Origin of the sequence: Aliivibrio sp. EL58 (assembly GCF_900312675.1) — a bacterium.
Classification (GTDB): Bacteria; Pseudomonadota; Gammaproteobacteria; order Enterobacterales; family Vibrionaceae; genus Aliivibrio.
On record NZ_OMPC01000008.1, the window covers coordinates 1 to 57,671 of the forward strand.

Below are 57,671 nucleotides of genomic sequence, written 5' to 3' on the forward strand. Positions count from 1 at the left end.
GAGTTAGCCGGTGCTTCTTCTGTCGCTAACGTCAAGATRTGCAGCTATTAACTACACACCCTTCCTCACGACTGAAAGTACTTTACAACCCGAAGGCCTTCTTCATACACGCGGCATGGCTGCATCAGGCTTTCGCCCATTGTGCAATATTCCCCACTGCTGCCTCCCGTAGGAGTCTGGACCGTGTCTCAGTTCCAGTGTGGCTGATCATCCTCTCAGACCAGCTAGAGATCGTCGCCTTGGTGAGCTCTTACCCCACCAACTAGCTAATCTCACCTGGGCTAATCTTGACGCGAGAGGTCCGAAGATCCCCCTCTTTGGTCCGAAGACATTATGCGGTATTAGCTATCGTTTCCAATAGTTATCCCCCACATCAAGGCATATTCCCAGGCATTACTCACCCGTCCGCCGCTCGTCAGCAAATTAGCAAGCTAATTTCTGTTACCGCTCGACTTGCATGTGTTAGGCCTGCCGCCAGCGTTCAATCTGAGCCATGATCAAACTCTTCAATTAAAGTTTTTTGATACCTTTCAGCAGAAAGGATATCGACTCAATGATTAATACTGATTGTTACATAAAAGTAATTTTGTGTAGTCACTCAGTTCATTGATTATTTTGTTTGAATTCACTTCGAAAAGTAAAAGCAAACTAGTGATTATCAACTCACAAGTGCCCACACAGATTAATAGGTTTCAAATTGTTAAAGAGCTTTTCTTCTACTTTCAAAGCGTTTTCGCTTTTCTGTGAAGAGGATGGTCATTTTATCGATTTAAGCCTCAGTGTCAAGCACTTATTTGAAACTTAATTTCTAAACCATCTTACTAACTCTGATTGCTAACCCCTTATGGGATGGGCTCTCCGTGTCAGTGAGGTCGCATTATAGAGAGTTCGATCACATTGGCAAGGCTTTTATCTTATTATTATTAAATATCCATTTAAATGCACAAATAGGCATCAGTTCGCACATTTATCCCCCCACTTTACTACTGGAAATGTCTCATTATATGAATAAACCCTTTCAATCATCTTAAATAAAGCTAAGTCTATCTATTCTAAAATCCAATTAAATGATGATTTAGATCCATTCATTAAAAATACAAATGCTATATAAATGAAAAATCATTAACTGGTTACTTATTTATTAATCTTATATATTGTCTAGCCAATAGATAAATTACACCATAGTTACAACTATTCTTAGGATAAACTGGCATGAAGCTAAAAACACAATCTTATGTTCTCGCTACCATAATTTTATGCTCATTAATTATAATGACAGCTACTGGGCTGTGGACATTACGTATAGCAAGCACTCTTGATAATAAAGCGCGAGTGACTGAAATCTTTCAAACCACATATAACTTGATTAGCAATATGGAAGAAATGGTTAAACAAGGAAAGATTGAAGAAACAAAAGCAAAAGAACTTACTATTACTATCTTACGTAATAACATTTATAAAGATAATGAATACGTTTACGTAGCAGATGAGAATTTAATGTTTTTAGCCGCCCCTCTTGATCCTCAACTTCACGGAACTAGTTTCCATGAATTTCGAGACAGTGAAGGAAAAAGTGTTGGTCAAATATTAGATAATGCCATTTCTAAAAATCCAACAGGAATTGCAGAATACACTTGGTCTTTAAAAATGCCTGATGGCAGCATTGATAAAAAACTTTCTATCGCAGAAAAAACTCAGGACTGGAATTGGATTGTCGGAACAGGTATTGGCGAAACAGAAGTGAACGACCGCTTTTGGGCAACTGCTCAATGGCAATTTGGTTTAGCCTTCATCATTGCTAGTTTAATTTTCAGTATCCTAATGATATCGATGAAACGCATGATCTCATTACTTGGTGGAGAGCCTCATGATGTCCATGCAGCAATTCAAACGGTTGCAGCTGGTGAGATCGTAACTCAGTTTGAAACAAAAGCACCTGAAGGCAGTATTTACCAAGCGGTTCAAACCATGAATATCTCATTAGCTGATCTAGTTCAGCATCTAACTCAATCGATGTTAGCGTTAAAATCAGAACTATCAGATGTGCACTCACGAGCAGGTACAGTTAGCCAACTAACAGAGAACCAACACCAATCTACAGAAATGATAGCAACGGCAATTACTGAAATGGCGTCATCAGCCAACAATGTTGCTGAGTCAGCACAAGAAACAGCAATCAATACAGACGAAGCCGACAAACAAAGTGTTCGAACTCAAGATCTCATCAATGCTACTGTTTATAATATCGAGGGACTCGCTGAACAACTAAATACAGCTAGTACCGCTGTTGCTGAGCTAGATAGTGATGTTAATAGTATTGTTAAGGTTCTTGATGTCATTGGTGATATTGCAGAGCAAACAAACCTACTTGCTTTAAACGCCGCAATTGAAGCTGCTCGAGCAGGAGAGCAAGGACGTGGTTTTGCTGTGGTAGCAGATGAAGTACGTAACCTAGCAGGAAGAACCCAAGGCAGCACTAAAGAAATACAACAAATGATATCTAACTTACAGGAAGGATCTCGTAACGCTATTTCAACAATGGTGATTTGTGCTGAGACAAGTAAAAATACCGTTTCAGAATCTAAAAATGCGTCCGATGCTCTACAACAAATCGTTACCGCTCTTGAATCGATATCAAGTATGAGTCATCAAATTGCCAGTGCTTCTGAAGAACAGAAACACGTAAGTGAAGATATTACTCAACGAGTAAATATGATTGAAGAGAGTGGCCAACAGTTGGCAAATGTTGTTGCTGAGAGTAAAGAAAGCACTCATACCCTAACTGAATTAGCTGATGACTTAGAAACTTGGTTAAACAAGTTTCGAGTGAAAAACTAGTTAACCAACATTGAATGACAAATAGCACACCTCCTTGGTGTGCTTTTTTATAACTAAACATTTATAGCTAAACAAATGTAGTTTCTAAATAGCGATGACAAACCGGTTATTCAAATAGCTTCTATGTATGAAGATGGGCATCATTTTATTATTACCAAAACGAAAAAAGCCTCGTCATTTCTGACGAGGCTTTCGTGTATGGCTCCCTTTGCTGGACTTGAACCAGCGACATACGGATTAACAGTCCGGCGTTCTACCAACTGAACTAAAAGGGAACAGGTGTTGCGTCTCACTAGGAGAATTAATGGTGCCGACTACCGGAGTCGAACTGGTGACCTACTGATTACAAGTCAGTTGCTCTACCTACTGAGCTAAGTCGGCACACTAATTTTTTATTGCTCGTGTTAATAATGTACTAAGCACCAACAATCTAATATGGTGCCCGGAGGCGGAATCGAACCACCGACACGAGGATTTTCAATCCTCTGCTCTACCGACTGAGCTATCCGGGCAACGAGGTGTATTAGAATGCTTTTCGGCATTAAGGTCAACTAATAATTACAAAAAAAAGTTTGTTTGATGAAAATATGCACTGAATGCTTATTTTTATGACATTTCGTCAAACAAAACATTGATAGACAACACCAAACATCACTTTTTTTCGCAATTACTTAATTCTTATTAATCGCCATTAATGATAGAAAGTACTTATTTACAGCCCAAAAATATCAGTTAGCCAAGCTGCAGGGCTATTTTTCTTCTCACATTCAGTTTTATATTGACCGCTTTTATCCCAAATGGGTAATTTCACATTGCCAGTACAATCTGCTTCTAGTGTTTTATTACTTTCTAAATCAAAACCAGCAGTAGTGATCTTATTAGGCCATGGTAATTGATAGGCTTCTGGAGTTCTCATACTTAAATAATCAGCATAAACTCTTAACGCCCCACTAGAGCCTGTTAATTTCATCGGTTTATTATCATCCCGACCAAGCCAAGTGATCGCAACCTCTCTGCCATCAATACCGGCATACCAACTGTCTCGAGAATCATTACTGGTTCCTGTTTTACCGGCTAAGGCAGCCCAACTGTATTTACTATTCAAAAATCTAGCCGTTCCTTCACTTACCGTTTTTTTCATTCCATAAATCGTCAGCCACGTCGCTTGCTCAGGAACCACACGTGACGAGCGAGGGAAATTTTCATACAGTAATTCCCCGTCTGTATTTACAACGGCTTTTAACGCAGTTAAAGGTGACTTACGTCCGCCATTACCTAATGTTTGATACATTTGAGCCACTTGATATGGCGATAAACTAATAGAGCCCAGTAACATTGATGGAACCTGATTAATCTCCTGAGCATCAACACCCAACTGAACTAAAGTATCACTGACTTTACTCAGACCAACCATTAAACCTAAATTCACCGTTGGCACATTTAATGAACGAGAAAGCGCATAGTACAAAGGAACCTGTCCTCTAAATTTACGATCGTAATTTCTAGGTGTCCACGTTGTTCCTTTACTGCCTTTTAATGAAATTGGTTTATCATCTAATGTTGTGGCTAATGAATATTTTTCCGGATTTTCCAATGCAGATAAATAAATAGCAGGTTTAACTAAAGACCCAATTGGGCGCTTCGCATTAATTGCCCTATTAAATCCATCAAATCCTGTTCTACTGCCACCGATCATTGCTCGAATTTCACCACTTTGGCGATCCACTATCACCATAGCAGACTCTAATCCTTTACCTGCTCGTTTCTCTAACTGAGGCACTGTTCGCTCAATGGCTTTTTCTGCTTTTTGCTGCGATAACGGATCAAGTGTCGTGAATACTCGTAATCCTTCACCTCTTTGATAAGCCTCTCCCGCCTTCTCTTTTAACTCCCACTTTAGCTGCTGAAAATAAGCAGGTTGTCTGGTGGAAATACTTGCGCGCTTTTTAACATCCAATGGACGACTCGCTGCCATATCGTATTGGCGAGGAGAAAGTATTTCCTCTTGCATCATTAAGCGTAATACCAAATCACGACGATCTTTTACACGATCAGGAAAACGCATAGGATTGTAATACGATGGCCCCTTCACCATACCGACTAACATAGCCAATTGATCGATCCGTAACTCTTCAATTGGACGTCCGAAATAGACCTGAGCAGCCAATCCAAAACCATGAATAGCCTCTCCACCCGTTTGTCCTAGATAGACTTCATTTAGATAAGCTTCTAATATTCTGTCTTTGCTATAACGATAATCTAAAATCAGAGCAATATACGCTTCTCGAATTTTACGCCATAACGTTCTCTCACGAGATAGGAATAGGTTTTTCGCCAATTGCTGAGTTAACGTACTCCCGCCTTGGACTGTTCTTCCTGCTTTTGCATTCACTACAACCGCACGAGCAATCGCTAAAGGTGAAACGCCATCATGTTGATAAAAGTCTCTATCTTCTGTCGCTAATAGTGCATCAACCATAACTTCTGGAAATTGCTCTCTGCGTAAAAATAGACGTTGTTGATCGTCATCAGCATCCAGCATACCTAAAAATTGAGGTTCAATTTGTAAAAAGCCCATTTGCTTTTTCACTGTTCTGTTCTCAATCTTTTGTAAACCATCAGAGTTAAAGTACAACATCACATGACGATCTGGCTCAGGCCCTTGCTGAAACTCAAATGGGCGGCGGATTAATTCAATTTTTGTCGACGATGACGAATACTCTCCAGATCGCTGAGGTTGACGCACTTTCTGATATTTTAATAAATCTAACTCTCTCGTTACGGTTTGTAATCTAATATTCTGCCCTGGTGATAGCGTTAATACTCGGCTATAGACGACCGTTGGCAAGCTAAATAGCTGACCATCAAAGCGCTTCTTAACCACTGTATCTAAATAAATGCCCGCAATAAGTAAGATAGCAAGCATGACAAGGCTTAATTTAAAACCTAGTATCATTAACCCTTTCCAAAAAGGACGTGACGTTTGTACTTTTTTCTTACTCACTGATTTTCTTTTCGTTGGCGCTTTCTTCTTTGCGGTCGCCTTTTTAGGAGCTGCCTTTGCTGGTGCTTTTTTCTTTTCAGCCATGAGAGATCTTTTTTAGTTAGAGAATTAATTAAAGTGACGTTTTGTTTTTTTAGTCGCTTGATGAGTTGCAGGATCATCAGGCCAAATATGCTTTGGATAACGCCCTTTCATTTCTTTTTGTACTTCTTTATACGAACCTTGCCAAAAGCCCGCTAAATCACTGGTGGTTTGTAGTGGTCTTTGTGCTGGAGATAGCAATTCCATCACCAACTTCTTTTTTCCTTGAGCCAATAATGGAGTTTGAGCTTCGCCATACACCTCTTGCATTCTAATAGAAATCTTTGGTTCAGACTGTAACCCATAACGGATCTTTGCTTTTGTCCCTGTCGGTAATAAATAATGAGTAGGCAAATATTCATTAATACGTTTCATTTTATCCCAACCAACATACGCCTCTAATGCATCAATAATATTGAGGTTCTTAAGTTGTTTATCATTTTTGATGCCGTTCATAAATGGCAATAACCACAGTTCTGCACACTCAAGTAATTGCACCTCCTGCATAGGAGGAAGATCAACATCTGGAAGCCACTCTTCACAACAAATAAGACGAGAATGCAAAGCTTGCACTTCTTTATTCCAATCTAAAACCATCATCCCTTTACGCTTGAGCATACTAATCAATGCTAACGATATTTTGTCAGGATCAGGTGAACTCATCCGCTCTTTGTGAAGAATAATCTTTCCTAAATAGGTTCGTTTCTCGGCAAGCATTCTGCCCAATTTTTCATCCCAATCTACGTGCTCTTTTTCTGTTATCAAATGAGATGAAACATTCATTAAAGATGCTTTAGATAACGGTGCTGCAAGAAAAATGTAGCTGCGATTTTGACTGCCTTTTAATAAATCCACCACGACCAAACAATCACTTTGTGCTATCAATTCAACTTCATCAACTTGCACACCATGACCATTAGCTAATTGATACTGACCTAATGCGCCTTTTGCCATTGCTAATCTATCTGGAAAACCTGCAGCTAATACTTCACCAATAAGCTCAACCGAAGCCAACGCTTTATCTAATTTTACCGAAAGCAAATAGGCTAAACGCTGAACTCTTTGTTGATAATAATTCTGTTTTGGGTATCGACCCTCAAGAAATAACGAAAGATGGTGACTAAGATCTTTCGATGAAACTGATTTCGCAGCTTCTTCTATTATTGGTAGTGCATATAACGCAGTTTGTAAGTGTGCCGCTGATTGGGTACTCGCTTGCAATAGCACCGTAGCAAGACGAGGTTCTATGGCCAATTGTTGTGATTTCTCACCGACGACAGAAAGCTGAGCATGCTTCTCAATAAGCCCTAGCTGTGATAATAGGGTACGAGCTTGTTGAATATTTGCATTAGGCGGTGGAGTTAACCATTGAAGAGATTTAGGATCCGTCACTCCCCATTTTACCAATTCCAAAACTAAGGATGAAAGATCTGATGATTCTATCTCTGGTGTTTGAGCAGCGGCTTGTTGCTGATACTGAGACTCACTGTATAAACGAATACAGACTCCCGGCTCTAAACGCCCAGCACGGCCTTTTCTCTGTTCCGCAGAAGATTGCGCGATCCGTTTTTTTTCTAATTTCGTAATGCCTGTTTTGGCATCAAACGTGGCTTTTTGCTCATAACCACTATCAATGACAACTCGAATGCCTTCAATCGTTAAACTGGTTTCAGCCACATTGGTCGCTAATACAATTTTTCGTGTTCCCTTCAATGCAGGCTGCAACGCGTGTTGCTGCTTTTTCGCATCAAGTTGTCCATATAAAGGGGTAACTATTACTTCTGATGATAAATCCTTTAATCGCTCTTCAAGTTGCTTTATTTCACCCACTCCCGATAAAAACACAAGCATCGAGCCAGTTTCATTTAATAGCGCTCTACGAATTGCTTGTTCAGTCGCCTCAACGATTCGTTGGTTTGTTTTAAGAGGGCTATAAGACGTCGTCACCGGGAACATTCGCCCATCAGATTCAACATATGCTGCATTAGGAAGTAAATTTTGTAATGCCGTCTGATCTAATGTAGCCGACATCACCAACAACTTAAGATCATCTCTTAACGCTTCTTGTACTTCTAAAGCAAAAGCTAATGAGGTATCGGCATGAATACTTCGCTCATGATATTCATCAAAAATGAGTAACCCAATCCCTGTCAGTTCAGGATCAGATTGGATCATTCGAGTCATAACCCCTTCAGTGACAATTTCTAATCGTGTTTGAGCGCTAACTTTAGTCTCACCTTTGATCCGAAAGCCAACTTGCCCTCCCACCTTTTCTCCCAATTGAGATGCAAGATAGCTCGCAATATTTCGAGCCGCCAATCGTCTTGGTTCTAGCATGATAATTTTGCCGTCAATCACCTTCTCTTTTAATAGCATTAAAGGCAGGTGAGTTGACTTACCTGCCCCAGTCGATGCTTTTAAAATAAGCTGAGAATAGCGTTGTAATTTATCAATCAGTGATGGGATCACTCTTTCAATCGGTAACTGTGACAATGGGTTCGCCTTGTGGCATTATCTCGAATTAAACCATTGTACAAAAAAACAGTAGTTAAATGAAATTTGAACCTGAATTAGAATCTGGAATATTAATAAAACGCTATAAACGCTTTTTAACTGACATCAAATTACCAGATAACAGCGAACGAACTATCCATTGCGCAAATACCGGAGCAATGACTGGTTGCGCTGACACTGGCAACACGGTGTTTTTTTCAACATCCAGTAACCTAAAGCGTAAATACCCTAATAGTTGGGAGCTTAGCGTCACAGAAAATGCTCATACAATATGCGTTAATACCATTCGAGCAAATCAATTGGTCGTGGAAGCGATTAACAATAAGCAGATTGATGAGTTGAATGAGTACAACACACTCAAAACAGAAGTGAAATATGGTTCAGAAAACAGTCGTATTGATATTCTACTTAGTGAAGAATCTCTACCTGACTGCTATATTGAAGTAAAGAGCGTTACTTTATTAGGTAAGGAAGGTCAGGGTTATTTTCCTGACGCAGTGACCACTCGAGGACAAAAACACCTACGAGAACTGAATGAAATGGCACTAAATGGAAAAAAATCCGTTTTATTTTTCGCTGTTTTACATTCAGGTATTGAAAAAGTATCAATCGCACACCATATAGACCAACAATATAATTCTTTATTAATAGATGCGATTGAAAGTGGGGTTACGGTTCTCTGTTACCAAGCAGAGATGTCACCAAAAGAGATGAAGATCGTACGTAAGCTACCTTTTAGTATTTAGTTGCTTTAATAAGCAATCATTACATTCTTTTTAAGAAAAGTGCTACGTTCTTGCTACTAGATCTCAATTGGTGTATTCAATATTTGATTGCCCCTTTTCTTTCTGTTATAGATAGCGCCCTCATTGGCTAGTGAGAGTCAAAGACGTTTAGGAGAAGCTGTAATGCCTGAGAGCAATACAAAAAGAACGCTAGGTATTCTAGCTATCGCTGGTGTTGAACCTTACCAGGAAAAAACTGGTGAAGAGTACATGGGCCAAGCTCAAGTTGAACACTTTACTAAGATTCTAGAAGCTTGGCGTAATCAACTTAGGGACGAAGTTGAACGCACAGTAAATCACATGAAAGACGAAGCTGCGAACTTCCCAGATCCAGTAGATCGCGCAGCTCAAGAAGAAGAATTTAGTTTAGAACTGCGTAATCGTGATCGTGAACGCCGTCTAATTAAAAAAATTGAGAAAACACTAAACAAAATTGAAGACGAAGATTTCGGATTCTGTGATTCTTGTGGTGTTGAAATCGGTATTCGTCGCCTAGAAGCGCGCCCAACCGCTGACCTTTGTATTGACTGTAAAACACTTGCAGAAATCAAAGAAAAGCAAATGGCTGGCTAATACCAATCAAAATAATAAAAAGGGAGCACTGGCTCCCTTTTTTACGTTTATACAGTGATATACGATGACTACTCAATACATAGGTCGCTTTGCACCATCCCCATCAGGCCCATTGCATTTTGGCTCTCTTGTTGCCGCTTTAGGTAGTTACCTGCAAGCGAAATCACAGCAAGGTAAATGGTTGGTTCGTATTGAAGATTTAGATCCACCACGAGAAATCGCTGGAGCCTCTTCCTTAATCATCCAAACCTTAGAAGCTTATGGCTTTGAATGGGATGATGACATTGTTTACCAAAGCCAACGTCATGATATTTATCAGTCTCAAATTAACCAATGGGTTGATAAGGGTGATGCGTATTTTTGTCAATGTACTCGTAAACAAATCAAAGAAGATGGTGGGTTTTACTTAGGCCATTGTAAACATAAACACCTTTCAGAAAAAAATGCTTCTGTACGTTTAGTTATGCAGCACCCTGTTGAATCATTTTATGATATAAAGCATGGGACGATTCACATACCAACGCAGCTTGCTCAAGAAGACTTTATTATAAAACGTCGAGATGGCTTATTTGCCTATAACCTTGCCGTTGTATTGGATGATATTGACCAAGGCATTACTGAGGTGGTCCGTGGCGCTGATTTAATAGAACCTACGGGGCGTCAAATATCACTTTATCGTCAACTAAATGCAAGAGAAGTCAGTTATCTTCATTTACCACTTGCTGTTGATGAGTTAGGAAACAAATTATCCAAACAAAACTATGCGCCAGCTATTGATAACTCAAACCCAATACCAACGCTGCTTGAAGCCTTGAAGTTTTTAGGTTTTGTTTTACCAAGGGACATAGAAACCGTAACATTGAATGAAATTCTTCAATGGGCAATCAAAAATTGGCAACTAAAACAGCTTCCAACTGGGCTCGAGATCACTACCCCATTCTCAAAACCCACAATTTAAGCTATGATGCACGCCTATTTTTGACTGCTCACTTGAATATCGAGGTCATTATCTTTAATCAAGTTGCCCGTTTTTGTCGTAATTTACTCAAAAACAACAGTGATATTTGCTCTACAGAGGATTTGAAACTGAACGTAATCACACGCCAAGAACATAATATTTCACGTAAAGACCTAAGCGATAATGCGCTAAAAGTTCTTTACCGTTTAAGTAATGCTGGATACGACGCCTATCTCGTAGGTGGAGGTGTGCGCGACATTCTTCTAGGTCAAGAACCTAAAGATTTCGATATCGCAACCAACGCAACACCAGAGCAGATCAAAAAACTATTTAGAAACTGTCGATTGATTGGCCGAAGATTCCGTCTTGCTCACATTCTATTTGGCAGAGATGTCATTGAAGTCGCTACTTTTCGTGGTCACCACAAAGAAGAAGATGATGATAAATCTGAGAAGAAAAATATCTCAGCTCAGTCAAAAGAAGGCATGCTGTTACGTGATAATGTCTACGGGACTGTTGAAGAAGATGCTCAACGCCGTGACTTTACGATTAATGCGATGTATTACAATATTGCCGATTATTCAATCCACGATTACGCCAACGGTATTGAAGACTTAAACAATAAGATTGTTCGTTTAATTGGTGATCCTGAAACTCGTTATCGCGAAGATCCTGTTCGTATGCTTCGAGCAGTTCGTTTCGCAGCCAAATTAGACATGACTATTTGTGATAAAACAGCAGAACCTATGGTTGAGTTGTCTTCTTTATTACAAGATATTCCTGCCGCTCGCTTATTTGAAGAATCATTAAAATTATTGCAAGCAGGCAAAGGGCTCGATACTTATTACATGCTGCGTAAATTTAATTTATTTCAGCAACTGTTTCCTGCACTAACTCCTTACTTAACAGAAGAAGGGAATAGTTCAACAGAACAGATGATCGAATTAGTATTACGCTCAACAGATAAACGTATTAATAGTGGTAAACGAGTTAATCCAGCCTTCATGTTTGCTGCAATGCTTTGGTACCCATTAACAGTTAAAGCTCAAGAAATTCAAGATGAAAATCCAAAGTATGATCATTACGAATCCATCATGGAAGCGTCTAATATCATTCTTGATATCCAAGTGAAAAGTACCGCAATTCCACGCCGACTAACCGCGACAATTCGTGATGTTTGGCAGCTTCAATTGCGCTTACCTCGTCGCAATGGCAAAAGAGCATTTGTTCTTATTGACCAACAAAAATTCCGTGCAGCCTATGATTTCCTTGAAATGCGCGGAGCGGTAGAAGGTGGCGAAACAAAAGCACTTGCAGACTGGTGGACAGAATTTCAAGATGCACCTGCACCACATCGTAATAATATGATCCAAGCTCTACACGGTGGTCGCTCTACAGGGACACGCAAACGTCGTAGCCCATATCGTAAGAAAAAACGCACAAATAACGACTCATGATCAAAGTAATTATTGCGATTGGGAGTAATCTAGGCAACCCAGTGGAACAGGCTAATGTTGCTATTGAAGCACTCCATCATCTGCCTGACTGTAAAGTGACTGCAATTTCATCACTTTACAGTAGCTCTCCAATGGGTCCTCAAGATCAACCCGATTATATTAATGCGGTTGTTGAAATTGAAACTAACCTTGAACCATTAGACCTACTTGACCTCACTCAAAAAATTGAGCTTGAGCAAGGTCGTGTGCGTAAAGATGAACGTTGGGGACCAAGAACCCTAGACCTCGATATTATTTTATTTGGCGATCAAGTGATCGACAATGAGCGATTAACAGTGCCTCATTACGGCATGAAAGAACGTGAATTTGTTCTATATCCGCTCTCAGAAATTTATAACGATTTTACCTTTCCTGATGGCACAACACTTTCTCAACTACTCACAAAAGTAGATAGAAATGGCTTAACTATCTGGCAAGCGTAATCGCTTTTAGTAAGGATGTTTTATGAAAAAAATCTCTATTAATGACTTAATGAAATGGAAGCAAGAAGGTCGTAAGTTTGCAACAGTAACCGCTTATGATGCTAGCTTCTCTCAACTATTTGAACAGCAAGAAATGCCTGTTTTACTTGTTGGTGATTCATTAGGTATGGTTTTACAAGGTAAAAATGACACCTTACCTGTAACAACCGAAGAGATCGCTTACCATACTCGCTGTGTTCGTGCAGGGAGCCCAAATAGCTTAGTGATGGCTGATATGCCATTTATGAGCTATGCAACCCCTCAACAAGCCTGTGAGAACGCTGCTAAATTAATGCAAGCTGGCGCTAACATGGTAAAAATTGAAGGCGGTGAATGGATAGCAGAAACAATTAGTATCCTTGCTGAACGCGCAGTACCTGTTTGTGCACATCTTGGTTTAACCCCTCAATCAGTTAATATTTTTGGTGGTTTTAAAATCCAAGGTCGTGATCAAGAAAAAGCAGACCAAATGGTAAAAGATGCCCTAACGCTTGAAAAAGCTGGCGCTCAAATTATTTTACTAGAATGTGTTCCTGCCTCTCTTGCCGAGCGTATCACTAAAGCATGTACCGTTCCGGTAATTGGTATTGGTGCAGGTAACAGCACTGACGGTCAAATCTTAGTTATGCACGACATGTTCGGTATCTCTGCGAACTACATGCCTAAATTCTCTAAGAACTTCTTAGCTGAAACTGGCGACATGCGTACCGCTGTCACTAAATATATTCAAGATGTTGAGCAAGGGGTATTCCCAGCAGCTGAACATACATTTAATTAAGGGCCCGTAATGGACATTTTTGCTGATATTCTACCATTACGTGAACAAATTAAGACTTGGAAACGCGAAGGCAAACGTATTGCTTTTGTGCCTACCATGGGTAACTTACATGAAGGTCACCTTACGCTTGTTCGCACTGCACGTGAACACGCTGATATTGTTGTTGCTAGTATTTTTGTTAATCCTATGCAATTCAATAATAATGATGACCTAAACAACTACCCTCGCACTATTGATGAAGATATTGAAAAGCTAACTGCTGAAAAAGTAGATTTAGTTTTCACTCCAACACCTGAAATTATGTATCCAGAAGGATTAGATAAGCAGACTGTTGTCGATGTTCCTGTTATTTCAACTATCTTAGAAGGCGCGTCACGCCCTGGACACTTTAAAGGTGTTTCTACGGTAGTAAACAAACTGTTCAACATCGTTCAGCCTGATGTGGCTTGTTTTGGTGAGAAAGATTTTCAACAGCTTGCTCTTATCCGCCAGATGGTGATTGATATGGCATTAGACATTGAGATTGTAGGCGTTGCTACAGTACGTGAAGCTGATAGCTTAGCAATGAGCTCACGTAATAATCTTCTAACATTAAATGAACGTCAGCGAGCTCCCGTTCTAGCGCGTACAATGCGCTGGATCAGCAGCCAAATGCGTGGCGGACGTACTGATTATGAATCGTTAATTGAAGATGCTAGTGACCAGTTGCGTGCGGCTGATTTGCAACCTGATGAAATCTTCATTCGTGATGCAAGAACGCTTCAAGAACCAACAGAAGAAACAACTCAAGCTGTAATCTTAATGGCGGCCTTTCTTGGTCAGGTACGATTAATTGATAACTTGGTTGTTGAACTTCATATTGCAGCAAGCGAAGAAGAGACAGAAGAATAATTCTGATCCTACTACCATATTAAAAAAGGGCTGATGATTATGAATCATCAGCCCTTTTTTTAAGAGTTCTACTTTAGCTTCTTAAGCCGGTTCCCTTTGAGATTAAACGCAAAGCAATAGCATATAAAGCAAGAATGAAAATAGATAACACAGCAAAAGCGGTTCCAATTCCTACATCTGACACTCCTAAAAAGCCATAACGGAATGCGTTTACCATATAAACGATTGGGTTTAGCTTAGAAACCCCTTGCCAGAATTCAGGCAATAAATTAATCGAGTAAAACACGCCACCTAAATACGTTAATGGCGTTAAAATAAAGGTAGGGATAATACTAATGTCATCAAATGTTCTCGCGAACACCGCGTTAATTAATCCACCTAAAGAGAACACAATCGATGTCATTAATACTGTTAGCATAATGACACCAAGATGGGCTATTTGAATATCAACAAAAAATAGAGATACACAAGTAACCAAAGCACCCACTAATAAACCACGAACAACACCACCACCAACAAAACCAGCAATAATGATGTAGTTAGGCACAGGAGCAACTAATAGCTCTTCTATATTTTTTTGAAACTTGGCACTAAAGAATGAAGACGCGACATTAGAATAAGAGTTAGTGATAACAGACATCATGATCAAGCCTGGAACAATATATTCCATATAGCTAAAGCCACTCATTTCCCCAATGCGAGAACCAATCAAGTTACCAAAAATAATAAAATAAAGAGTCATTGTGATCGCAGGTGGTACTAGGGTTTGTACCCAAATACGAGTAAATCGATTTATCTCTTTAGATATAAGGCTTTTAAATGCCGTCCAATATAAGTTCATCATTATTTAGCTTCTCCACTACGGACGATACTGACAAATAGCTCTTCTAATCTATTCGCTTTATTTCTCATAGAAAGTACGTTAACGCCTTGATGATTTAGTTGCTCAAAAAGATAATTTAATCCTTGAGATTTATCGATTTCAACCTCTATAGATCCTTCTTTACTGCTTGTTATTTTCGCGCCTTCCAGTAGAGGAATAGGACTACCTTCCGCTAAATCTAAAATAAAGGTCTCAACTTGAAGTTTATTAAGCAGCAGTTTCATTGAGGTATTTTCAATGACTTCACCTTTATTAATAATACCGATATTCCGACATAGCATTTCTGCTTCTTCAAGATAATGCGTAGTAAGAATAATAGTGACACCTTGTTCGTTGATCTGCTTTAAAAATTCCCACATAGAACGACGCAGTTCAATATCAACACCGGCGGTTGGTTCATCAAGAATTAATAGCTTTGGCTCATGCATTAATGCGCGAGCAATCATTAAACGACGTTTCATGCCACCAGATAAATTACGTGCTCGCTCATCTTTCTTATCCCAAAGATCAAGCTGCGATAAGTATTTTTTAGCTCGTTCTTTAGCAAGAGTTCGAGATACACCGTAATAACCAGCTTGTTGGATAACTATCTGCTGCACGGTTTCAAATGGATTAAAATTAAACTCTTGAGGTACTAATCCAATCTGTTGCTTTGCTTGAACCAGGTGAGTATCGATATCATAACCAAACACCTTAACTCGGCCAGAGGTTTTATTCACAAGTGAACTGATAACGCCAATCGTCGTTGATTTACCCGCTCCATTTGGTCCTAACAAGGCATAAAAATCACCTTGTTCAACCGTTAAATCTACGCCCTTTAGAGCTTCAAAGCCCCCAGCATAGGTTTTTCTTAATTGTTCTATTTCTAATGCGTACATATATTTACCCAGCACCTAGATTAAGCATCTATTAATAACAACTAGCTTATCGTTGAATGACGATTAAAGCAAATTTGAAAAACAGTAAGCCAATAAAAAACCGCAGAGTTTGTCACTCTGCGGCTTAACTTATACCTATTGAATTAATGAGTTACTCTTCACTAGGCGAAACGTATTTAATCGCAGATTTAAGTGCCTCATAACGAAATTTAAACGTATTCTCATCAGGAACTAAGTCCGTCACATGAAACTTCTCTAGTTGCTCTCTTGTTTGCTTATTTGGGCACAGTAAATACACTTTACAATTGGCATCCAATGCATCATTAATCGCATTCTCTAACGCTAATCCTACCGTGACATCAATCATAGGGACATCGGTTAAATCTAGAATCATCACTTCATAATCAGAAATACTTGTATGCTGACGAGAGATCGCTTTTGAGACACTGAAGATCATTGGGCCAGATAAGTAGAAGAACAACACTTTTCCATTCGCTTTATCCAACAAACCTCTTTCACTCTCAGTAAGAGGCACGTCATCTTCATCAGCATCACTAATCGCTTTGACTTGGCGAGCTTGCTCACGACTTAAACGTTCAATAATAATGATATTTGAAATAAAGACACCAAGACCAACCGCGACAATTAGATCAACAAACACAGTCAATAACATTACGCCATACATAATGGCCATGCCCTGAACGCTCACTTTATGCGCGCGTTGAATAAAACTCCAATCAAGAATATTAAAACCAACATAAACAGCAATACCGGCAAGTACCGCCATAGGGATAGGTTCTGTCAGTCCTCCAGCGACTAATACCACTAGAGCTAGTACTGCAGCTCTAAACACACCAGACAAAGGCGATCGCGCCCCCACTTGAATATTCGTTACCGTTCCCATAGTGGCACCCGCACCAGGTAGCGCACCAAATAGACCCGAGATCATATTTGCCAACCCTTGGCCTCTAAGCTCTTTGTCTGAGTCATGCTCTTTACGTGTTAAGGAATCTCCGATAACCGCTGTTAATAGTGTATCAATACAACCTAATGTACCTAGTACCAATGCGTCGATTACCATTGTCATAAACATATCGCTATTAATCGTAGGAATAACGATAGAAGGTAAACCTGCGGGGATCTCTCCAATCCGGCGAATAGAGTCCATATCAAAAATGATGACAGAAATGAGGGTTACCGCCACTAAAGCAACTAATTGCGCTGGCACATATTTACGATAATGTTGGGGAAAAAGAAACAGAACAGCCAGAGTCAGTAAGCCCAGAAATAGTTCTTTAATATCTAGGTTACTCAACGTATCAGGTAAGGCGCTGAGCGTGCCTATTACGCCCCCAGATGGTGCTGCATGGCCCAGTAAAGGTGAGAGCTGCAAGATAATAAGAATAACGCCAATCCCAGACATAAAGCCTGAAATAACACTGTAAGGCATTAAGGTAATGTATTTACCTAGTTTTAATGTACCCAATAGAATTTGAAAAGCTCCAGCCATCATCACAACGGTAAAGGTCATTGCAATTCCAGTCTCAGGGTATTTAGCAACCATACTCGTTAAGACCGCGGTCATAATGACCGTCATTGGCCCGGTAGGCTCAGAGATAAGTGTTGAAGAGCCACCAAATAGGGAAGCGAACAGCCCTACCATGATAGCTCCCCAAAGACCCGCTTCTGCCCCTGCTCCCGAAGCAACACCAAAGGCTAATGCTAAGGGTAGTGATATGATGGCTGTTGTTACCCCACCAAAAAGATCACCTTTTAAATTTATGTTTTCAAATCGTTGCCCAAACACCGTTAGCTCCTTGCTATACACATTGACTTCAGTAATTTAACAAATGTTATTCTTCTCTCATAACAGTTAATTAGAACTAATCACTTCTGCTTATGTCTTATCTATCTAGTTCATGTTTCAAATCCTACTTTTAAAAGCATCTACTCGTCAGATGAGTACTTTTAACGCTAATTTTTAGCAGATTGAAATTGTAACATTGTGTATAGTAAATAGACCTGTTGACGTTTTTAACAGAAAGAAGTTTAGGGAATACCCTACCTTCTTATGCATTTAAGGGATGAAAAATTTAAAATGCCAGAAATTAAAGAGCTTTTTGAAAACAATTCTAAATGGGCAAAATCAATTAAAGCGGGACGCCCTGAATACTTTTCTCAGCTTGAGGAAGGGCAAAATCCTGGGTTTTTATGGATTGGTTGCTCTGACAGTCGAGTTCCTGCTGAACGTTTAACAGGGCTTCATTCAGGCGAATTATTTGTTCACCGTAATGTCGCCAATCAAGTTATTCATACCGACTTAAATTGCTTATCCGTATTACAATATGCCGTCGACGTATTAAAAATCAAACATATCATCGTTTGCGGCCATTACGGTTGTGGTGGTGTAAATGCTGCCATTGATAATCCCCCATTAGGGTTAATCAATAACTGGCTGCTGCACATTCGTGATTTATACCTAAAGCATCGTACTGTATTTGGTAGTTTACCTCGTGAGAAATGGGGCGATAAATTATGTGAAATCAATGTCGCAGAACAAGTATATAACGTAGGTAATTCAACCGTAATGCAAACCGCGTGGGAGCGAGGACAAGACGTTCAAGTTCACGGTGTTGTTTATGGTATGGGTGATGGTGTTTTGAATAATCTTGGTGTTAAAGGCCACAGCCGAGAATCATTAGAGATCTCATATCAAGCCGCAATGTCTGTTATAACACAGACTACTGGTGAAAAATAAAAGGGCAATAACACCCCTTTATTATAAAAATATAGCCAGAGAAAAATTCACCTCTACTTTCTCTGGCTTAATATTACGTTGCTATTCTCAAACGGACGAGTCGACGAAGATGACGAATTTGGCGTTCAGTCTTGATTGCCGGAACCTCAAGATCACTGATTGTTCGACCATCAATATGCAAACCAATATCTTTAAGTAGATATTCATTTCCCCATGGGATCTCATACTGAACTTTACGTACTTTCCGCTTCCATTCGCGCTCTTCTCGAGCAAAATCGGCTTTAATTAATAAAGTAGCTAAACGTAGATATAGTGAATGACGCATAATATTTCTCCAATAGATTAAGCTGAGAAATAGAGCGACTAATAGTATAAAGATAGGAAGTTCCCTTCTTAGGTAGCCGCAATATTCGCAGCCAAAGAAGGTTACGAATTAATTAATCGTTTCGATCGTTAATGGGTGTAAACGACATAGTGGTGGCGCAACACATTTTGTATGAATGAATAACTGTCATGTTGACCTCCTAAAACTTAAAATTAATTCTTTAAATGGGTAAGTTGTAAAATTTATTTACGGTTAAATTGTAACCACTACAGGTTAATAATCAAGCACAAATATGCAACATAAAAAAAACAAAACAAAAACCCAGTAACACTCGAACTAGATCGCCATACACTACGTAGATATATTAGATTTATAATATAACACCGAACTTTAAGCTATATTATATAAGTGATAGATATAACAATAATAAAAAAGCCGAAGACACAAATGCATCTTCGACTTTTTATATTTAAAATAACCTAGTTACTTTAAATTACTGTAATTCAATATTGATATTACTCTTGTGGTACCACTTTACCAATATAAGGTAAATTACGGTATTTTTGAGCGTAATCAATACCCACACCCACAACGAATTCATCAGGTATAGAAAAACCAATCCAATCCACTTTAACATCAACTTCACGTCGAGAAGGCTTATCAAGCAGTGTACAAATCGTAATTGAGTTTGGCTCACGAATAGATAAGATTTCGCAGACTTTACTTAGTGTATTACCCGTATCGATAATGTCTTCCACTAATAAGATGTCTTTGCCTTTTATATCATCATCAAGATCTTTCAAAATACGAACATCACGCGTACTTTCCATACTGTTGCCATAACTTGATGCTGTCATGAAATCAACGGTCATTGGTGCTTCAATAGCGCGAGCTAAATCGGCCATAAATACAAACGAACCGCGTAGTAAACCAACCATAACTAGACCATCAGACTCTTTATAGTGTTCTGCAATCTGCTGCCCTAATTCTTTAACGCGTTGGCTAACCTCTTGCTCAGAGATCATTACTTCTACTGTATGTTTCATACCATCTCACTTAATTCATTGAACCTACCGACGGTAGGGTTTAGACCTATACAGTTTACAACAAAAACTACAAATAAAATGCGTTCAATTACAAAAGTTTTTTATACTACTTTGTGATTAACTCACAATACTTTATAAAACAGATACTGTTAAAATAAGTTTATACGGTAAATAATTGCAATTTCTAAAAATAACCTTTAACTCCGTCATATTTTTAATTGATTTGGTGAATAGTTGTTGAATATATAAGCAGCCTTATGTAAGGTTATTGAGAATAATAATAATAAAACCCTATAAAAAATAATAATTTGTTGGCAAGGATATAATAAAATGGATACGATCCAAAAAAGGCCTAGAACAAGGCTATCTCCAGAAAAGCGTAAAGAACAACTGCTTGATATTGCAATCGAGGTATTTTCACAACGTGGTATTGGCCGTGGCGGTCATGCTGATGTTGCAGAAATCGCGCAAGTATCGGTCGCAACGGTTTTTAATTACTTCCCAACAAGAGAAGATCTTGTTGATGATGTATTGAATAAAGTTGAAGAGCAGTTCCACCAATTTGTACAAAACTCAATTTCTCTAGAACTTGATGTCCGTACAAACCTTAACACCCTTTTAATGAACATTATTGATTCAGTTCATTCTGACAATAAATGGATTAAAGTTTGGTTTGAATGGAGTACATCAACACGCGAAGAAGTGTGGCCTTTATTCTTAAGTACTCATGTGAATAATCAAAAGATCATTCGTACTATGTTTGCTGAAGGTATTGAGCGAAATGAAGTATGTAACGATCATACTCCTGAGAACTTAGCAAAAATGCTTCATGGCATTTGCTACTCCGTTTTCATTCAAGCGAATCGAAGTAATTCTCCTGAAGAGTTAGAAGAAACGGCAAATTGTTTCTTAAACATGCTGTGTATTTATAAATAATATTCAGAATAAAATTCAGGAAGTGATAATAAAAAAAACCGCTGATTAATCAGCGGTTTTTTTATATTTAAACTCTAATGGTTTGAGAGAAAATTATTTTTTTCTCTTAACTGCTTTTGCATTTGGAAGGTCTGTAATAGAACCTTCATAGATTTCAGCAGCCATACCAATTGATTCATGCAATGTTGGGTGAGCATGGATAGTTAGTGCGATATCTTCTGCATCACAACCCATTTCGATTGCAAGACCAATTTCACCAAGAAGTTCACCAGCATTAGTACCAACAATAGCACCACCGATAACACGGTTAGTGTCTTTATCAAAAAGAAGCTTAGTTAGACCATCAGCACAATCTGAAGCGATTGCACGACCTGATGCAGCCCAAGGGAAGCTTGCAGCTTCGTAGTTAATGCCTTCAGCTTTTGCTTCTTTCTCAGTTTTACCAACCCACGCGACTTCTGGTTCAGTATAAGCAATTGAAGGAATAACTTTAGGGTCGAAGTAGTGCTTCTTACCAGAAATAACTTCAGCAGCTACGTGACCTTCATGCACACCTTTGTGAGCAAGCATAGGTTGACCTACGATATCACCAATAGCGTGGATATGAGGTACGTTAGTACGCATTTGCTTATCAACATTAATGAAACCACGTTCATCAACAGCAACACCCGCTTTCTCAGCGTCTAGTAAACTACCGTTTGGAACACGACCGATTGCAACAAGAACAGCATCATAGCGCTCAGCTTCTGCTGGTGCTTTTTTGCCTTCCATTGAAACGTAGATACCATCTTCTTTCGCTTCAACTGCTGTCACTTTCGTTTCAAGCATTAGGTTAAACTTGTTTTTGATACGCTTAGTATAAACTTTAACGATATCTTTATCTGCCGCAGGGATAACTTGGTCAAACATCTCAACAACGTCAACTTGAGAACCCAGAGCATGATAAACCGTACCCATTTCTAGACCGATGATACCACCGCCCATAATAAGTAGTTTCTTAGGAACTTCTTTAAGCTCAAGCGCATCCGTTGAATCCCAAATACGTGGGTCTTCATGTGGAATGAACGGTAGCTTAATTGGACGAGAACCAGCAGCAACAATCGCATTATCAAAGTTGATTGTTGTGTTGCCATCTTCACCAGTTACTTCAATAGTATTTGCGCCAGTAAATTTACCAAGGCCATTTACTACTGTTACTTTACGCATCTTAGCCATACCGCCAAGACCGCCAGTCAGTTGAGTAACTACTTTTTCTTTCCATAAACGGATCTTATCGATGTCCGTTTGAGGCTCACCAAATACGATGCCGTGATCTGCCATCGCTTTTGCTTCTTCAATAACTTTAGCTACGTGAAGTAATGCTTTTGATGGGATACAACCAACGTTTAAACATACGCCACCAAGTGTGTTGTAACGTTCAACGATAACTGTTTCTAAACCTAAATCTGCACAACGGAATGCTGCAGAGTAACCAGCAGGACCGGCACCAAGTACCACAACTTGGGCTTTAATTTCTTTGCTCATTTTGACCTCGTTATAGTCATTTCCCTAACAGGCTGACCGATGTTCTAGTATTGTTTTCAGACTGACTTTATTTTACATATATGTTAACAGTGTGAAAGCAAGATGGGGTTAGCCTGTGAGCTAGACAACAATTCACGTTAATACACTTCATATGAAAAGTATGTAAGACCCGTAAATTGTATTTAATTCTAAAAACTGAAGTTAACCTTCAATTTATGAAGCAATAAGGCGGCTTATTTGCCACCTTATTGTTTATTTCAATTACCGCTAATTACAGTACTAAACGACGAATGTCTGATAATGCACTGTTTAAGAAAGTAATGAAACGAGCGCCTTCTGCACCATCAATCACACGGTGATCGTAAGATAGAGACAGAGGAAGCTGTAGGCGTGGAGCGAACTCTTTGCCATTCCAAACTGGTTTAATTTCAGATTTAGATACACCTAAGATACCTACTTCTGGAGCATTTACGATTGGTGTAAATGCTGTGCCACCGATACCGCCAAGGCTTGAGATTGTGAAACAACCGCCTTGCATATCAGAAGCCATTAATTTACCAGCACGTGCTTTCTTAGAAATAGCCATTAGCTCTTCAGATAGCTCGTAAATGCCTTTTTTGTTCACGTCTTTAAATACAGGAACAACAAGACCGTTTGGCGTATCAACAGCGATACCTACGTTTACATACTTCTTAAGGATGATGCTTTCGCCGTCATCAGATAAAGAAGAGTTAAACGATGGGAATGCTTCAAGTGCTTTCGCAACTGCTTTCATGATGAACACAAGTGGCGTGATCTTCATACCAGTATCATTTTTCGCTTCGATTGCATTCTGCTCTTTACGGAATGCTTCTAGCTCAGTGATATCAGCGTTGTCCCACTGTGTAACGTGCGGGATCATTACCCAGTTACGGTGCAGGTTAGCACCAGAAATTTTCTTAATCTTAGAAAGTTTCTTAACTTCTGTTTCACCAAACTTGCTGAAATCAATTTTTGGCCATGGAAGTAAACCAAGAGCTGAACCGTCACCGCCTTTACCTGATGCAGCAGCACCAGATTCAAGACGCTTAAGTGCATCTTTAACAAAGCTTTGAACATCTTCTTTTAAGATACGGTCTTTACGGCCAGTACCTTTAACTTTAGCAAGGTTTACACCAAACTCACGAGCTAGACGGCGAACAACTGGAGACGCGTGTGCGTATTCGTTGTTTGCTTCAAATTCACCCGTAGCTGCTGGAGCAGAAGCCGCTGCAACTGCTGCAGGAGCTGCTTGTGCAACTGGTGCTGCTGTCGCTTGTGCAGCAACTGGTGCTGCACCTTCAACAACAAATGTCATGATTAGAGAGCCAGTTGATACTTTATCGCCAGCTGCAATCTTAATCTCTTTGATAGTACCAGCAAAAGGAGCTGGTACTTCCATTGATGCTTTGTCGCCTTCAACAGTAATTAGAGATTGCTCTTCTTCTACTGTATCGCCAACAGCAACCATGATTTCAGTTACTTCAACTTCATCACCGCCGATATCTGGAACGTTTACTTCTTTCTCAGCAGATACTGCTGGAGCCGCTGCAACTGGTGCTGCCGCCGCTTGAGGAGCAGCTACTGGAGCAGAACCTGCAACTTCAAAGATCATAACTAAAGAACCAGTTGACACTGAATCACCAGAAGCGATTTTGATTTCTTTAACTGTACCAGCGAATGGTGCAGGAACTTCCATTGAAGCTTTGTCGCCTTCAACAGTTAAAAGAGATTGCTCTTCTTCTACTGTATCGCCAACAGAAACCATGATTTCAGTTACTTCAACTTCATCACCGCCGATATCTGGAACATGAACTTCTTTAAGCTCAGCAACAGATGCCGCAGCAGGAGCAGCTACTGGAGCAGCAGGTGCTTCTGCTGCACCCTCTGCTTCAAAGATCATAATAAGAGAACCCGTTGTTACTGAATCACCTTCAGCAATTTTGATCTCTTTAACGATACCCGCTTGAGACGCAGGAACTTCCATAGAAGCTTTATCGCCTTCAACAGTGATCAGTGACTGCTCTTCTTCAACTCGGTCACCGACCTTAACTAGAATCTCAGTTACTTCAACCTCATCTGCACCGATGTCAGGTACATTAATTTCGATTGTCATTGTTTGTTTCCTTAATTAATGGAAGTCTTATGCGTATTGCGGGTTAGTTTTTTCTGTATCGATATTGAATTTAGCAATTGCTTCTGTAACAACAGATTTCTCAATATCACCACGTTTCACTAATTCAGTTAGAGCAGCAACAACTACGTAGCCTGCGTTAACTTCGAAGTGACGACGTAGGTTCTCACGGCTGTCTGAACGACCAAAACCATCAGTACCAAGTACTTTATAAGATTCAGTTGGCATGTACGCACGTACTTGTTCAGCGTAGTTCTTCATGTAATCAGTCGCAGCGATTGCTGGTTCGTTACCAAGAACCGTTGTGATGTACGGTACTTTCGCTTCTGCTTCTGGGTGTAGCATGTTGTAACGCTCTGCATCTTGACCATCACGAGTTAGCTCGTTGAAAGACGTTACAGAGAAGATATCAGATGCTACGCCGTACTCTTCACTTAGAATTTGTGCTGCTTTACGCACTTCATTCATGATAGTACCAGAGCTCATTAACTGAACTTTAGCTTTAGAACCAGCATGAGACTCAAGCTTGTAGATACCTTTACGGATGCCTTCTTCAGCGCCTTCAGGCATTGCTGGCATTGCGTAGTTTTCGTTCATTACTGTTAAGTAGTAGTAAACGTTTTCTTGGTTCTCACCGTACATGCGACGAATACCGTCTTGCATGATTACCGCTAGCTCGTAAGCAAACGTTGGGTCATAAGAAATACAGTTAGGAACTGTGTTTGCCATGATGTGAGAGTGACCATCTTCGTGTTGTAGACCTTCACCGTTTAGCGTTGTACGACCAGCAGTAGCACCTAATAGGAAGCCACGTGCTTGTTGGTCACCCGCTAACCATGCCATGTCACCAATACGTTGGAAACCGAACATTGAGTAGTAGATGTAGAATGGGATCATTGGTAGATCGTTGGTGCTGTATGATGTTGCAGCAGCAACCCAAGACGCCATTGAGCCTAATTCGTTGATACCTTCTTGAAGAACTTGACCAGAAGTTGCTTCTTTGTAGTAAGAAACAATACCTTTATCTTCAGGAGTGTAATCTTGACCGTGTGGGTTGTAGATACCAACCTGACGGAATAGACCTTCCATACCGAATGTACGCGCTTCATCACAAATGATAGGAACGATGTTCTTACCAATGTTCTTATCTTTAAGTAAGATATTTAGTGTACGTACGTAAGCCATTGTTGTTGAGATATCACGCTTTTGCTCACCTAATAGAGGGGCAAATGCATCAAGCTCAGGCACTTTGAATTCTTGGGTAAACTTAGGCAGACGCTTAGGTGTGTAACCGTGTAGCGCATCACGACGAGCGTGTAAGTAATTGTACTCAGCAGAACCTTCTTCTAGTTTAAGATAAGGAAGCTCTTTGATTTTTTCATCAGAAAGAATGTCTTCTAGACCTAAACGATCACGTAGGTGTTGAACATGAGTCATGTCCATTTTCTTAACACCGTGTGCAATGTTCTTACCTTCAGCAGCATCGCCCATGCCGTAACCTTTAACAGTTTTAGCTAGGATAACTGTTGGCTTACCGCCTGTTTCTTTTGCATTGTTGAATGCAGCGAACAGTTTAGATGAATCATGACCACCGCGCTTAAGAGCGAAGATTTCGTCATCAGTCATATCAGCAACAAGTGCTGCAGTCTCAGGGTATTTACCAAAGAAGTTCTCACGAACGTAAGCGCCATCTTTAGATTTGAATGTTTGGTAGTCACCATCGATAGTTTCGTTCATTAACTGAAGAAGTTTACCAGTCGTGTCTTTAGCAAGTAGTGAATCCCAGTTGCTACCCCAAATAACTTTAACAACATTCCAACCAGCACCTTTAAATAGGCCTTCTAGTTCTTGAATGATGCTGCCGTTACCCATAACAGGGCCGTCTAGACGCTGTAGGTTACAGTTGATTAGGAAACATAAGTTGTCCAGTTTTTCACGAGCAGCGAAAGAAATCGCACCGCGTGATTCTGGCTCATCCATCTCACCATCACCTAGGAAAGCGTATACACGCTGAGCGCCAGTCTCTTTCATGCCACGGCCTTCAAGGTACTTAAGGAAGCGCGCTTGATAGATAGCAGAAATAGGACCAAGACCCATAGATACTGTAGGGAACTGCCAGAATTCAGGCATCAGTTTAGGGTGAGGGTAAGAAGGAATACCTTTACCATCAACTTCTTGACGGAAGTTATCTAGTTGCTCTTCAGTTAAACGACCTTCAACGAAAGCACGAGAGTAGATACCAGGAGAGATGTGACCTTGGTAATAAACTAAATCACCACCGTCCGTCTCATTCGGAGCACGGAAGAAATGGTTAAAACATACTTCGTAGAATGCAGCTGCAGATTGGTAAGACGCCATGTGGCCGCCAAGATCCAAATCTTTCTTCGAAGCACGTAGAACGATCATGATTGCGTTCCAACGAATAATTGAACGGATACGACGCTCAAGAGTAACATCACCTGGGTACGCAGGTTCTTGCGTTACAGGGATGGTATTGATGTAGTTAGTATTGATGCCAGTTGGCATATCAACACCATCTAAACGAGCTTTATCAAGAACTTGCTCTAATAGATACTGGGCGCGTTCAACACCCTCTTCACGTACAACTGACTCAAGAGCTTCTAACCAATCTTGAGTTTCTAGTGCATCAACGTCATGCTTCATGTCAGACATGCGAGCTATCCTTTTATTTGTTGGTTCAAATAGGGTGACAATGAAATGAATCGAATTAATCCATATCATTACTTTGTTGAATTCGACGAAGCGAGCACTCTCTGCGGCTCTCTTCTTTTGTCAATTCCAACAATGTTTCTTCAATATAGGCTAAATGAGAATGAGAGGCCAAACGTGCCTTTTCAGGCTCTCCTGACACTATCGCTTCTACCATTTCAGCTCTATGTGCTCTCACCTTTTCCACCACCGCATCACGGCGATTTAATAAGGTAAAGTTTTGTAATACATTTTGTTCAAGCAAGGGTTCTAAACTACGGACCATGTGTAGTAATACCACATTGTGCGCCGATTCAGTCACCGTGATAAGACAGTTCATAACCGCAGAAGCTTCTGCTTTTAAATCACCGTCTTGTTGTGCCTGTTGGATTAACTTATGTGACTCTTTAATCCGTTTAAAATCTTCGTCGTTACCACGTAAAGCTGCGTAATAGGCTGAAATGCCTTCTAACGCATGGCGTGATTCAAGTAAATCAAATTGAGTTTCAGGATGCGTTGCTAATAAATCTAGCAAAGGCTCTGAAAAACTTTGCCATAAACCTTTATTAACAAACGTTCCACCACCTTGGCGACGAGTTAATAGGTGCTTTGCCTCTAAACGTTGTATCGCTTCTCGTACTGATGGACGGGAAACATCAAACTGTTTTGCTAACTCTCTTTCTGCTGGTAATTTTTGCCCAGGAGAAAGGGTTCCTTCTAAAATCAGCCGTTCAAGCTCTTGCTCGATTACATCGGACAACTTCGGCTGACGTATCCTTTGATATGTCATCGTAGCTCAACCCAATTTAAGTTGATTACTTCCCACATTACCGTGAGTCATTCGTCACTTTAAATAATTGGTATTACCAATTTTATTTGAGGTGCAATTTATCATTAAAAAAGGGAATTTGTCTAGGTAAAAGTTGATTTGAATCATGGAATGGAGTCTCTTTATATTGTTAATTAACAATATATAAACATAACAAACACAATTGGTCAGACCAATTTTTATTTATATTAAATACTAATGTGCCAAATTTAAGAAATTCAGTCATATAGACTTTAAAGCTAACCTCTTAATTTATGGTATTTTTCCCAGTCAAATGACAACCCTGGATCTGTCTTTCTTAACGGCGCAATGTACTGGTGGCCAGTGATACGCTGATCAACAATCAATGGGTAAGTATCTTGTAGCACGTTTGTTACAGCAGCCAAACTATCATATTGGTCTTGAGTATAGGCAGTAAAATCAGTCCCTTCCAACTCAATACCAATACTATAATCATTACATCGAGCACGCCCTGCAAATGATGACATTCCAGCATGCCAAGCTCTAGCATTAAAAGGAACAAACTGTATGACAGTACCATCCCGACGGATCAAGCAGTGGGCTGATACTCTGAATTTATGAATCACTTTAAAAAATGGATGAGCGGTAGGATCCAATGTGCCAGTAAACAATTGTTCGATATAAGGCCCACCAAATTGCCCCGGTGGTAAACTAATATTGTGAACAACAAGCAGAGAAATATCTTCATCATCAGGACGCTCGTCATAGAACGGTGACACTAAGTGTCTTGCTTCATTAAGCCAATGATCTGTTGATAAAGTGAATTTCATCATCTATTCCTCTATGAATTAAAGTAACTTGTGTAACTTACGTATATCTTATGATGAAATTCTGCTCTAGCGCGAGTATTATTGTCGCCATAAACTTATTTCAAATCATTCAATGGACCTCACCATGATCAAAACCCATGATAGCGCCTCTCGTCTTGAATATTTAAAGCAACAACTTCCTACAGAAATCACTCGTGCCGTTTCAGATACACTACGTGAGGATTTAGGTGGAACACTAGATGTAAGTACTGACATAACAGCAAGTTTAATCGCTGAAGATACTCAATCTGTTGCAACAATCATCACGCGTGAACATGGTGTATTTTGTGGAAAGATGTGGGCCGACGAAGTCTTTAAACAGCTAGGTGGTACCGTTGCTATCGAATGGCACGTTCAAGATGGTGACAAAGTAGAGCCAAACCAAACGCTTTGCACCTTAACAGGCCCATCACGCACACTATTAACCGGTGAGCGTAATGCGATGAACTTCATTCAAACACTCTCTGGTTGTTCTACCATCACAGCAATTTACGCTGAAAAAATTGCACACACCAAATGTCGTCTACTTGATACTCGCAAAACCATTCCGGGTTTACGCAGTGCATTAAAATATGCCGTAGCTTGTGGCGGTGGTTTCAATCACCGTATTGGTGTGTTTGATGCTTATCTAATTAAAGAAAATCACATTATTGCCTGTGGCGGTATTGAAAAAGCGATTTCTACAGCCAAAGAACTTAACCCAGGAAAGCCTGTTGAAGTAGAAACAGAAAGCCTAGAAGAGCTACAACAAGCGATTGACGCTGGTGCTGACATTATTATGTTAGATAACTTCACTACCGATATGATGCGTGAAGCTGTAAAACTAAATGCTGGTCGCGCCGCATTAGAAAACTCAGGTAATGTCACTTTAGATACTATTGCAGAATTTGCTGAAACTGGAGTTGATTACATCTCTGTTGGTGCATTAACTAAGCATCTAAACGCAATGGATTTATCAATGCGCTTTAAATAAGTCATTTAGCGAATGCTAACATCTCAAAGGGCTGATTCTTCATCAGCCTTTTTTGTATCTATACATAAGCTTCAATTCAAATACCTCGATACTCTCCACAAATTCCGCCTCTCATTCTTCTTTTTTCTTCACTCGCTTAATAATAAGAATTGCGACTCATACTAGATAAGAAAAGTTATCTTCTTGAAGTGAACCGTAATTGAAATCCATCACTATCATTCACTTACATGAAACCTTCTAGCAACTCGAAAGCTCATCGCTTACCTCTTCTTTCTCTCTAATTTCCTTCTATGCTTCTCTTACTGAATGAACATGATAAATAGTAAAGGAGAAGATAATGAAAGAGCGTCAAAGGCAAAGGGGTTTTACCCTGATAGAGTTAATGATCGTCGTTGCCATTATTGGTGTGTTATCAGGCGTAGCTGTCCCGGCCTATAAAAATTATGTCGCTAAAAGTGAAGTCATAGCAGGATTAGCAACAATGAAAGCACTATTAGCCCCTGCTGAATTAATCTATCAGGAGAAAGGAAAGCTAGCATCAGGAACAAACTTAAATGATTTGGGTATCACAGGTACATCAAATAAACTTGGCACTATATCTATCTCAGCAGATAACAAAATCAAATTCCTTTTTAATGCTGAAAGCGCAATTAAAGATGCATATTTAACTTTTGAAAAAACAGATACCGGGTGGGCATGTCAAATAGTCTCTGGTGGCGTGAGCTCTTTTCCTTCTATTGATGGTTGTTCATAGTCAATGCATACCAATCTAGCCTCAATCCTACGTCAAGCTGAGCTAATCAGCTTGACGCAAGAAAGTGCCATCATAGAATTAATCCAAGCAAAAACACATACAGTGACTTCTGCACTTTTGACTCAAGGCATATTTAGCTCTAATGAATTACTTGATCATCTTGCACGTATTTTTGGTCTGGAGAGTGTTGATATCACTCAACATAACTATACCGAGACATGTCAAAAACTAGGACTGCGAGAGCTAATCATCCAATACCAAGCCCTTCCTATTTATCATGACAACAACACAATTCGTTTAGCGGTTTCAGATCCAAGTATTAGCCACATTGAAGAGGATTTTCGTTTTACTAGCGGAAAGCAGATCGACATTGTTCTAGCAGATCAAGAACAGATCAACGCAGCAATTCGCCGAGTTTATGGCTACACACTTTCTGAAAACGCTGCGCAATATAAGGAGATCACTCAAGACGAACTTGCTTCGCTTGTCGAACTCTCTTCAGATGAAATCGAATTAACTGAGGATCTCAGTAAAGACGATGCTCCAGTCTCACGTTTTATTAATCAAATCTTAATTGAAGCCGTTCGAAAAGGAGCATCCGATATTCATTTTGAACCCTATGAAGACAGCTATCGAGTTCGCTTTCGTTGCGATGGGATCTTAATTGAAAATAACACCCCCTCCTCTCACTTGAGTCGACGTCTTTCTGCTCGTTTAAAGATAATGGCAAAACTTGATATAGCAGAGCGTCGCCTGCCTCAAGATGGCCGAATCAAACTCAAGTTAAATAATGACACCGCCGTTGATATGCGCGTTTCTTCTTTACCAACATTGTGGGGTGAAAAAGTGGTCTTGCGTTTATTAGATAGCAGCTCTGCATATTTAGATATCAATCAACTCGGCTACAGTAAAAAGCAACAACAACTCTACCTCTCTGCACTAAAACGCCCCCAAGGGATGATTCTAATGACGGGGCCGACAGGCAGTGGAAAAACAGTTTCCCTTTATTCTGGGCTCAATATTTTAAATACCCCAGATAAAAACATATCTACCGCTGAAGATCCCGTAGAGATAAACCTTACTGGCATTAATCAAGTCCAAGTAAATCCCAAAATAGGCTTTGATTTTTCTCATGCATTACGCTCATTCTTACGACAGGATCCTGATGTCGTGATGGTAGGTGAAATTCGAGATCTTGAAACCGCTGAAATCGCAATCAAAGCCGCCCAAACAGGGCATTTAGTGCTTTCAACGCTTCATACTAATTCAGCCGCAGAGTCCATTGTTCGTTTAGCTAATATGGGGATAGAGCAGTTCAATCTTGCTTCATCCCTAAGCTTAATCATTGCACAACGTTTAGTAAGAAAACTGTGCCCACATTGTAAACATGTTGACCCTCTCAGCTCAGATATCAGAAATAAGTATGCCATCAAATTAGAAAGTACCCTTTTTAAAGCCAACCAAAGTGGCTGTAACAAATGCACTCATGGCTATTCAGGCCGTATTGGGGTTTATGAAGTCATGCCTTTTAGCAAAGAATTATCCGCCGCTATTTTAAAAAGAGCCTCAGCTAATGAAATAGAGGAACTTGCCATTAAACAAGGGATGGATAGCTTAGCAACCTCAGGAATTCATCGATTAGAAGATGGAACAACAAGCTTACAAGAACTCACTCGAGTGCTCTATTTCTAACACTTTAATGGCACCAGACTATGCAGAACTCAGTAAATAAAACCAACTTCCCTCGCTTAACACGTTTCTACTGGAGGGGCCTTAATCAGAAAGGTCAGAACGTTTCCGGCACACTATTGGTATTGAATGAGCAAGAAGTTAGAGCAAAACTAAGCACACAACAAATACGAATAAAGAAAATAAAAAAACGCCATATTTCTAGCATGGAAAGAATAAAGCATTCGATAAAAGGTAAGGACATCACTCTATTAACGCGTCAGTTAGCAACGATACTAAATGCGGGAGTACCGTTAGTTCAATCTTTGCAGCTTATCGCAGAAAGTAATCCCAAAGCAGAAATGAAATCTATATTAAATCAAATAATTTTATCCGTAGAATCAGGAGAGCCTCTTTCCAAGGCCATGCTAAGAAGTAGCCCTTTCTTTGATCCCTTTTATATTGATATGCTTGCTACTGGAGAAGAAACAGGATGCTTGCCCCAAACCTTTAAGCGTTTAGCGTCTTATAGAGAAAAAAGCGAACAATTAAGATCGAAAGTCATCAAAGCGATGATTTACCCAACCATGGTTTTACTTGTTTCCATTATCGTGGCCATTTTAATGCTTACTCTCGTCATTCCTGAATTTGAAAATATCTTTAGTGGCTTTGGCGCTGAACTTCCTTGGTTTACCCAGCAAATAATTCAAGCATCATATCTATTACAGCACTATGGCCTATGGATATTGATCCTAATGATCATCGGCAGTTTTATTTTTAAGTCTGTTCATAGGCGATCTTATACGCTGCAACTGATACTCAGTAAAAACAGTCTACGCATTCCGATTATTGGTTCTATTTTATCCAAAGCGGCTATCGCAAAATTTAGCCGTACTTTAGCAACCAGTTTTAGCTCAGGATTACCTATTTTACACAGCTTACAAACCACCAGTAAAACCGCAGGAAACCTATACTATCAACAAGCAATTTTTTTAGTGCAACAAAGCACGGCGGCAGGAATGCCTCTTTATCTTGCTATGCGTCATTCTCAAGCTTTCCCCGAGATGGTACTTCAGATGGTTATGATTGGTGAAGAGTCAGGACAACTTGACGATATGCTCAATAAAATAGCGCTGATCTATGAAGAAGATATTGATAATACGGTAGATAATTTAGGCAAGTTATTAGAACCATTAATCATCATTTTCCTAGGAGGTATGATTGGTGGGTTGGTCGTTGCTATGTATCTTCCTATCTTTAATTTAATGAGTGTAATAGGATAAAATTCTGATACCATCTCTGTACTTATGCTCTTCTAATACTGGACGCTTTTTACATGGCTGTTTTTGATTACTATCCTTGGCTCTTCCCACTCTTTGCTACACTATTTGGTTTATTAGTCGGTAGCTTTCTTAATGTCGTGATCTATCGCCTTCCTATCATGATGGAAAAAGAGTGGAAAAAAGAGTGCATTGACTGTTTTCCTGATTTAGAACCAAAGAATAAAACAGCTAAGAAAGAAGAAGTCTTCAACCTTAGCGTGCCTCGTTCTCGCTGTCCGAAATGCAACACTCAAATTAAATTTTATGACAATATTCCAGTTATTAGCTGGTTGCTCTTAAAAGGAAAGTGCCGTCAATGCAGTAATCCTATTAGCTTTAGATACCCTACTATTGAGCTTTTATCCGGCGCGATGTGTTTTGCCATCTCTTACTTACTTCCCTTCTCATACTTTGCTGTCGCCGCCATCCTATTTACCTTAGTTCTCATCGCACTAACCTTTATCGATATTGATACGATGTTGTTACCCGATCAAATTACCTTACCATTAGTATGGTCTGGTATTTATTTGGCTTTAGTTGGATGGAGCCCTGTTAGCTTGATTGACTCTGTTATTGGTGCAATGGCTGGCTATCTTATTCTGTGGTCTATTTATTGGGGCTTTAAGTTATTAACCGGTAAAGAAGGCATGGGGTATGGTGATTTTAAATTACTGGCTGCCATTGGCGCTTGGTTAGGTTGGCAACAGCTGCCCTTAGTGGTTTTACTCTCTTCCGTTGTCGGTGCCATTATCGGCATTGCGATGTTAAGTGCACAAAAAAAAGGCTTTGATAAAGCGATCCCTTTTGGTCCGTATTTAGCCATAGCTGGCTGGATCTGCCTATTGTGGGGACAACAAATTGGCCAATGGTATTTCACTACAATTTTAGGTTTCCCACTATGAGTTATGTTGTCGCAATTACTGGCGGGATAGGCAGTGGAAAAACCACTGTTGCTGATACTTTTCAGAAAAACCATGCTATCGATATTGTGGATGCAGATATCATTGCTCGTGATGTTGTAAAACCTAATACAAAAGGCTTAACCTCTATCGCTGAACATTTTGGTCATTCCATTCTATTACCTAATGGAACTCTAAATCGAGCAGAGCTTCGACAACGCATTTTTTCAAACACCAATGAAAAAACATGGCTTAATAATTTACTTCATCCATTGATCCGTGAAGAGATGCAGCATCAACTGTCATTATCCACATCACCTTACGCACTGCTTGTTGTTCCACTTTTAGTTGAAAATCAGCTGCAATACCTAGCAAATAGAGTCCTTGTTGTTGATGTTTTGGAGCAAACTCAAATTAATCGTACCATTACCCGTGATAAAGTAGATACTGAACAAGTTAAAGCTATTCTTGCTTCGCAAGCCTCACGAGAAGAGCGACTGGCACTTGCTGATGACATAATTAAGAATGATCTCAATATTTGCGATCTCGATAATGAAATAGCTCTGCTACATAATAAATATCTGCTATTGTCTCAGGCATCTATAAATAAAGAGAATCAATAAAGACTATGAATGGATTGGGTATGCAAAAATTTGAACACCCTTTAAATGAAAGGACTCGAATTTATTTACGAATAGAATCCCTATTTCGTAAGCTTGGGCATTCTGCTGATTTAACTCAACCATTTGAGTATCAGGTATTCTTTAGTTCTCTTTTTAATATGCTCGATATTTTAGAGCAAGTTCAGGTGAAGGCCGATTTAGGCAAAGATCTAGAAAAGCTGCGTTTACAATATCGCGCTTGGATGGATATCGAAGGAGTTGACCAATCGGCTTTACTTTCTGTTTTAGAGCAAATTAGTCAAGTGCATTATAATCTAATGCAAACCACTCGACCGGGTCACTCTTTAAAAGAAGATCGCTTTCTATCTGCATTAAAACAACGATTTTTTATTCCTGGTGGCGATTGCTGCTTTGATTTACCCGCATTGCACCATTGGTTACACCTCCCTTTAGAAGTTCGATGCCGTAATACTCATAATTGGATGTCTCAGCTACTTTCGTTATCAGACGCCTTATCATTGTGGCTACGACTAACGCGAGAAACCGCTCGTTTTGAACCTCAAATTGCCCGTAATGGATTTATGCAAAGTGAAATGGAGAATTCCAATTTATTGCGCCTAGAGATCCCTATTGAGCAAGGAGTTTATCCAATGATCTCTGGGCATAAAAGTCGTTTTGCGTTACGCTTTATGTCTTTCGAAACCAACAAGAATTGTGAAAAAGACATTGAGTTTACGCTTGCTGTCTGTTGAGGAATCCATGTCAGAATCAAATAATATCCAACCAACTACGGTAAAATGTCCAACTTGCCAAGCTCCAGTTATCTGGAACGAAGAGAGTCAATTTCGTCCATTCTGTAGTAAAAAATGCCAAATGATTGATTTTGGTGAGTGGGCTGATGAAGAAAAATCCATTGCTGGCGCCCCTGATATGTCAGATTCAGATGGCTGGTCTGAAGACCAATATTAATTCGATATTATCTGCTCCAATAAAATTCAAAAAAAGCGATCATTTATGATCGCTTTTTTTATGTTCACAGGCCACAGCATCAGACTAACTAAAGCATTTAAGTACTTGATTTAAAATAGGAACATTTGCTTCAGGGAATTCATAAGAAGCGAGTTCTAAAATAGGAACCCATAACCCTTGTTGTCCTTCCTTTCCATAAGGTTCACCTGCAAACTGAGTAACGGTGAAAAAATCAAAATAGAGAGATTTATCAGGGTAGTCATAATTTAACGACTCGAAAATGGTTAACTCCGTAGTTTCAATGCCAATCTCTTCATATAACTCTCTGATTAACGCCTGCTCTGCACTTTCCTCTTGCTCTACTTTCCCACCAGGAAATTCCCAGAATCCGCCCTTATGTGCTTTATCTGGGCGCTTAGTAATAAATACTTGGCTCTTATCTGCATTTAAAATAATGGCAGCAACTATATGTAATCGTTTCATTTATGGCCTTTATATCAATGATATACCTATAAAAAAGCCGCTAAAAATAGCGGCTTTCGATTATGAATCAACAGTGTATATCAACTAGATTTTACCGTGACACTGTTTGTATTTTTTACCTGAGCCACAAGGACAAACTTCATTACGCCCTACTTTTCGCTCATCGCGAACCATTGGTGTATGAGCTTCTTCTGCCGTTTCACCATCGTCTAATTGGCTTTCAGCATTTTGATGCTGCAGCTTCTGACGACGAGTCATTTCTTCCGCTTGTTGACGACGTTGCTCTTCCATGCGCTCAACATCTTCTTGTTGTTGTACACGCACTTTACTTAAAATTGAAATCACATCAAATTTTAACGTATCAAGTAAGCCTTCAAACAACTCAAACGATTCACGCTTGTACTCTTGTTTCGGGTTCTTCTGAGCATAACCACGTAAATGGATACCTTGACGAAGATGATCCATCGCCGCTAAGTGCTCTTTCCACAAACCATCAAGTGTTTGTAGCATAACTGCTTTTTCAAAGTTACGCAGAACTGATTCACCAACAGATTCTTCTTTATCTTTATAAACTTGAATCGCAGTTTCAATCACTTTTTCACGTAGATTATCTTCATGAAGTTTATCATCGCTATCTAACCACTCTTGAATTGGAATATCCAAATCAAAATCAGCACGTAGACGTGTTGTTAACCCTTCAACATCCCACATTTCTTCTAATGACTGTGCAGGAATATATTGACCAAATAGCCCTTCAAGAACATCTTGACGGTTATAAGCAATCATCTCGCTAATATCATCAACATTCATCAGCTCATCGCGCAGCTCATAAACGACTTTACGTTGATCATTGGCAACATCATCGTACTCAAGCAATTGCTTACGAATATCGAAGTTACGACCTTCAACTTTACGTTGTGCATTTTCAATCGCTTTTGTTACCCAAGGATGTTCAATTGCTTCACCCTCTTCCATACCTAACTTTTTCATCATGTTAGATACACGATCAGAAGCAAAGATACGCATTAGAGCATCTTCCATTGATAGGTAAAAGCGTGAAGAACCCGCATCACCTTGACGACCAGCACGACCACGTAATTGGTTATCGATACGACGAGACTCATGACGCTCTGTACCAATAATATGAAGGCCACCAGCGGCAAGTACTGCATCGTGAGCTTCTTTCCATTTAGCTTTCGCTTCTTGGATTTGTGCATCAGTAGGTTCGTTTATTTTAGCAAGCTCTGCCTGCCAGCTACCACCAAGAACGATATCCGTACCACGGCCTGCCATGTTAGTAGCAATAGTTACCGCACTTGTTGTACCTGCATTCGCAACGATGTCTGCTTCTTTTTCATGGAATTTAGCATTAAGTACGTTGTGCTTAATTTTTGCTTTTTTCAATGCATTTGAAAGCAGTTCTGATTTTTCAATCGAAACGGTACCAACCAATACTGGCTGACCACGTTCAGAACAACCTTTAATGTCTTCAATGATAGCTGCAAATTTTTCTGCTTCTGTCATGTAGACTAAATCACCCATATCATTACGAGTCATTGGACGGTTAGTTGGAATTACTACCGTATCAAGACCATAAATAGATTGGAATTCAAAAGCTTCCGTATCAGCTGTACCCGTCATACCTGACAGTTTGTCATATAGACGGAAGAAGTTTTGGAAAGTGATTGATGCTAATGTTTGGTTTTCGTTCTGAATTTTAACACCTTCTTTTGCTTCAACAGCTTGGTGTAGACCTTCAGACCAACGACGACCTGGCATTGTACGACCAGTATGCTCATCAACAATGATAACTTCATCGTCTTTTACAATGTAGTCCACGTCTTTTTCAAACAATACATGTGCACGTAATGCTGCATTGATGTGATGAAGTAAGCTGATGTTAGCTGGAGAATACAAGGTATCATCCGCTTCCATTAAACCTTCATCTTTTAATAGCTGTTCAACAAACTCTTGACCGTTTTCAGTCAGGTGCGTTTGTTTTCCTTTTTCATCTAATGTGTAGTGACCTTCACCGCGATACTCTTCACTGTCTTCTTCATCTTGTTTCACAAGTTGAGGGATCAGTGTATTAATTCGCGTATAAAGCGCAGAGCTATCTTCCGCAGGACCAGAAATGATAAGAGGGGTACGAGCTTCATCGATTAAGATTGAATCCACTTCATCGATTACTGCGAAATAGCGTTCACGTTGAACACGATCTTCAGCACGGAAAGCCATGTTGTCACGTAGATAGTCAAAACCAAATTCGTTATTTGTGCCATATAAAATATCGCATAAATACGCTTGTTTTTTCTCTTGAGGTGGCATGTTTGGCACGTTGATACCAACAGTCATGCCTAAGAATTCAAATAACTCTCGGTTAGTTTCAGCATCACGCTTTGCAAGGTAATCATTCACCGTTACGACGTGAACGCCTTTGCCCGTTAATGCATTTAAATAACATGGTAGAGTTGCTGTTAGTGTTTTACCTTCACCAGTACGCATTTCTGCAATTTGGCTATCGTTCAGAACCATACCACCAATCATTTGAACGTCAAAGTGGCGCATACCATACAGACGTTTAGATGCTTCACGTACCGTCGCAAACGCTTCTGGTAGTAAACTATCTAAATCTTCACCTTGCTCTAAACGTGCACGGAACTCGATTGTTTTCGCTTTTAATTCTTCGTCTTGTAATGATTCGAATTGTGGTTCGAGTTTATTAATTTGATCTACGATTTTACGTAGCTTACGTAATGTACGATCATTACGGCTACCGATAACTTTTGTTAGAATTTTAGAAAACATGATTCCGTTGCTTCTCTTATCTCTATGATCATTTCTGATCGGTTTATCTGAAATGTGAATCAATCACCTAGAGAAATTACTCTAAGAAAAAAACTTCTTTATATACTTATCTTATGGGGATTCGACTTTGATTTTTCAAGGCCTATCATGATAGTTGTGTTGCTAGTCATCATAAGTAATAATTAGGAAAGTATAAGCGATAATGTAAAGCAATCCTAAGCTAAATCCGTAGAGTTTGATTTCAATTCTGAAAAATTCAGATCTAATTGGCATTTATGACTTTTTCTTTGGTGTTAGCCTATTAAATAGCACTCTATATATGAGAATTACTAACGATGCGAGACCACAGACCCCAGCCTGCGAATGATTTTTTTAATAATACTCGCTTTAAAGATATTCAAGAAAAGGCGATTATTCTATCTAAATTATCGCATGTACTAAAAGATGCGTTACCCGCGGGTTGTGAAGATCATTGCCGCGTGGCAAATTACCGCCAAGGATCTTTAGTGATCGAAGTCTCGGGTAGCGTTTGGGCAACACGAATAAACTATGAAAGATTAGCCATATTATCTGCTTTTCGCCGCCATGGATTACCTGGATTATCGAATCTAGAAATTAAAATCAATCCGGATCTTGCTCGATCTTTTGTTGGTGAAAAGCCGGCGGTGTACAAAACTGAAAAACAAGCAAAGCGAGAATTATCGGCAGCAGCAGCAAGTGCATTGGAAATGGTCGCAGAGACTGCATCACCAAAACTTAAAAAGAGATTAGAGAGCTTAGCTGCATTAGCAAATAAGAAATAGAAATAGAAATAGAAATAGAAATAGAAATAGAAATAGAAATATTACAGACAAAAAAAAGCCAAGCATAATGCTTGGCTTTTTAATTTTATGATGGATTAAGCAAGTACCATTCCTGGCTGCATAAATGCAACTGGTGATTCTTGTTCATCTTCAATGGTTGTCCACTCCCATGCTTCTTGATCGGCAAGAACAGCACGAAGTAGCTGATTATTCAGAGCGTGACCTGATTTATAAGCGCTTATTTGACCCAAGATACTATGACCACACATATATAGGTCACCCACAGCATCTAGAACTTTATGCGTTACAAATTCATTATCAAAACGTAATCCGTCTTCATTTAGAATACGGTAATCATCTAGTACGATTGCACAATCAAAGCTACCACCTAAACATAGGTTTTGCGATTGTAAGTACTCGATATCACGCATAAACCCGAAAGTACGAGCTCGTGAGATATCTTTGATGAACGATTGGCTTGAAAAATCAAACACTAACTTTTGGTCATCTGAGTCAATTGCTGGGTGATTGAAGTCAATAGTAAAATCTAAGCGGAAACCGTTATAAGGACGAATTTCTGCCCACTTATCACCATCTTCAATGCGAACAGGTTTCTTAATACGAATGAATTTCTTCGCTGTATTAAGTTCTTCAATACCCGCTGACTGTAAAAGATATACAAAAGGACTTGCACTGCCATCCATAATTGGAATTTCAGGAGCATCAACTTCGATAACTACGTTATCAATGCCCATGCCTGCCAATGCAGCATTTAAGTGTTCAACCGTTGAGATTCTTACGCCTTCATCATTAACTAACGCTGTACATAGCATTGTATCGCGTACTGACTCTGGGTCCGCAGGGAAATCAACAGGTGGGTTAAGGTCGGTACGACGATAAATAACACCTGTGTTTGCTGCTGCTGGACGAAGAGTAAGCGTGACCTTACGGCCTGAGTGCAAACCCACGCCTGTCATTTGTACGATACTTTTCAGTGTACGTTGTCTGATCATATGCTCATCTCAACTATAAATATGCTTGATTTCAAACCAATTCTAAGAACTGGTCTGATATTCTAGCACACAATTTTCTATAAAACCAAATCGTTTGATGATTAATTAGTCAGCTTGACGTCGTAAAAACGCAGGGATATCTAAATAATCTTCTTTCTGATCTGGCTTAGCTTGCGCTGCACCAGCATTCTGAACACCTGCCGCTGGCGACGTTGATGGTGTAGTTTGCGGTGCTGCTGATTTAGTTACCTGCACATTTTGTGCCGCTTTCTCAACCGTTGGCTCAACAACTGGAGCTTTCGCTTGAACAGATGCTTGAACTACCGGTTGTGCTGCAGGTGCTGACTGAGCCGGAGCTGTCGTTGTTTTATTTGTTACTAACGTGATTTCTGGTTTTTTTTCAGAACCAATACCCGTAGCAACAACAGTTACTCGAATTTCATCCGTCATATCAGGGTCAAGAGAAGTACCAATAACCACTGTTGCATTATCAGATGCAAAAGCTTTTACTGTGTTACCAACAGTTTCAAACTCATCAAGGCGCATATCAAGGCCAGCAGTAATGTTAACAAGAACACCACGAGCACCAGCAAGATCGATATCTTCAAGTAATGGACTTGAAATCGCTTCTTCTGCAGCTTGTTCAGCTCGGTCTTCACCGACTGCAATACCACTACCCATCATTGCATGTCCCATTTCAGACATAACTGTACGAACATCGGCGAAATCGACGTTGATCATACCTGGGCGTGTAATCAGCTCAGCAATACCTTGAACCGCATTACGAAGAACATCATTTGCTTTTGCAAATGCTTCTAATAATGTAATCCCGCGGCCAAGTACTTTTAACAATTTCTCGTTTGGAATCGTAATTAATGAGTCAACGTGTTTAGATAACTCTTCAATACCTTGCTCAGCAAAAGCAAGACGTTTACGTCCTTCAAAACTAAACGGTTTTGTTACAACAGCAACCGTTAGAATATTTAATTCTTTTGCAACTTCAGCAATAATTGGCGCAGCACCTGTACCAGTACCACCACCCATACCAGCTGCGATAAATACCATATCGGCACCAGCTAATACTTCTTTAATTGCTTCACGATCTTCTAGCGCAGCATCACGACCAACTTGCGGGTTTGCACCTGCACCTAAGCCTTTTGTGATGTCTCCACCAATTTGAATAACTGTATTTACACTAGTCTTACGAAGAGCTTGCGCATCAGTATTTACACTAATGAATTCAACACCTTCAATTGACTCACGTACCATGTGCTCGATAGCATTACCGCCACCACCACCTACACCGACTACTTTAATTACTGCTTCGTCGGACATTTCCATCATCGGCTCAAACATCTGTTCTCTCCGTTTCTTCCTGTTCGCTCAGGTTAAAACTCTTTTAGTATCCAATTTTTAAATTTCTTCATTACAGTTGTAAAAGATTGCTGCTTATTCGGCACATAATCTTCATCGTCATGTAATTGACTTTCTTTACCGTAATGCAAAAGCCCTACCGCTGTTGCTTGATAAGGCTCTTTTACGTAATCTGTTAGGCCTGTTACCTCTAAAGGTTGGCCTATTCTAACTTGGGTCTGGAACACGCGCTCAGCACAATCTACCAAACCATTAATTTGTGATCCGCCACCAGTTAATACAATACCTGCGGCAAGATGGTGCTTTGTACCTTCAGCGCGTAATTTATCTTGAATAGCAAGAACACGCTGGTTTACAAGCCCGAGTAGCTCAGAATACCTTGGTTCAATCACTTCTGCTAGCATTCTTCGCTGTAAACTTCTAGAAGGTCGACCGCCAACACTCGGTACGTTAACCGTTTCATCACGATTAATGTGTTCACTAATGGCACTACCGTATTTTACTTTTAATTTTTCAGCATCGTTGAATGGCGTACCAAAAGCGTAAGCAATGTCACTTGTTACTGCATTTCCAGCATAAGGAAGGACCTCTGCATGGCGCAATGAACCATCTGTCCAAATCGCAATATCCATTGTTCCGGCGCCGATATCAACGACACAAACACCTAAATCTCGCTCATCTTCTGTAATCACTGCATTACTTGATGCTAAACCAGAAAAGATGATGTGTTCAACTTTTAAGCCACAACGCTCTACCGCTTTAACGATATTACGCGCCATATCATTATGGCAGGTAATAAGATGAACACTCACTTCCATTCTCATACCCGATAACCCAATAGGATTACGAATACCTTTTTGAACATCAATAGAGAATTCTTGAGGGATAACATGTAGTGTGCGTTGTTCATCACCAATCTTAACTGATTTAGCGGTATGAATTACACTATCCATATCATCTTGGGTTACTTCTTCTTCAGAAATAGATCCCATACCTTTCTCTATTTGACTAGCAATGTGTTTACCCGATAAAGAAATAAACACAGAGGTAATGGTGCACTCTGCCATCAATTCAGCTTGGTCAATCGCTCTTTGAACCGATTTAACTACCGATTCAAGATCGTTAACGCCACCTTTATCCATTCCGCGAGAGGGACATGAACCAGAGCCAATAACGCTCACTTGGCCATCAGGTAAAACTTCGCCTACTAGTGCTGAGACCTTGTTTGTACCGATGTCTAAACCAACAATAATACTGCCTTCTGGCGTTTTACTCATGTCAATTCTCTTCTTTAATCTTCTACATTATCAGGCTTCCACCCAACTGCAGCGCCAGTATCATAACGAAGATCTATATAATCTATCGAATTCTTTTTATCATCTAATTGCTTATATAAAGCAATAAAACGCTGTACTCTTTCTTCTCGGGCATCACGACCAAGCTCTAGTCGAATACCATTATCCAATACAACCTGCCACGATAAACGTTCAGTTAATGCAACACTATGCACTGTTGTATTTATTACTTTAAATTGAGCCTGTAACTGATGCCAAAAATCGAGCACCTCTTTACTATTTGCTTCTGGACCAAATAACGCAGGTTTAGGTTCTAATAAATCACTCATTGGTGCATTAAAAACTACACCTTCAGGATTAACAATGACTTTATTATTCCATGTTGCTTCTGGCTGGTTTTCCACCACAAACACTTTTATCGTTTCTGGCCATTGCTTACGAACAGAAACCTGAGCGATCCACGGCAAAGACAATAAGGCATCTTGCAACTTATTAACATCCTGCGTCATGAAGGTCCCAATAGAGTCCATTGAGTCTATCGCTTCACGAATATCATCTGCCGTAATATGCTTCAACTGCCCTTGGATAATCATATGAGATAAAGGCAATCTATCTTCATCTGTCATCCAACTTATCGTTGAGGCAACCAGCCATAATGAAATCATCACAACCAAAGAAAGAAAAAGCGCACCTGGCAGGTGTTTTCTTATTTTTTCTTTATCAAATGAAGTATTCATTTTGACCGTCTTAATCATATTATTTTCACAACAGAGCCAAAATCTCGTCATCACTTTTATATTACATAAAATGACTGCGTTTTGATGGCATTAAAATAAATTCATCTAATAACTATAGGGTGCAAAAACCCTCTATCCCAGTTTCTGATAGGATATTATTAATACAATGAGGATTCTATCTCATTATTCGTGTTTTTATTAGAAGTTCTAACTAATTAAACAATTATTACCCTAATGTTTTCATTGTTTCAATATTTAACTCTAATGAAGCTAGCTGTTTTGCTAGTTTACCAACATCACCAGCACCCTGTGTCAGGACTAAATCACCTTCTTGAATGATATTAGCTAATACTGGTGGTAACGCTTCTATATTTGGCACAAAAATAGGATCAATTTTTCCACGGCCACGAATAGTTCGGCATAATGCTCGACCATCGGCACCTACAATTGGGGTTTCACCTGCAGAGTACACATCAAGCATGATAAGAACGTCTACATTATCCAATACATTCGCAAAATCATCATATAAATCACGAGTTCGGCTATAACGATGCGGTTGGAAGATCATAACTAAACGCTTATCAGCCCAACCTGCACGGGCAGCTTTTATCGTTACATCAACTTCTGTTGGATGATGACCATAATCATCCACCAACATTGCAGAACCATTACCCGTTTCAAATTCACCTAATTGGTCAAAACGACGACCTGCGCCTTCAAAATTCAACAGTGCGGATAGAATTGCTTCATCTTCTACTTCCTCTTCTGTTGCCACTGCAATCGCAGCAGTTGCATTCAAGGCGTTATGCTTTCCTGGAATATTAAGAACAATATCTAAATCAGTACGATCTTTTCTTTGTACTGTGAAGAAACTTTGTTGAGCAACTTGACGATAGTTAACTAAACGAACATCCGCATCTTCTGAAAAACCATACGTAATAACCTGACGACTGACTCGAGGTAATAGCTCTCTTACCACATCATCATCAATGCACATTACCGCTTGACCATAAAACGGCAGATTATGAAGGAAATCAATAAACGTTTGTTTTAATACTTCAAAGTCACCGCCATAGGTATCCATGTGGTCAGCTTCGATATTAGTAACAATACTAACCATTGGTTGAAGGTGCAAAAATGAAGCATCACTTTCATCGGCTTCTGCAATAAGAAAACGACTAGAACCTAAACGTGCATTTGTACCTGCATTTTTAACCAAACCACCATTAACAAACGTTGGATCCAAACCTGCTTCTGAGTAGATTTGAGTCGTTAATGCTGTAGTCGTTGTTTTCCCGTGAGTTCCGGCAACCGCAATACCATGACGGTAACGCATCAGCTCGGCCAACATTTCTGCACGGCGGATCACTGGAATACGGTTTTCTTTCGCAGCTACAATTTCAGGATTCATTGGATCAATCGCGGTAGATACCACAACAACACTGGCTTTTTCTACATTGCTTGCTTGGTGACCAAAAAAGATCGTTGCGCCTTTTTGAGCTAAACGAACAGTGACTGTATTTTCAGCCATATCTGAACCACTGATGTTATAGCCTTCGTTTAAAAGTACTTCGGCAATACCACTCATGCCTGCGCCACCAATACCAACAAAGTGAATGCATTCTACACGGCGCATTTCAGGGATCATGGTTCTAATTTCAGCTAATTGCAGTTTCTGATCTTTTATCATTCTAAATCTCAATTCTTCTATTTTGCGAGGTCTTTAATCGCACTGGCAACACGTACGTCAGCATCAATAATGGCTGCCTTACGAGCATTACATGCCATTTCTAATAATTCTTTTCGCTCTAAACCATTCAGTGTATCAACCAAACCCCGAACTGTTAAATCTTGTTGTTCAATCATTTGCGCTGCGCCACACTGTACAAGGTGATCCGCATTTAATGCTTGTTGACGATCTTTGTGCATAAAGGGAATAAATACAGAGCCAACACCAGCAGCTGAAACTTCAGATACCGTTAGCGCACCTGAACGGCACACCAATAAATCAGCCCATGCATAAGCCGCAGCAACATCATCAATAAACTCTGTTACGTTCGCGTCTGTCATTCCATTATCACAATATGCTTGATAAACCGTTTCTTGATTGCCTTTGCCTGCTTGATGCCAAATTTCAACAGAGTGATTCAGTTTTGGCAATGCTTCTGGCAATGTCGTATTAAGAATACGGGCACCTTGACTACCTCCCATGATTAATACACGAATAGGGCCACTACGTTCAGCAAATCGTTCGCTTGGATGAGGCAATTGACATACATCTTCCCTTACTGGATTACCAACGACGTCTGCATTTGGAAAAGCACCCGGAAACGCTTGAAATACACGTTTAGCAATTTTAGATAACCACTGGTTGGTTAAGCCAGCAACGGCATTTTGTTCATGCAATACAACAGGGATACCAGATAACCAAGCAGCAATACCACCAGGGCCACTTACGTACCCTCCCATTCCAAGTACAACATCAGGCTGCCATGCTTTGATATGCTTTTTAGCTTGAGAGATCGCGCCCAATATTTGAAACGGTGCAGCAAGCAACTTTTTAAAACCTTGTCCACGTAAGCCTTTTACTTTGATAAAGTCGATTTCAATACCATGTTTGGGTACTAAATCCGCTTCCATTCTATCTTCTGTACCTAACCAGCGAATTTCCCATCCTTCACTTTGTAGCTGTTTTGCTACTGCTAACCCAGGAAATACATGACCGCCAGTACCACCAGCCATCACTAATAAACGTTTATTTTTGTTCTTCATTTTCGCTCCGTGGAGGCTCGTTTTCTAAAAAGACGCGACATTCATGATCAATACGAATAAGCAGAGATACTGCTACTGACATAATAATTAAACTGGAACCGCCATAACTGATAAGAGGTAACGTTAATCCTTTCGTTGGCACAATACCCGCTGCCGCACCAACATTAACTAACGTTTGAAACGCAAACCAAATGCCGATACCAAAAGCTAAAAAACCACCAAAACGCTGATCATGTTGTAGACACTTACGTCCAATAAGCAGTGCTTTTAATACTAAGGAAAAAATCAAAACAAGGACAAGAGTAACACCAACGAATCCTAACTCTTCAGCCACTACCGCAAACACAAAGTCGGTATGAGCTTCTGGAAGATACTCTAATTTTTGAATTGAGTTACCTAATCCCTCACCAAACCAACTACCTCGACCAAATGCCATTAGCGATTGAGTTAGCTGATAACCACTGCCAAACGGATCTTGCCATGGGTCTAAGAAAGAGGTGACACGACGCATACGATAAGGTTCAGCCACAATCAATACGATAACTAATGAGATACCACTCATCACTAACGCTATAAATTGCCACAACTTAGCGCCTGCAATAAATAGCATGCCGATAGTGGTAACAAACATTACGATTGTTGTCCCTAGATCGGGCTGTAGCAGTAAGAAAAAAGCAAGACCAATAAGAACGACTAACGGTTTTACAAATCCTTTAAAACTGTCTCTCACCTCACCATGGCGACGAACAAGATAACCAGAAATAAAGACAAATAAAGAGAGTTTAGCAACCTCTGCAGGTTGTAAGTTAAAGATCCCTAACGGCAACCAACGCGCTGCACCATTAACGGATTTACCCACCACTAAAACAGCAGCCAATAACAAAAAAGAAATCAATAATAGGTGACTACTGTACTTCAACCAGTCATCTAATTTAATACGCAATACTATTGATGATGCACCCAACGCCAAACATACAAACAACATATGTCGCATCATAAAATGAAATGGCTGACCTGTTAAGCGAGTACTAATAGGGAACGATGCAGAACCTACCATAACAAGGCCGGTCAACATCAAAGCAAGAGCAATCCAAATCAACTGACGATCAAACATCACTTTAGGTGACGGGGTTAAACACCACTCTTGAACAGGAGATGTCCATTGTTTAATACGATCAATTATCAAAATTAACTCTCAGTTGAATATTGTTTTGCTAGTTGAGTGAACGCGTCACCTCTAGCCATAAAATTTGCGTACTGATCAAAACTCGCACATGCTGGAGATAACATCACCATGTCACCAGCGCTTAACGTAGGAAATAGCGTTTCAATTGCTTCATCCATTGTTTTACATAAACAAGAACGAGGATCCAATGGAATGAATTGATTTCCATCTTCCCCAAAGCAATACATCATTACATTTAATGCTTTTAATGCTGGTGCTAGCTCTGAGAAATCAGCACCCTTACCAACACCACCGACCAACAGATGTAATTTGCCATCAATTTTCAAACCAGACAATGCGGCTAATGTACTTGCCACATTCGTTGCTTTAGAGTCATTGACCCAACGAATGTCATGATTATCAGCGACAACTTGGCATCTATGTGTCAATCCATTGTAAGTTATTAATGTTTCTAGGGTTAAATCAAGATTAATTCCAACCGCATCCAACAAAGCAATCGCAACTAAGCTATTGGCTATATTGTGTTTACCCACTAAACCCAATTCATTGGTTGCAAGAATTTTTGTTGAACCTTTTGCTAAGTAATGAGTTTGATTTAATTCGATACAACCATAATCACCTTGATCAAAGCCAAAGCTCTTAACGGTTTTATCTTGTGTGTCTGGATAGGTAGCTCTGTCATCACGATTCACAATACACACTTCTGCGTGATCAAAAATACGTAACTTAGCTTGACGGTAATCGGCCATTCCTTGATATCTATCCATATGGTCTTCAGATAAATTTAAGAATGCTGCCGCTTTTAGTTTTAATGATGAGGTCGTTTCGAGTTGAAAACTTGATAACTCAAGTACATAAAGATCGGCGTCTTGCTCTAAAAGATCCAAAGCAGCAAAACCAATATTACCACCCACTGCCGTTTTAACACCGGCAGCATTAGCCATTTCACCGGTTAAATCTGTGACGGTACTTTTACCATTTGAGCCCGTAATGGCAATTACTGGTGCCGTAACCGCCCAAGCAAACAACTCAATATCACCAACAACAGGCGTGCCTTGCTCTATCACAGGTTGTAATTGTGGTGAGGCTAGTGCGATACCTGGGTTGGTTACAATAAGATCTGCTTCTAAAAGCCACTCTTGCTGCCAACCACCGGCGTGTAACTCAACCTGTTCAGGCAATTGTTCTTGGCCTGGCGGTGTATCACGAGTATCAATAACCTTTATTGTTAACGCTTCAGGCTGTCGTAGTAGATGCTTAACAACAGATAAGCCTGTCATACCTAACCCAACAACAACAACATTTTTAACACCACCAAAACCAGTCATATTAACGTACCTTCAATGTCGCTAATGCAATAAGAACCAATAACATAGAGATAATCCAAAAACGTACAATAACACGTGGTTCTGGCCATCCTTTCAGTTCGTAATGGTGATGTATTGGAGCCATACGGAAAATACGCTGACCACGTAGTTTATATGAACCTACTTGAAGAATTACCGATAAGGTTTCAACAACGAATACACCGCCCATGATCACTAATAAGAACTCTTGACGAACAAGAACAGCAATCGTACCTAATGCACCACCTAGTGCTAACGAACCTACATCGCCCATAAATACTTGTGCTGGGTAAGTGTTAAACCATAGGAAACCAAAGCCAGCACCAACGATTGCGGCACAAACAACTACCAATTCACTTGCTTGTGGAATGTGTGGAATGTGTAAGTAATTCGCAAACTGTACATTACCTGTTGCCCATGCAATAAAGGCAAAACCTGCAGCAACGAATACCGTTGGCATAATCGCTAAGCCATCAAGACCATCGGTTAAGTTAACCGCATTACTTGTTCCGACAATAACAAAGTAGGTTAATAGGATATAAGTCAGACCAAGTTGAGGCATGATGTCCTTAAAGAAAGGAACAACAAGCTGAGTTGCCGCGGTATCTTTACCGTAAGCGTACAGTGCAAAAGCAACAACAAGCGCGATTGCAGATTGCCAAAAATATTTCCAACGAGCGATAAGCCCATCGGTATTTTTACGTACCACTTTGCGATAATCATCAACAAAACCGACAGCACCATAGCCTAATAACACAAACATAACCGCCCATACATAAGGGTTTGTAAGGTCTGCCCATAAGAGAACGGTTACCGAAATGGCGGTTAAAATCATGATACCGCCCATCGTTGGGGTACCACGTTTACTAAAGTGAGATTCAGGACCATCATCACGAACCACTTGACCAATTTGCAGGCTCTGTAACCATCTAATTAGTTTAGGTCCCATCCATAATGAAATAGATAATGCCGTGATAATACTTAAAATAGCTCGGAAGCTAAGGTATTCAAATAAACGAAAAAACGGAAAATATTGCTCTAGAAAGTTTGATAACCAGATGATCATTACTGACACTCCTTAAGAGCAGAAACCACTTCGCTCATACGTGAACTATTGGCACCTTTTACTAACACGGTAACCTCATTATGTTTAATTAATTGTAATTGTTGCAGTACATAGCTATTTAATGCATCACGAGACTCAAAATGATGCCCCTCACATAACTCACTAATTACCTTTGTGTCGTCGCCAAAAGTAAGTACTTGCTCAAATTGATATGGGGCAGCATATTCACCAACTTCACGATGAAGTGCAAGGCTTTCTTCTCCAAGCTCTGCCATATTCCCTAAAACAAGCCAACGATTGCCGCTAAATCCGCCTAATAAATCCACTGCCGCTTTCATAGCAGGAACACTGGCATTGTATGTATCATCAATCACCTTAAGTCCTGACGGTAAGATCTCTACAGCGACTCTACCTTTAACATTACCTAACGCTTGTAAACCTTGCTGGATATCATCCAATGTACATTTTGCTTGAATTGCTAATGCTGCTGCTGCAACGGCATTGGCAACATTATGTTTTCCAATAATCGCTAAAGAAACACTGACACTGCCAATTGGAGTGTTTAAGTTGAATGACGGTTCACCCAGTGCATTCACCTCTATACTACTGGCATAAAAGTCAGCTTGGTGATTATCTTGAGAAAAACTAAATACCGTTTTACCCACAAATAAAGCGTTCCAATCAGGTAAGCCGTTACTATCTAGATTATAAATAGCGGTACCGTTCTCTTTTAGACCTTCAAAGATCTCACCTTTTGCCTTAGCAACTCCCTCTATCGAGCCAAAGCCTTCTAGATGCGCCGCCGCGATATTATTGACCAAGGCTACATTAGGTTGAACAAGTTGTGTGGTATAGGCGATTTCATTTTGATGATTAGCCCCTAATTCAATAACGGCAAAATCATTACTTGGTTGAGAGCGTAATAAGGTTAATGGAACACCAATTTCATTATTAAAATTACCCGCCGTCGCTAGTACTTCTCCTGAGAATTTCAAGATAGAGGCTAACATCTCTTTTACGGTTGTTTTTCCACAACTTCCTGTTAGCGCCAGCGTAAATGTATTGCATTGCTGATGAACGTATTGACCTAATAAGCCTAGCGCTTTTTCGGTATCATCAACGACGATTTGAGGTAATAGAGAGTCAACCTCACGCGAAACTAATAGCGCAACGGCACCTTGTTCTTGAGCAACAGAAATAAAAGAATGAGCATCAAAACGCTCACCAATAAGTGCAACAAACAGCCCTTTTTCTGCCATATTTCGACTATCAGTAGAAACACTTAAAATTGTGGTGTCAGAGCCAATTAAGCGTCCCTGACACGCTTGAGCAATCTCATTTAATGACATTAACATCATGATGATAATCCTAATAATTTCTGGGCGGTTTCACGATCTGAGTAATGGATAGTCTCATTAGCAAGCACTTGATAATCTTCATGGCCTTTGCCTGCGAGTAAAATAATATCCTTTTCATTCGCTTGAGAAAGTGCAAACTGGCACGCATCAAATCGATGATGAATAACATGAGCTGCTTCAGGTTGCTTCAAGCCAGCTAACATATCATTGGTAATAAGCGTAGGATCTTCAGAGCGAGGATTATCATCACTTAAAATAACAACATCTGCTTGCTGCTCAGCAATAGCGGCCATCATCGGGCGTTTACCCGTATCTCTGTCTCCACCACAACCGAAAATACACCATAACTTACCATCACAATGTACTCGTAATGCTTGTAGTGCTTTCTCTAGAGCATCAGGAGTATGAGCATAATCAACAACAACTTTCGCTCTGTTTTCTGAACTAAAAAGCTCCATTCGACCAATAACTGCTGTTAACTTTGGTGCGGCTTCGGCTAGCTTTTTAATATCGTAACCAAGAGATAAAAGCGTCGCAAAAGCAACCAATATATTACTGGCATTAAATGCGCCAATTAATGGTACAGAAAGCTCTGTATTTCCCCAATCAGATACCAATGTTAATTGAATACCATCGGTAGAATACGCAACAGAGGTAGCAAATACTTTTTGACCAGAATGACCAACGAGCTGTTCTTCATTAAGTGATACACCAACAGCATGAGGTAACTCTTTTAACCAAGAGAGACCAATCGCGTCATCTGCATTGATAATTGAATGCTTAGGTTTATGAGCGGTAAATAACAGTTTTTTCGCTTCAGCGTAATTCTCCATAGAGCCATGATAATCAAGATGATCACGACTTAGATTGGTAAATACAGCAGCATCAAAAGACAACGCGTTAACACGACCCTGAACTAAACCATGAGAAGAGATCTCCAATGCGGTTAATTCAGCACCTACACTTTCAAGTTCACTTAATGTTTGTTGAATTTCAATTGGGCTTCCCGTGGTATTTAGCGCCGGTTTTAAATCCGTTAATAAACCATTTCCCGTTGTGCCCATTACTCCCGCTGCCGTATCTAATAAGCTAGCCCACTGTGCAATGATCTGTGAAATGGTTGTTTTACCGTTAGTTCCCGTAATACCAACCAATTGCATCTTTCGTTTATCTGCTTGATAAAAACGTCCTGCAATAGCACTTAGCTTTTCTGATAACGAATCAATATAAACCACAATAGTTTGATCTATAGTTATCACTTTTCCTGCGACATTGTCGGCATCAGCATCGGCAATTACGGCAACCGCTCCATTAGCGATTGCTGAAGAAATAAACTGTCGGCCATCAACGGCATGACCTTTAATTGCCACAAATAAACAACCCGCTGAAACTTTACGACTGTCCAATGTCATGGATGAAATTGCCACAGCTTGAGTTAACTCGCACCAAGGCAACAGTAATTCAGATAACTGCATCATCAATATCCTAATTCAATACATCAATATGTTTTACGGTACTTTCGTCCGGCGCTACGTTCAATATTTGCAGCGCATCTTTCATTACCTGACCAAAAATAGGTGCCGCAACTTGTCCGGCGTAATATTCATCGCCCTGTGGTTGGTTAACGATAGTAACTAAAGCAATTCGAGGGTTACTTACTGGTGCGACACCGGCCGTCACCGTCATGTATTCATCACTGTAACCACCACGAACCGCTTTACGAGAAGTACCAGTTTTTGCGGCGACTCTATATCCAGGGACTGCGGCTTTGGTCGCAGTGCCTCCAGGTTGAGTTACGGTTTCCATCATTTCCAATACGGCTTTAGCGTGTTGACGATTGACGACTTGTTTACCCGGAGTTGGACCTGTCGTTTTCAAAATAGACAATGGACGATATTCGCCATAAGCACCTAAGGTGGCATAAGCATGAGCCAGTTGAATTGGCGTTACCGATAAACCATAACCAAAAGCAAGCGTTGCGATCTCAAAATCAGACCAACGACGACGATCAGGGAATATACCTGTTGCTTCACCAATCAAATTTAAACCAGATGGGTCAGCAAGACCAACTGCCGCGTACTCTGCTAATAGTTCTTGTAATGGCATCCCTAACGCTAAATGAGCCACACCGATATTACTTGATTTCTTTAAGATTGTTGTTAAATCAGCCTTACCGACTTTAGAGCTGTCACGCACACGACTGCCACCAATTCTCATAATGCCATTACCGGTATCTACGATAGTATTTAAGTTCGCCGACCCCCCATCTAACGCTGCTAATACGACAAATGGTTTTACTGTTGAGCCAGGTTCTAACGTATCGGTAATCACGCGATTTCGCATTCTAAAGCTTTGTAACTGGCTTCTATCATTTGGGTTATATGACGGCGCATTCACCATCGCAAGCACTTCACCCGTCTTAATATCAATCATCACAACTGAACCTGACATCGCTCGATAATCAGCAACCGCTTGTTTGATTGCACGATAAGCAATGGCCTGTAAGCGTTGATCAACACTCAGTACTAACGGCTTACCTTCTTGCTTCTCTTTTAATGAAATATTTTCAACAACACGCCCATAACGGTCTTTACGAACGGTTCTTCTACCAGGTTCTCCCGTTAACCAACCGTCATAGCTGCGCTCAACACCTTCAAGACCATGGCTATCAATACCGGTCACACCAATAACGTGCGCACTGATCTCTCCCGTTGGATAATAGCGACGAGATTCCGCCTTCAACCCAATGCCGGCTAATTTTAGTTTTCGAATATATCCAGCAACCGCTGGTGAAATTTGACGCTGAAGGTAAATAAAGCGACGCTTTTTATTCTTCTCAATTTTAGAGAGTAACTCTTTGCGTTTTAGACCTAATACATCAGCAAGCGCATACCAGCGCTCAACTTCAACTAGACCGCCTGCCTTATAAATGGCAACGGGATCGGCCCAAACGGCATCCACAGGAACACTAACCGCAAGCTGTTCATCATTACGATCAGAGATAATGCCACGAGCAGAAGGAAGGGATTTGACTCGGATTGAACGCATATCGCCTTGTTTAATCAAATTATCAGGTTCAATAACTTGAATATAAGCCGCTCGTGCTATCAAAATCGCTAGTGCGAGAAAAACGAAGAAAACAATAACGCCAAAGCGCCACTGAATTAGAGTCGGCGGCGCTTTGGTTATGCGTTTATTATTTTTTTTTCTATTTGGTAGTTTCATCGTAGTTTAATTATGACTTCTTTATCTGGTGCTGGTCGTTCCATATCCAACTCTTGAACGGAACGAGACTGAACTCGACTGTGCTCAGCTAATGCACTTTCTTCTAGAATCAAATTACGCCACTCACCATCTAGTATGTCCTTTTCAAGCAACAAATTTTCTCGCTTAACCGCCATTTGACGGGTGCTATGAGTTGCTAACACCACCCCGATGGCGCTGAAAAAAACACAAAATAACAAAATCGTATGAAGTCGGCCTACATTAAAAAGGTCTAGGCCAATCATTTTTGTTAAATTAGATGGTGGAGAGGTATCTTGACTCATAAGCGCTCAGCAATACGCAAAACAGAACTGCGTGAACGAACATTCACATCAACTTCGTTATCAGTCGGTTTAATTGCTTTACCAACCGCTTTCATTTTAGCACTACCTAACGCACTAATTTGAGCTTCAGTTAGCGGTAGACCATGAGGAACTTGTGGGCCTCGGCTTTCTTTACGAATGAAGTGCTTAACCATGCGGTCTTCTAGCGAATGGAAGCTGATCACCGATAAACGGCCACCTTCAGCAAATACATCTAGTGCGCCATTCAATGCAGTATCAATCTCATCCAATTCACTATTAATGTAAATACGGAAAGCTTGGAAAGCTCGAGTTGCAGGGTGTTTTTTCTCTTTAAAATTCTTTGGAGCCACATCAGAAATTAGCTTAGCTAATTGACCGGTACGCGTTAATGGCTCATTTTCTTCATTTTCACGATAAGCAACAATGCCTTTTGCAATGCGCCATGCGTGTTTATCTTCACCAAACTCACGGATAACCCAAGTAATGTCTTCAACATCAGCATCTTGTAGCCATTGAGAAACAGGCATTCCAGAGGTTGGGTCCATTCGCATATCCAAAGGACCGTCTTTCATAAAGCTGAAACCACGATCGGCATCATCTAATTGTGGTGATGACACACCTAAATCCAATAAGACACCATCAATTTGTCCAACCAGACCAAGTTCTTCAACGTATCCTTTTAATCCTGAAAAAGGACCATGGATAATAGTAAAGCGTGGGTCGGTAATGGTTTTCGCTTCAGCAATCGCTTGTGGATCACGGTCAATACTGTACAAGCGTCCATTTTCACCTAATCGCGATAAAATTTGACGGCTGTGACCACCACGACCAAAAGTACCATCAATGTAGATACCATCAGGTTTAATAGCTAAGCCATCAATAGATTCATTAAGAAGTACAGATACGTGTTGAAATTGTTCAGACATAGTGAGTATTTACTACCGTAATTATGAGAATAAGCGACTGAATTTTAGTTTTAAAGTGTAAACTAAAAATACAGGGATGTGTGTCAAATTAGTGATAATTCTAAACCAATGTTGCAGAAAGCACAAAGCCCACCATAACACTACCGAAATAGTACTATGGTGGGCTAAGTTAGGAGCCGACATATAAGCCGGGTTCTGTCCCGCTTGCGCGGTGGTAACCATTCGTCTAGGCCTGCAATCGCTCACAGGCTCAAGCAATCTACCCGCCCCCAAACACGAGCAATGCTATGTGAGGGCCTATTTGATCTTGCTCCGGGTGGAGTTTACCTTGCAACGCACTATTACTAGACGCCCGGTGCGCTCTTACCGCACCCTTTCACCCTTACCTGTGCTTACTTCCTATCCCGAAGAATAAAGAAGATTAAGCCATCGGCGGTTTTCTCTCTGCTGCACTTGT

The 57,671-nt window shown here is 40.1% G+C and carries 47 protein-coding genes, 3 tRNA genes, 1 rRNA gene and 1 other RNA gene (1 of these 52 running past the window's edge); 19 read left to right on the forward strand and 33 right to left on the reverse strand.

The annotated features are described in order from the left end of the window. Positions 1 to 513 (reverse strand): 16S ribosomal RNA (locus tag ED622_RS09385); the annotation flags it as partial. Between the two features lie 699 nt (positions 514 to 1,212). Between ED622_RS09385 and ED622_RS09390 the strand changes: the two genes are divergently transcribed. Beyond that, positions 1,213 to 2,838: a methyl-accepting chemotaxis protein gene (locus tag ED622_RS09390; protein ID WP_122033637.1), complete on the forward strand. Its 1,626-nt coding sequence runs from the start codon at positions 1,213 to 1,215 to the stop codon at positions 2,836 to 2,838. 199 nt (positions 2,839 to 3,037) lie between these two features. On the opposite strand, the gene ED622_RS09395 is transcribed toward ED622_RS09390, so the two are convergent. The 5 genes from ED622_RS09395 to hrpB all read right to left on the reverse strand — a co-directional run bounded on the left by ED622_RS09395 (position 3,038) and on the right by hrpB (position 8,416). Then, positions 3,038 to 3,113: transfer RNA gene (locus tag ED622_RS09395), tRNA-Asn, on the reverse strand. A 30-nt stretch (positions 3,114 to 3,143) separates the two neighbouring features. Continuing rightward, a tRNA-Thr gene (locus ED622_RS09400) sits at positions 3,144 to 3,219 on the reverse strand. Between the two features lie 55 nt (positions 3,220 to 3,274). Further along, positions 3,275 to 3,350 (reverse strand) — tRNA-Phe (locus ED622_RS09405). 200 nt (positions 3,351 to 3,550) lie between these two features. Further along, positions 3,551 to 5,926, reverse strand: a complete 2,376-nt coding sequence (gene mrcB / locus ED622_RS09410) for a penicillin-binding protein 1B (protein ID WP_122033638.1) — start codon at positions 5,924 to 5,926, stop codon at positions 3,551 to 3,553. Positions 5,927 to 5,950: 24 nt separating this feature from the next. Then, entirely contained in the window at positions 5,951 to 8,416 is a 2,466-nt protein-coding gene (hrpB, locus tag ED622_RS09415) for an ATP-dependent helicase HrpB (protein ID WP_122033639.1), read from the reverse strand. A 59-nt stretch (positions 8,417 to 8,475) separates the two neighbouring features. On the opposite strand from hrpB, the gene sfsA reads away from it, so the two are divergent. The 7 genes from sfsA to panC all read left to right on the forward strand — a co-directional run bounded on the left by sfsA (position 8,476) and on the right by panC (position 14,400). Then, entirely contained in the window at positions 8,476 to 9,183 is a 708-nt protein-coding gene (gene sfsA / locus ED622_RS09420) for a DNA/RNA nuclease SfsA (RefSeq protein WP_122033640.1), read from the forward strand. 162 nt (positions 9,184 to 9,345) lie between these two features. Next, on the forward strand, positions 9,346 to 9,795 hold the full coding sequence (dksA, locus tag ED622_RS09425) for an RNA polymerase-binding protein DksA (RefSeq protein WP_122033641.1): 450 nt from the start codon (positions 9,346 to 9,348) through the stop codon (positions 9,793 to 9,795). A gap of 64 nt (positions 9,796 to 9,859) precedes the next feature. Beyond that, entirely contained in the window at positions 9,860 to 10,753 is an 894-nt protein-coding gene (gluQRS, locus tag ED622_RS09430) for a tRNA glutamyl-Q(34) synthetase GluQRS (RefSeq protein WP_122033642.1), read from the forward strand. Positions 10,754 to 10,803: 50 nt separating this feature from the next. Beyond that, on the forward strand, positions 10,804 to 12,210 hold the full coding sequence (gene pcnB / locus ED622_RS09435; protein WP_371413435.1) for a polynucleotide adenylyltransferase PcnB: 1,407 nt from the start codon (positions 10,804 to 10,806) through the stop codon (positions 12,208 to 12,210). Next, on the forward strand, positions 12,207 to 12,692 hold the full coding sequence (gene folK / locus ED622_RS09440) for a 2-amino-4-hydroxy-6-hydroxymethyldihydropteridine diphosphokinase (protein ID WP_045101222.1): 486 nt from the start codon (positions 12,207 to 12,209) through the stop codon (positions 12,690 to 12,692). Before pcnB ends, folK begins: the two co-directional genes overlap by 4 nt. Before the next feature lie 22 nt (positions 12,693 to 12,714). Then, a complete protein-coding gene (gene panB, locus ED622_RS09445) occupies positions 12,715 to 13,509 on the forward strand; it encodes a 3-methyl-2-oxobutanoate hydroxymethyltransferase (protein WP_045101221.1) in 795 nt (264 codons plus the stop codon). 9 nt (positions 13,510 to 13,518) lie between these two features. After that, positions 13,519 to 14,400: a pantoate--beta-alanine ligase gene (panC, locus tag ED622_RS09450; protein ID WP_045101220.1), complete on the forward strand. Its 882-nt coding sequence runs from the start codon at positions 13,519 to 13,521 to the stop codon at positions 14,398 to 14,400. 73 nt (positions 14,401 to 14,473) lie between these two features. On the opposite strand, the gene ED622_RS09455 is transcribed toward panC, so the two are convergent. The 3 genes from ED622_RS09455 to ED622_RS09465 form a co-directional block, all read right to left on the reverse strand. Then, positions 14,474 to 15,244 carry an ABC transporter permease gene (locus ED622_RS09455; protein WP_061005759.1) on the reverse strand — a complete coding sequence of 257 codons (771 nt, stop codon included), beginning with the start codon at positions 15,242 to 15,244 and terminating at the stop codon, positions 14,474 to 14,476. After that, positions 15,244 to 16,161 (reverse strand): ABC transporter ATP-binding protein, encoded by a 918-nt coding sequence (locus ED622_RS09460; RefSeq protein ID WP_122033643.1) that lies wholly within the window; start codon positions 16,159 to 16,161, stop codon positions 15,244 to 15,246. The genes ED622_RS09455 and ED622_RS09460 overlap by 1 nt, the downstream gene beginning before the upstream one ends. 151 nt (positions 16,162 to 16,312) lie before the next feature. Then, entirely contained in the window at positions 16,313 to 17,968 is a 1,656-nt protein-coding gene (locus ED622_RS09465) for a SulP family inorganic anion transporter (protein ID WP_122033644.1), read from the reverse strand. 291 nt (positions 17,969 to 18,259) lie between these two features. Here ED622_RS09465 and can point away from each other — a divergent pair, with 291 nt between their 5' ends. Continuing rightward, the gene (can, locus tag ED622_RS09470; protein ID WP_162922495.1) at positions 18,260 to 18,919 is read left to right on the forward strand and encodes a carbonate dehydratase; all 660 of its coding nucleotides are present in this window, start codon (positions 18,260 to 18,262) and stop codon (positions 18,917 to 18,919) included. A gap of 73 nt (positions 18,920 to 18,992) precedes the next feature. On the opposite strand, the gene ED622_RS09475 is transcribed toward can, so the two are convergent. Then, entirely contained in the window at positions 18,993 to 19,244 is a 252-nt protein-coding gene (locus tag ED622_RS09475) for a DUF1127 domain-containing protein (RefSeq protein ID WP_122033646.1), read from the reverse strand. Between the two features lie 515 nt (positions 19,245 to 19,759). Then, complete coding sequence (gene hpt / locus ED622_RS09480; protein ID WP_122033647.1) at positions 19,760 to 20,290, reverse strand: hypoxanthine phosphoribosyltransferase; 531 nt, start codon at positions 20,288 to 20,290, stop codon at positions 19,760 to 19,762. Positions 20,291 to 20,620: 330 nt separating this feature from the next. On the opposite strand from hpt, the gene ED622_RS09485 reads away from it, so the two are divergent. After that, the gene (locus ED622_RS09485; protein WP_122033648.1) at positions 20,621 to 21,226 is read left to right on the forward strand and encodes a TetR/AcrR family transcriptional regulator; all 606 of its coding nucleotides are present in this window, start codon (positions 20,621 to 20,623) and stop codon (positions 21,224 to 21,226) included. A gap of 93 nt (positions 21,227 to 21,319) precedes the next feature. Here ED622_RS09485 and lpdA read toward each other — a convergent pair whose 3' ends face one another. From lpdA to ampD, 5 genes are all read right to left on the reverse strand, one after another. Continuing rightward, positions 21,320 to 22,750 carry a dihydrolipoyl dehydrogenase gene (gene lpdA / locus ED622_RS09490; protein WP_060994114.1) on the reverse strand — a complete coding sequence of 477 codons (1,431 nt, stop codon included), beginning with the start codon at positions 22,748 to 22,750 and terminating at the stop codon, positions 21,320 to 21,322. A 271-nt stretch (positions 22,751 to 23,021) separates the two neighbouring features. After that, the gene (gene aceF, locus ED622_RS09495) at positions 23,022 to 24,884 is read right to left on the reverse strand and encodes a pyruvate dehydrogenase complex dihydrolipoyllysine-residue acetyltransferase (RefSeq protein WP_122033649.1); all 1,863 of its coding nucleotides are present in this window, start codon (positions 24,882 to 24,884) and stop codon (positions 23,022 to 23,024) included. 27 nt (positions 24,885 to 24,911) lie between these two features. After that, the gene (gene aceE, locus ED622_RS09500) at positions 24,912 to 27,575 is read right to left on the reverse strand and encodes a pyruvate dehydrogenase (acetyl-transferring), homodimeric type (RefSeq protein ID WP_122033650.1); all 2,664 of its coding nucleotides are present in this window, start codon (positions 27,573 to 27,575) and stop codon (positions 24,912 to 24,914) included. A 55-nt stretch (positions 27,576 to 27,630) separates the two neighbouring features. Further along, complete coding sequence (pdhR, locus tag ED622_RS09505; protein ID WP_122033651.1) at positions 27,631 to 28,401, reverse strand: pyruvate dehydrogenase complex transcriptional repressor PdhR; 771 nt, start codon at positions 28,399 to 28,401, stop codon at positions 27,631 to 27,633. Between the two features lie 278 nt (positions 28,402 to 28,679). Further along, positions 28,680 to 29,231 carry a 1,6-anhydro-N-acetylmuramyl-L-alanine amidase AmpD gene (gene ampD, locus ED622_RS09510; protein ID WP_122033849.1) on the reverse strand — a complete coding sequence of 184 codons (552 nt, stop codon included), beginning with the start codon at positions 29,229 to 29,231 and terminating at the stop codon, positions 28,680 to 28,682. Positions 29,232 to 29,355: 124 nt separating this feature from the next. Here ampD and nadC point away from each other — a divergent pair, with 124 nt between their 5' ends. The 8 genes from nadC (at position 29,356) to yacG (ending at position 36,478) form a co-directional block, all read left to right on the forward strand. Next, the gene (gene nadC / locus ED622_RS09515) at positions 29,356 to 30,243 is read left to right on the forward strand and encodes a carboxylating nicotinate-nucleotide diphosphorylase (protein WP_162922496.1); all 888 of its coding nucleotides are present in this window, start codon (positions 29,356 to 29,358) and stop codon (positions 30,241 to 30,243) included. A gap of 337 nt (positions 30,244 to 30,580) precedes the next feature. Next, the gene (locus ED622_RS09520) at positions 30,581 to 30,997 is read left to right on the forward strand and encodes a prepilin-type N-terminal cleavage/methylation domain-containing protein (RefSeq protein WP_122033653.1); all 417 of its coding nucleotides are present in this window, start codon (positions 30,581 to 30,583) and stop codon (positions 30,995 to 30,997) included. 3 nt (positions 30,998 to 31,000) lie between these two features. After that, positions 31,001 to 32,689, forward strand: a complete 1,689-nt coding sequence (pilB, locus tag ED622_RS09525) for a type IV-A pilus assembly ATPase PilB (RefSeq protein WP_122033654.1) — start codon at positions 31,001 to 31,003, stop codon at positions 32,687 to 32,689. Positions 32,690 to 32,709: 20 nt separating this feature from the next. After that, the gene (locus ED622_RS09530) at positions 32,710 to 33,948 is read left to right on the forward strand and encodes a type II secretion system F family protein (protein WP_122033655.1); all 1,239 of its coding nucleotides are present in this window, start codon (positions 32,710 to 32,712) and stop codon (positions 33,946 to 33,948) included. A gap of 53 nt (positions 33,949 to 34,001) precedes the next feature. Beyond that, a complete protein-coding gene (locus tag ED622_RS09535) occupies positions 34,002 to 34,889 on the forward strand; it encodes an A24 family peptidase (RefSeq protein ID WP_122033656.1) in 888 nt (295 codons plus the stop codon). Further along, positions 34,886 to 35,509: a dephospho-CoA kinase gene (coaE, locus tag ED622_RS09540; protein WP_122033657.1), complete on the forward strand. Its 624-nt coding sequence runs from the start codon at positions 34,886 to 34,888 to the stop codon at positions 35,507 to 35,509. Before ED622_RS09535 ends, coaE begins: the two co-directional genes overlap by 4 nt. 5 nt (positions 35,510 to 35,514) lie before the next feature. Then, positions 35,515 to 36,261 carry a cell division protein ZapD gene (gene zapD, locus ED622_RS09545; RefSeq protein WP_122033658.1) on the forward strand — a complete coding sequence of 249 codons (747 nt, stop codon included), beginning with the start codon at positions 35,515 to 35,517 and terminating at the stop codon, positions 36,259 to 36,261. A 7-nt stretch (positions 36,262 to 36,268) separates the two neighbouring features. Beyond that, positions 36,269 to 36,478: a DNA gyrase inhibitor YacG gene (yacG, locus tag ED622_RS09550; protein ID WP_122033659.1), complete on the forward strand. Its 210-nt coding sequence runs from the start codon at positions 36,269 to 36,271 to the stop codon at positions 36,476 to 36,478. Positions 36,479 to 36,562: 84 nt separating this feature from the next. Here the strand turns inward: yacG and mutT are convergent, their stop codons facing one another. Together mutT and secA are read right to left on the reverse strand one after the other, a co-directional pair. Next, complete coding sequence (gene mutT / locus ED622_RS09555; RefSeq protein WP_122033660.1) at positions 36,563 to 36,961, reverse strand: 8-oxo-dGTP diphosphatase MutT; 399 nt, start codon at positions 36,959 to 36,961, stop codon at positions 36,563 to 36,565. An 84-nt stretch (positions 36,962 to 37,045) separates the two neighbouring features. Then, on the reverse strand, positions 37,046 to 39,769 hold the full coding sequence (gene secA / locus ED622_RS09560) for a preprotein translocase subunit SecA (RefSeq protein WP_122033661.1): 2,724 nt from the start codon (positions 39,767 to 39,769) through the stop codon (positions 37,046 to 37,048). A 335-nt stretch (positions 39,770 to 40,104) separates the two neighbouring features. Between secA and ED622_RS09565 the strand changes: the two genes are divergently transcribed. Next, positions 40,105 to 40,572, forward strand: coding sequence for a DUF721 domain-containing protein (locus ED622_RS09565; protein ID WP_122033662.1), 468 nt, complete (start codon positions 40,105 to 40,107; stop codon positions 40,570 to 40,572). 95 nt (positions 40,573 to 40,667) lie between these two features. Here ED622_RS09565 and lpxC read toward each other — a convergent pair whose 3' ends face one another. From lpxC to rnpB, 15 genes are all read right to left on the reverse strand, one after another. Continuing rightward, the gene (gene lpxC, locus ED622_RS09570; protein ID WP_122033663.1) at positions 40,668 to 41,585 is read right to left on the reverse strand and encodes a UDP-3-O-acyl-N-acetylglucosamine deacetylase; all 918 of its coding nucleotides are present in this window, start codon (positions 41,583 to 41,585) and stop codon (positions 40,668 to 40,670) included. A gap of 105 nt (positions 41,586 to 41,690) precedes the next feature. Next, a complete protein-coding gene (gene ftsZ / locus ED622_RS09575) occupies positions 41,691 to 42,941 on the reverse strand; it encodes a cell division protein FtsZ (RefSeq protein ID WP_122033664.1) in 1,251 nt (416 codons plus the stop codon). A 32-nt stretch (positions 42,942 to 42,973) separates the two neighbouring features. After that, entirely contained in the window at positions 42,974 to 44,236 is a 1,263-nt protein-coding gene (ftsA, locus tag ED622_RS09580) for a cell division protein FtsA (protein WP_122033665.1), read from the reverse strand. A gap of 14 nt (positions 44,237 to 44,250) precedes the next feature. Beyond that, complete coding sequence (locus ED622_RS09585; protein WP_254052619.1) at positions 44,251 to 44,991, reverse strand: cell division protein FtsQ/DivIB; 741 nt, start codon at positions 44,989 to 44,991, stop codon at positions 44,251 to 44,253. A 226-nt stretch (positions 44,992 to 45,217) separates the two neighbouring features. After that, positions 45,218 to 46,681, reverse strand: coding sequence for a UDP-N-acetylmuramate--L-alanine ligase (gene murC / locus ED622_RS09590; RefSeq protein WP_122033667.1), 1,464 nt, complete (start codon positions 46,679 to 46,681; stop codon positions 45,218 to 45,220). Between the two features lie 17 nt (positions 46,682 to 46,698). Then, positions 46,699 to 47,763: an undecaprenyldiphospho-muramoylpentapeptide beta-N-acetylglucosaminyltransferase gene (murG, locus tag ED622_RS09595; protein ID WP_122033668.1), complete on the reverse strand. Its 1,065-nt coding sequence runs from the start codon at positions 47,761 to 47,763 to the stop codon at positions 46,699 to 46,701. Continuing rightward, positions 47,747 to 48,949 carry a cell division protein FtsW gene (gene ftsW, locus ED622_RS09600; RefSeq protein WP_122033669.1) on the reverse strand — a complete coding sequence of 401 codons (1,203 nt, stop codon included), beginning with the start codon at positions 48,947 to 48,949 and terminating at the stop codon, positions 47,747 to 47,749. The genes murG and ftsW overlap by 17 nt, the downstream gene beginning before the upstream one ends. A 2-nt stretch (positions 48,950 to 48,951) precedes the next feature. After that, on the reverse strand, positions 48,952 to 50,277 hold the full coding sequence (murD, locus tag ED622_RS09605) for a UDP-N-acetylmuramoyl-L-alanine--D-glutamate ligase (protein WP_122033670.1): 1,326 nt from the start codon (positions 50,275 to 50,277) through the stop codon (positions 48,952 to 48,954). Between the two features lies 1 nt (position 50,278). Next, complete coding sequence (mraY, locus tag ED622_RS09610) at positions 50,279 to 51,361, reverse strand: phospho-N-acetylmuramoyl-pentapeptide-transferase (protein WP_122033671.1); 1,083 nt, start codon at positions 51,359 to 51,361, stop codon at positions 50,279 to 50,281. After that, positions 51,361 to 52,719: a UDP-N-acetylmuramoyl-tripeptide--D-alanyl-D-alanine ligase gene (murF, locus tag ED622_RS09615; protein WP_122033672.1), complete on the reverse strand. Its 1,359-nt coding sequence runs from the start codon at positions 52,717 to 52,719 to the stop codon at positions 51,361 to 51,363. Before murF ends, mraY begins: the two co-directional genes overlap by 1 nt. Then, positions 52,716 to 54,197 (reverse strand): UDP-N-acetylmuramoyl-L-alanyl-D-glutamate--2,6-diaminopimelate ligase, encoded by a 1,482-nt coding sequence (murE, locus tag ED622_RS09620; RefSeq protein WP_122033673.1) that lies wholly within the window; start codon positions 54,195 to 54,197, stop codon positions 52,716 to 52,718. Before murE ends, murF begins: the two co-directional genes overlap by 4 nt. Before the next feature lie 7 nt (positions 54,198 to 54,204). Continuing rightward, the gene (locus ED622_RS09625) at positions 54,205 to 55,944 is read right to left on the reverse strand and encodes a penicillin-binding transpeptidase domain-containing protein (protein WP_122033674.1); all 1,740 of its coding nucleotides are present in this window, start codon (positions 55,942 to 55,944) and stop codon (positions 54,205 to 54,207) included. After that, positions 55,941 to 56,267 carry a cell division protein FtsL gene (ftsL, locus tag ED622_RS09630; RefSeq protein ID WP_122033675.1) on the reverse strand — a complete coding sequence of 109 codons (327 nt, stop codon included), beginning with the start codon at positions 56,265 to 56,267 and terminating at the stop codon, positions 55,941 to 55,943. The genes ED622_RS09625 and ftsL overlap by 4 nt, the downstream gene beginning before the upstream one ends. Next, on the reverse strand, positions 56,264 to 57,214 hold the full coding sequence (rsmH, locus tag ED622_RS09635; protein WP_122033676.1) for a 16S rRNA (cytosine(1402)-N(4))-methyltransferase RsmH: 951 nt from the start codon (positions 57,212 to 57,214) through the stop codon (positions 56,264 to 56,266). Before rsmH ends, ftsL begins: the two co-directional genes overlap by 4 nt. Positions 57,215 to 57,382: 168 nt before the next feature. Next, positions 57,383 to 57,671: RNase P RNA component class A (rnpB, locus tag ED622_RS09640), an RNA gene on the reverse strand; it runs 118 nt beyond the window's last position.

Bases quoted from the DNA above. Each gene is read 5' to 3' on its own strand.
- ED622_RS09390 (WP_122033637.1), top strand. From the start codon at position 1,213: ATGAAGCTAAAAACACAATCTTATGTTCTCGCTACCATAATTTTATGC.
- mrcB (WP_122033638.1), bottom strand. From the start codon at position 5,926: ATGGCTGAAAAGAAAAAAGCACCAGCAAAGGCAGCTCCTAAAAAGGCG.
- sfsA (WP_122033640.1), top strand. From the start codon at position 8,476: ATGAAATTTGAACCTGAATTAGAATCTGGAATATTAATAAAACGCTAT.
- dksA (WP_122033641.1), top strand. From the start codon at position 9,346: ATGCCTGAGAGCAATACAAAAAGAACGCTAGGTATTCTAGCTATCGCT.
- gluQRS (WP_122033642.1), top strand. From the start codon at position 9,860: ATGACTACTCAATACATAGGTCGCTTTGCACCATCCCCATCAGGCCCA.
- folK (WP_045101222.1), top strand. From the start codon at position 12,207: ATGATCAAAGTAATTATTGCGATTGGGAGTAATCTAGGCAACCCAGTG.
- panB (WP_045101221.1), top strand. From the start codon at position 12,715: ATGAAAAAAATCTCTATTAATGACTTAATGAAATGGAAGCAAGAAGGT.
- panC (WP_045101220.1), top strand. From the start codon at position 13,519: ATGGACATTTTTGCTGATATTCTACCATTACGTGAACAAATTAAGACT.
- ED622_RS09455 (WP_061005759.1), bottom strand. From the start codon at position 15,244: ATGATGAACTTATATTGGACGGCATTTAAAAGCCTTATATCTAAAGAG.
- ED622_RS09460 (WP_122033643.1), bottom strand. From the start codon at position 16,161: ATGTACGCATTAGAAATAGAACAATTAAGAAAAACCTATGCTGGGGGC.
- can (WP_162922495.1), top strand. From the start codon at position 18,260: ATGCCAGAAATTAAAGAGCTTTTTGAAAACAATTCTAAATGGGCAAAA.
- ED622_RS09475 (WP_122033646.1), bottom strand. From the start codon at position 19,244: ATGCGTCATTCACTATATCTACGTTTAGCTACTTTATTAATTAAAGCC.
- hpt (WP_122033647.1), bottom strand. From the start codon at position 20,290: ATGAAACATACAGTAGAAGTAATGATCTCTGAGCAAGAGGTTAGCCAA.
- ED622_RS09485 (WP_122033648.1), top strand. From the start codon at position 20,621: ATGGATACGATCCAAAAAAGGCCTAGAACAAGGCTATCTCCAGAAAAG.
- lpdA (WP_060994114.1), bottom strand. From the start codon at position 22,750: ATGAGCAAAGAAATTAAAGCCCAAGTTGTGGTACTTGGTGCCGGTCCT.
- aceF (WP_122033649.1), bottom strand. From the start codon at position 24,884: ATGACAATCGAAATTAATGTACCTGACATCGGTGCAGATGAGGTTGAA.
- aceE (WP_122033650.1), bottom strand. From the start codon at position 27,575: ATGTCTGACATGAAGCATGACGTTGATGCACTAGAAACTCAAGATTGG.
- pdhR (WP_122033651.1), bottom strand. From the start codon at position 28,401: ATGACATATCAAAGGATACGTCAGCCGAAGTTGTCCGATGTAATCGAG.
- ampD (WP_122033849.1), bottom strand. From the start codon at position 29,231: ATGAAATTCACTTTATCAACAGATCATTGGCTTAATGAAGCAAGACAC.
- nadC (WP_162922496.1), top strand. From the start codon at position 29,356: ATGATCAAAACCCATGATAGCGCCTCTCGTCTTGAATATTTAAAGCAA.
- ED622_RS09520 (WP_122033653.1), top strand. From the start codon at position 30,581: ATGAAAGAGCGTCAAAGGCAAAGGGGTTTTACCCTGATAGAGTTAATG.
- pilB (WP_122033654.1), top strand. From the start codon at position 31,001: ATGCATACCAATCTAGCCTCAATCCTACGTCAAGCTGAGCTAATCAGC.
- ED622_RS09530 (WP_122033655.1), top strand. From the start codon at position 32,710: ATGCAGAACTCAGTAAATAAAACCAACTTCCCTCGCTTAACACGTTTC.
- ED622_RS09535 (WP_122033656.1), top strand. From the start codon at position 34,002: ATGGCTGTTTTTGATTACTATCCTTGGCTCTTCCCACTCTTTGCTACA.
- coaE (WP_122033657.1), top strand. From the start codon at position 34,886: ATGAGTTATGTTGTCGCAATTACTGGCGGGATAGGCAGTGGAAAAACC.
- zapD (WP_122033658.1), top strand. From the start codon at position 35,515: ATGAATGGATTGGGTATGCAAAAATTTGAACACCCTTTAAATGAAAGG.
- yacG (WP_122033659.1), top strand. From the start codon at position 36,269: ATGTCAGAATCAAATAATATCCAACCAACTACGGTAAAATGTCCAACT.
- mutT (WP_122033660.1), bottom strand. From the start codon at position 36,961: ATGAAACGATTACATATAGTTGCTGCCATTATTTTAAATGCAGATAAG.
- secA (WP_122033661.1), bottom strand. From the start codon at position 39,769: ATGTTTTCTAAAATTCTAACAAAAGTTATCGGTAGCCGTAATGATCGT.
- ED622_RS09565 (WP_122033662.1), top strand. From the start codon at position 40,105: ATGCGAGACCACAGACCCCAGCCTGCGAATGATTTTTTTAATAATACT.
- lpxC (WP_122033663.1), bottom strand. From the start codon at position 41,585: ATGATCAGACAACGTACACTGAAAAGTATCGTACAAATGACAGGCGTG.
- ftsZ (WP_122033664.1), bottom strand. From the start codon at position 42,941: ATGTTTGAGCCGATGATGGAAATGTCCGACGAAGCAGTAATTAAAGTA.
- ftsA (WP_122033665.1), bottom strand. From the start codon at position 44,236: ATGAGTAAAACGCCAGAAGGCAGTATTATTGTTGGTTTAGACATCGGT.
- ED622_RS09585 (WP_254052619.1), bottom strand. From the start codon at position 44,991: ATGAATACTTCATTTGATAAAGAAAAAATAAGAAAACACCTGCCAGGT.
- murC (WP_122033667.1), bottom strand. From the start codon at position 46,681: ATGATAAAAGATCAGAAACTGCAATTAGCTGAAATTAGAACCATGATC.
- murG (WP_122033668.1), bottom strand. From the start codon at position 47,763: ATGAAGAACAAAAATAAACGTTTATTAGTGATGGCTGGTGGTACTGGC.
- murD (WP_122033670.1), bottom strand. From the start codon at position 50,277: ATGACTGGTTTTGGTGGTGTTAAAAATGTTGTTGTTGTTGGGTTAGGT.
- mraY (WP_122033671.1), bottom strand. From the start codon at position 51,361: ATGATCATCTGGTTATCAAACTTTCTAGAGCAATATTTTCCGTTTTTT.
- murF (WP_122033672.1), bottom strand. From the start codon at position 52,719: ATGATGTTAATGTCATTAAATGAGATTGCTCAAGCGTGTCAGGGACGC.
- murE (WP_122033673.1), bottom strand. From the start codon at position 54,197: ATGATGCAGTTATCTGAATTACTGTTGCCTTGGTGCGAGTTAACTCAA.
- ED622_RS09625 (WP_122033674.1), bottom strand. From the start codon at position 55,944: ATGAAACTACCAAATAGAAAAAAAAATAATAAACGCATAACCAAAGCG.
- ftsL (WP_122033675.1), bottom strand. From the start codon at position 56,267: ATGAGTCAAGATACCTCTCCACCATCTAATTTAACAAAAATGATTGGC.
- rsmH (WP_122033676.1), bottom strand. From the start codon at position 57,214: ATGTCTGAACAATTTCAACACGTATCTGTACTTCTTAATGAATCTATT.